This window comes from Peribacillus aracenensis (genome assembly GCF_025175645.1).
Lineage (GTDB): Bacteria > Bacillota > Bacilli > Bacillales > DSM-1321 > Peribacillus > Peribacillus aracenensis.
Map to the genome: position 1 here is coordinate 1 of NZ_JANZMJ010000035.1, position 57671 is coordinate 57671.

Below are 57671 nucleotides of genomic sequence, written 5' to 3' on the forward strand. Positions count from 1 at the left end.
ACACCCGTTCCCATTCCGAACACGGCAGTTAAGCTCTTCAGCGCCGATGGTAGTTGGGGGTTTCCCCCTGTGAGAGTAGGACGCCGCCAAGCCATTTAAAAGATCAGCCATCCGGCTGGTCTTTTTTTGTATAGATATACTTTCAGCTATCAGGGAGAAGTGAGGTGGCTTAACATCTAGTCCGACCTGTAGAGTAATCTAGAGGGCCTGAAACGAGATATGGTTAACCCGCAGACCATTAATTTCGACCTATCGTTAACACTTGAATTGAAATAATTCATGAGAGCAAGTTACGAATATGTACCGATCATGGAGCAATGGTTAATTTCATGAATCAGACTATAGTAATTCAGAGGGAGAGAAGGGCAGGATAAATAAAGGGGATGCATAATTTATAAGCGGAGGGCTTTAACGGAAGACAGGGATATCATAATCCGAGGCAATAGTGAATTTCTATTATGATGAAATCGGTTTTATTGAGATGTGTTCTTGTCTTTACTTGTTCCTTTCATTATACTAGGAAGAATTTGTTGTTGATGAAGAACTTACTTAATATTGATAATGATGCAAGTTGATTGCTAAGGAAGAAGACAGACAAAATAGAATTATGGAAGGGGTCGGTATTGTGAGTAAAAAGAGTAAGGAAAGGTTTGAAGTCATCGAGGGCGAGTCGATCGATGCATGTTTAGATCGGATTAAAGCGGCAGGATACTTTCCTGTAAGGCGCACGGAGGAGCCTATCTTTGCCGAAAGAATTGAGAATGGCAAAGTCCAATATGTGCCAGTTGATCGGAAAATTGTATTCGAAGCAAAATTAATTGAGTAAAACACGAACGTTTAATTAATATGATGTGAAAATATTCGATTTTAACTTGACATTAAAATGACCGGAAGGTAATATGAAGTTACATTAATACATCTCATATAATCATGGGGATATGGCCCAAAAGTTTCTACCTGATGACCGTAAATCATCGGACTATGAGAAAAGCATCTGACTATTTCGGAAACTAGCCAAGTCTTTTTGCACTTTTTCAAAAAGGCTTTCTTTTCCGGGCAGGTTGCTTTCTCGATGAGGAAGCAACCTGTCCGGTTTTTTATTTACATGTTATAGATAATGATAAGCGTCCGTCTACATACTCGGGACGCCATAATATGAGTGTTGGAGGGAAAGATGATATGAAACCGCAAGTTGGGGTTATTATGGGAAGTGTCTCGGATTGGGAAACGATGAAATACGCTTGTGAATCATTGGAACAGCTTGAGATTCCCTATGAAAAAAGAGTCGTTTCCGCCCACCGGACGCCGGATTTACTATTTGAATATGCAGAGAGTGCAAAAGAGAGAGATATTAAAGTGATTATTGCCGGAGCAGGCGGGGCTGCACATCTTCCAGGTATGACCGCCGCTAAAACGATTGTCCCTGTGATAGGCGTTCCAATACAGTCAAAGGCATTAAATGGGATGGATTCGTTATTATCGATTGTTCAAATGCCTGGTGGCGTACCGGTTGCAACGGTCGCGATCGGAAAAGCGGGCGCAGTCAATGCCGGTTTGTTTGCGGCTCAAATATTAGCAGCTTTTGATTCTGACATTGCTGATAGGTTAGAGGCTTTACGAAACGAAACCAGAGAAAAGGTGTTACAGAGCAGTGAACAACTTAAATAATACAGTCATTTTACCGGGACAGACCATAGGAATAATCGGCGGTGGGCAATTGGGCAGGATGATGGCCTTATCGGCTAAGGCATCGGGCTTTAAAATTGCGGTCCTTGAGCCCACTGCAGAAGGTCCATGTGCTCAAGTGGCGGATATAGAAATCACTGGTGCTTATGATGATATCGAAGCATTGAAAAGATTAGCTGAGGTCAGTGATGTCATAACTTACGAGTTTGAAAATATCAGTTCAGCAGCCTTGGATTGGTTAAAGCAACATGCATATCTTCCACAGGGCTCAGAATTATTAAAGCTGACACAGGATAGATTGACGGAAAAAAAAGCCATATCTGATGCAGGTGCTTCCGTTGCTCCGTATCAGGAAATACAGGATATTTCAGAAATTTACCTTCATATAGAGAAAATAGGGTACCCTAGTGTGTTAAAAACGACGCGGGGCGGTTATGATGGAAAAGGGCAGTTGGTCATTAAGGAAGAAGCCGATATCAAAAAGGCTGAATCCCTGCTCAAAACAGGTAAATGTGTGCTGGAAGCCTGGATTCCTTTCGTAAAAGAAATCTCCATTATCGTGACGCGCAAGGCAAATGGCGGGGTAAGTCATTTTCCGATTGCGGAAAACGTTCATATTGAAAACATTCTTCATAAAAGTATTGTTCCCGCCCGTATTAGTCAACAAGCTGAACGGAAAGCTATTAATGAAGCTTTGCAGCTTGCAGAGAAACTTGATTTGGTGGGGACATTGGCAGTAGAGATGTTTTTAACCGCTCAGGATGAGATCATCATTAATGAATTAGCGCCAAGACCTCATAACTCAGGCCATTATACAATGGAAGCATGTGAGACTTCACAGTTCGAACAGCACATTAGGGCTGTCTGCAATTGGCCGCTCGGAAATACGGCGTTATTGAAGCCTGTGGTAATGATAAACATCCTTGGTGAGCATATCGGGCCCTTAATGGATGAAATTCCGACGCTTTCAGATTGGAAGGTCCACCTATACGGTAAGAAAGAAGCCAAGCTTAAGCGGAAAATGGGTCATGTGAATATTTTACGTCCAACGATCGAGGAAGCTCTTTTAGAAAGTGATCGAAGCAAAATATGGAATCAACAGGTTGAAACGGAGGAAGTAAAATGATTGAACGTTATACCCGCCCAGAGATGGGAAACATTTGGACAGAAAAGAACCGCTTTAATGCGTGGTTGGAAGTTGAAATCTTAGCTTGTGAAGCATGGTCTGAGCTAGGTGTCATTCCAAAAGAAGATGTGAAGCTTCTTCGTGAAAAGGCCACATTCGATGTGGACCGTATCAATGAAATCGAAAAAGATACACGCCATGATGTTGTTGCTTTTACACGTGCGGTTTCTGAAACGTTGGGTGAAGAACGGAAATGGGTCCATTACGGACTGACTTCCACTGATGTGGTGGATACAGCTCTTTCATATGTGATTAAGCAAGCGAATGAGATCCTTGCCAAGGATTTAAATAACTTCGTGGAGATCCTGAAAAATAAAGCGAAAGAACATAAATACACGGTACAAATGGGACGTACACATGGTGTTCATGCTGAGCCGACCACTTTTGGGTTGAAACTGGCTCTTTGGTATCAAGAAATGAAACGCAATGTCGAACGTTTTGAAGAAGCAAGAAAGAACATAGAAGTTGGGAAAATCTCTGGAGCTGTCGGAACTTACGCAAACATCGACCCGTTCGTTGAAAAATTTGTTTGTGAAAAGCTTGGTCTTGAAGCAGCGCCAATTTCAACACAAACATTGCAGCGCGATCGCCACGCACATTATATGAGCACATTGGCTTTAATAGCGACATCAATTGAAAAGTTCGCAGTGGAAATTCGCGGCCTGCAAAAAAGTGAAACACGCGAAGTGGAAGAATTCTTTGCAAAAGGACAAAAAGGTTCTTCGGCAATGCCTCATAAACGGAATCCAATCGGTTCTGAAAATATGACGGGCATGGCTCGTGTAATCCGCGGTTACATGATGACAGCATATGAGAATGTGCCATTATGGCATGAACGTGACATTTCACATTCTTCTGCTGAGCGCATCATCTTGCCGGATGCAACGATCGCATTAAACTACATGCTGAACCGATTCAGCAACATTGTGAAGAACTTGACCGTATATCCAGAAAATATGAAACGCAATATGGACCGTACGCTTGGATTGATTTTCTCACAACGTGTACTGCTTTCCCTTATCGATAAAGGACTTGTCCGCGAAGAAGCCTATGATACGGTTCAGCCGAAAGCGATGGAGGCATGGGAGCTTCAAGTTCCATTCCGAAGCCTGATCGAAAAGGATGATAAAATCACAAGCTTGCTTACGAAAGAAGAACTTGATGATTGTTTCGATCCTACACATCACCTGAAAAATGTTGATGTAATCTTTGATCGTTTAGGTTTATAAAAAGTGAAGGCGGCAAACATGGCACCTCTAAACGGTGATATGTTTGCCAAGCCTGAACAATGGCAGGAAAATTCATAATATTCACAATGTGGGGGGTCTGGACAGATGGAAAAACGAGAGTTGTTGTATGAAGGAAAAGCGAAACAGATTTTTGCAACGGACAACAGTGAAATAGTATGGGTGGAATACAAGGATTCGGCAACAGCGTTCAATGGTGAGAAGAAGTCAGAGATTGCCGGAAAAGGTAAGTTGAATAATCAAATTACTAGCTTACTATTTTCAAAGCTTGCCCAAGAAAATATCCCGTCCCATTTTATTGAAATGCTTTCCGACCGGGAGCAGCTAGTAAAGAGGGTATCCATCATTCCGCTTGAAGTCGTTGTCAGAAATACGGCTGCCGGCAGTTTTTCTAAAAGGACTGGCATTGAAGAAGGCCAGCCGCTAAAGAAAACGCTGATTGAGTTTTACTATAAAGACGATGAACTCGGCGATCCTCTGTTAACGGAAGACCATATTGAAGAATTGGAACTTGCAAGCAAGGAAGATGTAGCGATTTTAAAAGAGAAAGCACAAGAAATCAGTATTGTCTTAACTTCCTTCTTTAAAGAGTTGGACATTAAATTGATTGATTTTAAATTAGAGTTCGGTAAAACCCCGAATGGAGACATTTTGCTGGCAGACGAAATTTCACCTGATACTTGCCGATTATGGGATATTAACACGAACGAAAAGTTAGACAAAGATGTATTCCGCCGTGATTTAGGAAGTTTAACAGATGCTTACGAAAAAATACTAGCAAAGTTGGAGGGCACTCAACATGTATAAGGTTAAGGTATATATCACACTACGCGAAAGTGTACTAGATCCACAGGGAGCAGCAGTGCAACAATCACTTCATAGTTTAACGTATAACGAAGTTAGCGATGTTCGTGTGGGGAAATACATTGAACTTACAATTAAAGATACGGATCGTGATTTAGATCAACTTGTGAAGGAAATGTGTGAAAAACTATTGGCCAATACGGTAATTGAAGCTTACCGTTATGATGTTGAGGAGGTTATCACCCAATGAAATTTGCTGTCATAGTTTTCCCTGGTTCCAATTGTGATGTCGATATGTACCATGCGATAAAGGATGCACTGGGGGAAGAAGTGGAGTATGTTTGGCACTCTACAGACAATCTAGATCAGTATGATGGGATTCTCCTTCCAGGAGGTTTCTCTTATGGAGACTATTTACGCTCTGGAGCAATTGCACGATTTTCGAATGTAATGGCCGAAGTCGTAAAAGCGGCACAAGCAGGAAAGCCTGTCTTGGGTGTCTGCAATGGTTTTCAGATTTTACTTGAAGCAGGACTTTTACCTGGAGCGATGCGCCGTAATGAAGGCTTGAAATTCATTTGCCGCAATGTAGGACTGAAGGTTGAAAATAATCAATCAATGTTCACGACAGGATATGAATTAAATGAAACGATTACGATCCCGGTTGCCCATGGTGAAGGGAATTATTACTGCGATAATGAGACATTGGCTGAATTAAAACGAAATAACCGCATCCTGTTCACGTATGATGGTGAAAATCCAAACGGAAGCTTGGAACAGATAGCGGGAATTACAAATGAACAAGGAAATGTCCTCGGAATGATGCCTCATCCCGAACGTGCTGTTGATTCGCTGCTTGGCAGTAAAGACGGCTTAAAGATTTTTCAATCCATCGTGAAAAACTGGAGGGAATCACATGTTATTACAGCTTGAACCAAGTCCGGAAAAAATTAAATCGGATCGTTTGTACGCAACTATGGGACTATCCGATGATGAATTTGCAATGGTGGAGAAAATCTTAGGCAGACTGCCGAATTATACGGAAACTGGATTGTTTTCGGTAATGTGGTCAGAGCATTGTTCCTACAAAAATTCAAAACCCATCTTAAGGAAGTTCCCGATTACAGGGGAGAAAGTGCTGCAAGGTCCTGGTGAAGGAGCAGGTATCGTTGATATCGGTGACGATCAGGCTGTCGTTTTTAAAATTGAAAGTCATAACCACCCTTCGGCAATAGAACCTTATCAAGGTGCTGCTACTGGTGTCGGCGGAATTATCCGTGATGTCTTCTCCATGGGTGCCCGTCCAATTGCGATGCTGAACTCGCTTCGCTTTGGTGAGTTAGATAATGATCGCGTGAAATATTTATTTAAAGAAGTGGTTGCCGGGATTGCAGGATACGGGAATTGTATCGGAATTCCAACTGTCGGAGGAGAAATTCAATTTGATCCATCGTATGAAGGGAATCCTCTAGTCAATGCCATGTGTGTAGGTTTGATCGATCATAAGGACATTAAAAAGGGCCAAGCGCATGGAGTGGGCAACACAGTGATGTATGTGGGTGCCAAAACTGGACGTGATGGAATCCATGGAGCAACATTTGCATCTGAAGAGCTTTCAGAGTCTTCAGAAGAAAAACGGCCTGCCGTACAAGTAGGCGATCCATTCATGGAGAAACTGCTTTTGGAGGCATGCCTTGAATTGATTCAAAATGATGCCCTTGTCGGTATTCAGGATATGGGAGCAGCGGGTCTTACAAGCTCATCTGCCGAGATGGCGAGTAAAGCTGGATCAGGAATAAAAATGAATCTTGATTTGGTACCGCAGCGTGAAACGGGAATGACAGCATATGAAATGATGCTTTCTGAATCACAAGAGCGGATGCTGATCGTTGTAACTAAAGGACGCGAACAGGAAATAGTTGACTTGTTTACAAAGTATGACCTAGAAGCGGTTGCTGTTGGAGAAGTAACGGATGACAAAAATCTAACACTTTCCCATCAAGGTGAAATCGTTGCGGAGGTTCCGGTTGATGCATTGGCTGAAGAAGCTCCAATCTATCACAAGCCATCTGCAGAACCGCAATATTTCCGTGACTTCCAAAGCATGAAGGCTGAAGTTCCAGCAATTGGAGATTACAAAGAAACATTGGTTTCACTATTGAAGCAACCGACAATTTCGAGTAAGGAATGGGTCTACGACCAATATGATTACATGGTCCGCACGAATACAGTCGTCTCACCTGGATCGGATGCGGCCGTAGTACGTGTACGGGGCACGAATAAGGCCCTTGCCATGACGACGGATTGCAACTCCCGCTTTATTTATTTAGATCCTGAAACAGGTGGCAAAATCGCAGTGGCTGAAGCTGCCCGTAACATCATTTGCTCGGGTGCAGAGCCTTTGGCGATTACAGATTGCTTGAATTTTGGGAATCCAGAAAAACCTGAGATATTTTGGCAATTGGAAAAAGCGGCAGACGGTATGAGTGAAGCTTGCAGAAGCTTAAGTACTCCTGTAATTGGCGGAAATGTCTCCCTTTACAATGAAACGAATGGTGAAGCGATTTATCCGACACCTGTAGTTGGGATGGTTGGTCTTGTCAGTGACCTTCAGCACATCACTACACAAACATTTAAAAATGAATCCGATTTGATTTATGTGGTCGGCGAAGCGAAGGTTGAATTTGGAGGCAGTGAATTACAGAAAATGCTTGAGGGTAAAATCTTTGGGCGCGCTCCAGAACTTGATTTGGCCATTGAACAAAAACGTCAGCAGCAAATTCTAACTGCAATCAAAAAAGGACTTGTTGCATCAGCCCATGACCTTTCGGAAGGCGGTTTGGCAGTGGCTTTAGCTGAATCTTTATTCGGGGCTAGCAAACTTGGGGCAAAAGTGAATATATCCGGCGAACCGGTATCCGAATTATTCAGTGAAACGCAATCACGATTCTTACTGTCCATCAAGCCTGAAAACCAAGCGGCATTTGAAGCACTTGTTGAAGATGCGATATGCATAGGTTCAGTAACGGCTGATAATAAATTAGTCGTGGAGACAAACAGTGATAGCAAAGTATTGGAAGCGGACGTTGAAGATTTACAAACAGCTTGGAAGGGAGCCATACCATGCTTGCTGAAATAAGAAGCCTAAACGAAGAGTGTGGTGTTGTAGGAGTCTGGGGACATCCCGATGCTGCACAGCTTGCTTACTACGGTTTGCATAGCTTGCAACATCGTGGTCAAGAGGGAGCAGGCATCGTCGTGACGGATGGTGAGCAGATGTCCATCTCTAAGGGCGAAGGACTTGTCACAGAGATATTCACTGCTGAAAAAATGCAGGCACTTTCCGGTACAGGAAAAGCGGCAATCGGCCATGTCCGTTATACTACGGCAGGCGGCGGCGGGTATCAAAATGTTCAGCCTTTCCTGTTCAATTCGCATACAGGAGGGCTGGCACTTGCCCATAATGGGAATATCGTCAATGCCCATCAGTTAAAAGCACAGCTTGAAGGACAGGGAAGCATTTTTCAAACGACATCCGATACGGAAGTTCTGGCACATCTGATTAAACGCTCCGGCTACTCGGATGTAAGAGATTCCGTGAAGAACAGCTTAAGCATGCTGAAAGGGGCCTATGCCTTTGTCATCATGACGGAAAACCAAATGATCATGGCAAGAGATCCGCATGGCTTCCGTCCACTTTCCTTGGGGAAAATAGGCGATGCATATTTCGCTGCATCAGAAACATGTGCACTCGATATTGTAGGTGCAGAATTCATCCGCGATATTGAGCCGGGTGAACTTGTTGTCATTAATGATGAGGGAATCACATCCGAGTACTTTTCGCTTTCCAGTCAACAGGCAATGTGTACGATGGAGTACGTGTATTTTTCCCGTCCGGATAGCAATATTGATGGGATCAATGTCCATACGGCACGAAAAAACCTTGGCAAGCAAATGGCACTGGAAACCAAAATTGAAGCAGATGTAGTTACAGGTGTACCTGATTCCAGCATTTCGGCAGCGATTGGCTATGCTGAAGCTGCAGGCATTCCCTATGAAATGGGTTTAATAAAAAATCGGTATGTTGGACGGACGTTCATTCAGCCATCACAAAGTCTGCGTGAACAAGGCGTGAAGATGAAACTTTCACCTGTAAGAGGGGTAGTGGAAGGCAAGCGGGTCATAATGGTTGATGATTCAATCGTCCGTGGGACAACGAGCAGAAGGATTGTCCGCATGTTAAAAGATGCCGGGGCGAAAGAAGTGCATGTAGTAATCAGCTCACCACCGATCAAGAATCCATGTTTTTATGGCATAGACACGTCTAAAAAGGAAGAACTGATTGCGAGCTCTAAATCGGTGGAGGAAATAAGGGAAATCATTGGTGCCGATTCCTTAACTTTTTTAAGTGTCGAAGGTATGGTCGAAGCAATTGGAAGACCGTTTCCTGGAGAAACGCGCGGTTCATGCCTAGCTTGTTTCACCGGAAATTATCCGACTGAAATTTTTGAATACGAACGAGAAAAAACAAAATGTTAATCAAGTCGGCAATGATGATTGATTTTCGGAGGAGGATTTCAAATGGCTAATGCATATAAACAGGCTGGTGTGGATATTGAGGCTGGTTATGAAGCGGTAAATCGAATGAAAAAACATGTAAAGCGCACATTTCGTCCAGAAGTAATGAATGGTCTGGGCGGTTTCGGCGGCATGTTTGATTTATCTTCCTTGAACCTTAAAGAACCTGTGCTCATTTCAGGTACGGATGGAGTGGGTACAAAACTTTTGTTGGCGTTCATGATGGATAAACACGATACAATTGGAGTGGATTGTGTAGCTATGTGCGTCAATGATGTTGTCGTACAAGGTGCTGCACCTTTATACTTTTTAGATTATATTGCCTGCGGTAAAGCAGATCCCGAACGAATTGAAATGATCGTCAAAGGAATTGCAGATGGCTGTGAGCAGGCGGGCTGTGCTTTAATCGGCGGAGAAACGGCTGAAATGCCTGGCATGTACGAGACGGAAGAATACGATGTTGCAGGTTTTACTGTTGGTGCCGTTGAAAAATCACGTCTAATTACTGGTGAAGCAATCTCGGCGGGTGACGTCGTTATTGGACTCGCTTCAAGCGGCATCCACAGTAATGGATATTCCCTTGTTCGTAAAATCCTTCTTGAAGACTCAGGTATGGGGCTTCATGACTTCGTACCGGAACTGGATTGCAAGTTGGGAGAGGAATTATTAAAACCGACAAAGATCTATGTGAAGTCCGTTTTATCGACGTTGGAAAAATTTGAGGTCAATGGTCTTGCCCATATCACTGGTGGTGGATTCATCGAGAATATTCCGCGTATTCTTCCTGAAGGATGCGGTGTTGAAATCGAGCTCGGAAGCTGGGAAATTCCAACTATATTCTCATTCCTTGAAGAAAAAGGGAACCTTGTAAAAGAGGAAATGTTCAATATCTTCAATATGGGAATCGGTATGACGGCCGTCGTGAAAAAAGAAGTGGCATCCGATGTGCTAGCCCACCTACGTTCTTGCGGTGAAGAAGCCTCGGTTATTGGAACGGTAGTGGATGGAAATGGAGTGTCGTTCAAATAATGAAACGCCTTGCTGTCTTTGCATCAGGTAACGGTAGTAATTTTCAATCAATTGCTGAAGCAATAAAAAGTGGAAAGTTAGAGGCGGAAATCTGTCTTGTCGTTTGCGATCGTGAAGACGCATATGTGCTTGAGAGAGCTATGCTTGAGAATATTGATTCTTTCTCCTTTTCAGCGAAGAATTACTCGAATAAGATTGAGTATGAATCGGAAATCCTCGAAAGGCTTCGCCAGTATGAGATAGAATTCATCATTCTGGCTGGTTATATGCGTTTGATCGGTCCGACTTTATTACAAAAGTATTCACAGAGGATTGTGAACATCCACCCTTCACTTCTGCCTAGTTTTCCAGGCAAGGACGCAATTGGCCAGGCTTTTGATGCCGGAGTGAAGGAAACGGGGGTGACGGTTCATTATGTCGATGATGGAATGGACACAGGACCGGTCATTGCCCAAAAGGCAGTGCCAATTCTTGAGGGGGATACGAAAGATATCCTTCAAAAAAGGATTCAAGAAATGGAGCATGACTTGTATCCGTCAGTTTTGCGGGAGCTATGCCACAAGAAACTTACTTAATGGAGGGACCAACATAACATGAAGAAACGTGCATTAATTAGTGTATCGGATAAAACAGGTATCGTAGAATTTGCTCAAGGTTTAATTGAAGCAGGTTTTGAAGTCATTTCTACAGGCGGTACCAAAAAAACGCTGCAGGATAATGGTATTGAGGTAATTGGAATCAGTGACGTCACCGGTTTCCCGGAAATATTGGATGGACGTGTTAAAACACTTCACCCGAATGTCCATGGAGCAGTGTTGGCAAAACATGATGACAAAAATCACGCAGCACAGCTTGCAGAGCATAATATTGAACCCATTCAACTTGTCTGTGTGAACCTATATCCATTCCAAGCGACGATTTCCAAACCGGAAGTCACTGTGGAAGATGCTATTGAAAACATCGATATCGGTGGACCGACAATGCTTCGTTCTTCTGCTAAAAACCACGAATATGTGACTGTTATCGTTGATTCCGATGATTATCCTAACGTATTGGCCGAGCTGAAACAAAATGGCGGAGTATCGAAAACCACGAATCGCCGCCTGGCTGCAAAAGTTTTCCGCCATACAGCAGCATATGATGCCGTTATTTCAGAGTATATGACAGAGCTTGCCGATGAAGAAAATCCTGAATCATTGACTGTTACCTTTGAATTGAAACAGTCGCTTCGTTATGGGGAAAATCCACATCAAAAAGCCTCATTCTATAAAAAACCGCTTGGTTCCGTTTTCTCAATTGCAGAAGCGAATCAACTACATGGAAAAGAACTTTCATACAACAACATTAATGATGCTGATGCAGCACTTCAAATCGTTAAAGAATTCAATGAGCCGGCTGCAGTTGCAGTCAAACATATGAATCCTTGCGGTGTCGGTGTCGGTGCGACCATTTTGGAAGCATTTGAAAAAGCTTATGAGGCAGATGCCACTTCCATTTTCGGTGGGATCATCGCATTGAACCGTGAAGTTGACAAGGCGACTGCTGAAAAACTTCATGAAATTTTCCTTGAAATCATCATTGCCCCTGGGTTTACACAAGAGGCAGTGGAAGTATTGACAAGCAAGAAAAACCTTCGTTTATTAACGATCGATTTCGATGCGGTTAAAAAGCCTGAGCGTAAATTGACATCCATTGAAGGCGGATTACTTATTCAAGATCGGGATGCACATAGTTTAAAGGATGCAGAGATAAAAGTGGCAACGAAACGTGAGCCTACTCCTGAAGAGTGGAAAGCCATGGAACTTGGCTGGAAAATCGTGAAACATGTCAAGTCGAATGCAATAGTGGTTTGTAACGATCAAATGACATTAGGTGTTGGTGCAGGTCAAATGAACCGTGTGGGAGCTGCAAAAATTGCCCTTGAACAAGCTGGGGAAAGAGCGACAGGAAGTGCATTGGCATCAGATGCTTTCTTCCCAATGGATGATACTGTAGAAGCGGCAGCGAAAGCGGGCGTCACGGCAATCATTCAGCCTGGTGGATCTGTTAAAGATGAGGATTCAATCAAGAAAGCTGATGAATATGGGATTACGATGGTGTTTACAGGAATTCGTCACTTTAAACATTAATCAAAAATGAGGTGCGATAATGAATGTACTAGTAATTGGCCGGGGCGGCAGGGAGCATGCCATAGCCCGCAAACTATTTGAAAGTAAACGGGTTGGGACAGTTTTTGCAGCACCGGGAAATCCAGGGATGACTGATGTAGCGACTCTTGTGCCGATTGATGAAAACAATCACGGGGGTTTGGTTGCCTTTGCCAAGCAGAATGCAGTTTCATTAACCGTGATCGGGCCCGAAACCCCATTGTTGAATGGACTTGCCGATGATTTTACGGAGGCAGGATTACAGGTATTTGGCCCTAATGGCCGTGCTGCAGTCATCGAGGGAAGTAAATCCTTTGCTAAAGATTTAATGAAGAACTACAGCATTCCGACAGCAGAATATGAAACATTTTCCGATTACGATTCAGCAAAGGCATATATCGAAAAAGTGGGTGCCCCCATCGTCATAAAAGCGGACGGGTTGGCTGCAGGAAAAGGTGTCGTAGTTGCCATGACGATGGAAGAGGCGTTAGACGCCATCCATGATATGCTAGTCGGAGCAAAGTTCGGGGAAGCATCTGCTAAAGTCGTTATTGAAGAATTCCTTGATGGCGAGGAATTTTCATTGATGGCATTCGTTAATGGGGAAAAAGTGTATCCGATGGTCATTGCTCAAGATCATAAGCGGGTTTTTGATGGTGATCAGGGTCCGAACACAGGTGGAATGGGTGCATATTCACCAGTGCCGCAAATTTCCGATGAAATGATTCAGACCGCAGTCGAAACAATTCTTAAGCCCACGGTAAATGCGATGATTTCGGAGAATCGGAGTTTTACAGGTATATTATATGCCGGGTTGATTGCTACCGATAAAGGCACGAAAGTCATTGAGTTCAATGCCCGTTTTGGCGATCCGGAAACGCAAGTTGTTTTACCGCGCCTAAAAACAGATTTCGTAGATGCGCTTGAAGCTGTTCTTTCTGGAGAGGATTTAGAACTTGAGTGGCATGAAGAAGCTGTTCTTGGGGTGGTCGTCGCAGCTGATGGATATCCAGGGGAATATAAAAAGGGTTCTATTATTAATGGCTTGGAAAAGATTGATCAGAATGCCCATGTTTATCATGCTGGAACGGCCCTCGATAGTGAGGGGAATTGCATCACGAATGGCGGACGTGTACTTCTGGTTGCTGCAAAAGGGAAAGATTTGGCCTCTGCCCAGGCTGAAGTATATAAAGAGTTAGAACATATTGAGAAAGATGGTTTATTCTGGCGAATGGATATTGGCTACCGTGCAATAAAATACAATTTTTCATCATAATATAAAGAAGCTGACTCTAAGCGGAGTCAGCTTCTTCTTTAATAGTGATCAGATTGATTAGATTCATGTCCCTGTTTTGGTTCATTTGTCGTTAAGTTTTGTCTGTTTTCCATCGCATCGACGACAGGGCAATAGCGGAGTATGCCTTCGCCTATTTTCATGGCAGAAAGCATGACCACGAATATATAAGATTGGTTTTTCCATGGTTTTTTTACCATTTTAGCCATAGCCCATGTTAGCAATGTAAAACCACAGGTAATTCGCATTAACGCATTTATTATACTGATATTTTGTTTAAACTTCACTTTAAGTCCATCCCTTCACAAAAATTTAACAATAATCTGGTTAACATTACTGTTCTAATGAGGCAAGTATGTTACTATGAAATAAAATTGGATTGAAAATGGTTTTTTTCATACATCTTTTTCTATAAAATTATGGGGGAATGTTTATGCTTGAACAGCGCTATAGATGGAAAAATAAACATCTAAGAGAACATATAGATGTGCTGGATGGCAATAGGGCACCACACATTCTGCTTAAAAATACGACTTATTTAAATCAGGCTTTACGAAAATGGGTAAAAGCGAATATATGGATATATGATGACCGCATCGTATATGTTGGCGATAAGCTTCCTGATAATATAGACCGCTGTGAAACGGTAGACTGTACAAACCAGTACCTAGTCCCGGGTTATATTGAGCCACATTCACACCCTTCTCAATTATATAATCCCCTTTCTTTTTCACGTTATGCATCTCATTTCGGCACAACGACATTAATCAATGATAACTTGCCGTTTTTATTGCAGTTGGATAAAAAGAAAGCGTTTTCTCTTTTGAAAGAATTACGTAACATTCCTGTAACAATGTATTGGTGGAGCCGTTTTGACGGACAAACGGAATTGATCGATGAAGACATGGTCTTTTCCCATGGGGCCGTTAAATCATGGCTGGAGCATGATGCCGTATTACAGGGCGGGGAACTGACTGGATGGCCGAAGCTTCTCGATGGGGATGACATGATGTTGCACTGGATTCAGGAAGCCAAGCGAATGAGGAAGAAAATAGAAGGACACTTTCCAGGTGCTTCAGAGAAGACTTTAGCAAAAATGACCTTGTTCGGCGCCGATTGTGATCATGAGGCAATGACAGGTGATGAAGTCATGTCGCGCTTGCTGCAAGGCTATTATGTATCGTTAAGACATTCTTCGATCCGGCCGGATTTACCGAAGATGATACAGGAAATACATGAGCTGGGCATCGATCAATATGACAAATTCTTTTATACGACAGATGGATCGCCGCCATCCTTTTATGAAGATGGTTTCATAGACTGCTTGATCAAAATAGCAATAGAAAATGGCGTTCCTGTCATCGATGCATACAATATGGCAACAATCAACATCGCACGATATTATAACATTGAATACCTTCATGGCAATATTGCCACAGGAAGGGTAGCGAATATCAACTTCCTGACCGATGTAAAGGAACCCGCACCAGTTTCGGTAATGGCAAAAGGGAAATGGGTTAAAAGGGATGGTGAGATCATTCGGGATGAACAGGAAATCCAATGGAGTGATTTCGATTTTAAACCACTTGATCTTGATTGGGATCTTAGTTTAAAGGAAGATTTTGAATTTTCCATGCCGTTTGGGATTGAATTGGTCAATAATGTAATTACGAAACCGTACTCCCTTGCCAATGATGTTGGGTATGAAGAACTGAACTTTGAGGATGATGAATGCTTTTTCATGCTTATCGATCGGGAAGGGAAATGGCGCATCAATACGATATTAAAAGGGTTTGCAGACAAATTGTGTGGCTTTGCTGGCTCTTATACAAATACAGGTGATATCATACTAATCGGTAAAAGGAAAAAGGATATGCATTTGGCATTTAACCGGCTGAAGGAAATCGGAGGTGGAATCATTTTAACGGAACAAGGCAAGGTGATCCATGAACTTCCTCTGAAATTAAAGGGAGTCATGTCCACCAAGGAGGTTCCTGAACTGATAGATGAAGAAAATGAATTGAAGCATTTGCTGCGGGAGAGAGGTTATCGCTTCGCCGATCCTGTGTACACCCTTTCATTCTTTTCGACAACCCATCTGCCATATATAAGGCTAACCCAGCGAGGCGTATATGATGTAATGAATAAAACTATACTCTTTCCCACTATAATGCGTTAAAATATAAGAGAAGAAATGGCTAATAAATCAGAGGAGTGGAAAGATGAATTTTAAGAGAGTTCTTTTCATGGTTATTGCTATTTTACTGCTGGCAGGCTGTTCTACGAAAGAAGATCCTGCATCGGATGACAGTAAGCCGAAAGACCAAGCTGTCATCAAAAATACAGATGTGAAAAATGAACCTTCCAATGAGTTTCCACTTACAGGTATAGCCACCGATACAGGCAGTGATCGAAGGGCTGCAGCAGTGATGATTAATAATCATCCGGAAGCACGCCCACAATCGGGCCTCTCAGAAGCCGATATGGTCTACGAAATGCTTGCAGAAGGTGACATAACCAGATTTTTAGCTATCTTCCAAAGTGAAATGCCAAGCCAAATCGGTCCGATTCGTAGTGCAAGGGACTATTATATCGAATTGGCTAAAGGCCTTGATTGCATCTATGTCTGTCATGGGAATAGCCCCGAGGCAAAAACCATGCTGGACAAAGGGTATATTGATAACTTGAACGGATTATATTATGATGGTACTTTGTTTCAACGTTCGGCAGATAGAAAAGCACCGCATAATTCCTACATCACCTTTGAGGATATCCAAAAAGGTGCGAAGGAAAAGGGATATGAGTTGAATGGTGCACCGGAGCCTTATGCCTTCCTTACAAAGGAAGAGGCGGCTGGCCTTCAAGGGGAACCGGCATTGAAAACCGAGGTTTCCTACGGATCAGACGAGTATGATGTTCAGTATGAATACGAAGCCACGGAAGAGAAATATAAACGTTATTCGAATGGAGAGCAAACAGTCGAACATAAATCGAGTAAACCTATTTTACTGGATAATATATTGATCATTGAGGCTGCTCATCAAGTGATCGACGATAAAGGGCGTCGTAAAATCGACTTGAAAAGTGGCGGAAAAGGTTATTTACTTCAAAAAGGAAAAGCGAATGAAGTAGAATGGGTTAATAAGGATGGTCGGATTATACCAGTGAAAAACGATAAAGAGGTAGGGTTGATTCCAGGGAAAACTTGGGTCAATATTATTCCGGATGAACCTGGTTTAGTAGGAGACGTCTCATTTTGATACCCATGAAATTGAGGGGGAGTAACATGCAAATTGATAAGTTGAGAGGAAAAGAAACGGATCAGCTGTTTAAGTCGATCCTTTCCTTGCGTGATTTGGACGAATGCTATCGATTTTTTGATGATTTATGCACAGTTAATGAAATTTCATCACTGGCACAACGTCTTGAAGTAGCCCGCATGCTTGAAGAAGGGAAAACCTATCATAAAATCGAAACGGAAACGGGTGCAAGCACGGCTACGATTTCCAGGGTCAAACGCTGCTTGAATTACGGAAATGACGCTTATTCCATGGCTCTTAACCGTATTAAGGATAACGTCGAGGAAACAACTGAATCTTAATTCTTTCGATTATAATAAAAAGCCGGGAAATTCATTTCCCGGCTTTTTACTTTGAGTCCAGCACTTTCTTTGCCGGCTGTCTTTCAGCCGTATCCATGTTATATTGGATTTTAGATTCAGAGGTTCCATTTGGTAATAACATTTTATCGATACTTCTCTTTTTTAATGAAAAATCTTAATGCTATAATGGTGTAATGGGAAGTGTGAATGGAGGATTATAATGTACGATTTTCGCGAGTGGAAACATGTTTTCAAACTCGATCCAAATAAAGAAATAAGTGATGAAGCCCTTGAAAAAGTTTGTGAATCCGGTACCGATGCAATAATGGTCGGGGGAACGGATGGAATCACGCTTGAGAATGTGCTTCATTTAATGGCACGTGTGAGACGATATACCGTCCCATGTGTGATGGAAATTTCTTCTGTTGAAACGGTGACGCCAGGTTTTGATTTATATTTCATTCCGAGTGTCCTGAATAGTACCAACCCGGATTGGATGATGAAACTGCATCAGCAAGCAGTCAAGGAATACGGATACCTTTTGAATTGGGATGAAATTTTCGTTGAAGGGTACTGTATCCTGAATCCTGAGTGCAAGGCGGCCCAATTGACGAAAGCCAATACCGATTTGGATATGGATGATGTGGGTGCATACGCGATGATGGCGGAAAAAATGTTCAACCTGCCGATTTTTTATTTGGAATACAGCGGTGACTACGGCGATGTCCAGATGGTGGAAGCGGCCAAAGAGAGTTTGGAGGATACCGTACTATTCTATGGCGGCGGTATAAAATCGGTTGAACAAGCCAAAGAGATGTCTAAGGTTGCGGATGTCATCGTTGTCGGCAATGTGATTTATGAAGATTTGAAAGTGGCACTTGCAACAGTTTCGGCAGTTAAATGAAAACATGTAATAAATATAGTATACTAAAACAGAAACGAATGTTCGTATAGGCGGTGTGATAATGCAATATTTAGCGGAAAAATTACTAATAGGTTTGAATGAACAGCAACAAAAAGCAGTGAAATCAACTGATGGCCCACTTTTAATCATGGCTGGGGCAGGAAGTGGAAAGACGCGTGTGCTGACTCACCGAATAGCTTACTTGATGGTCGAGAAGGAAATAGCGCCTTGGAACATCCTTGCAATCACGTTCACCAACAAGGCGGCACGTGAGATGAAGGAGAGGATCCGTGCCATACTTGGCGGTGCATCCGAAGATATCTGGATTTCGACTTTCCACTCGATGTGTGTCCGAATTTTACGAAGAGATATTGACCGTATCGGATTTAATAGGAACTTCTCGATATTGGATACGACGGATCAGCAATCGGTCATAAAACAAATCATGAAAGATCGTAATATGGATACAAAGAAATATGATTACCGTGCCATTTTGGGCAGCATCAGTTCAGCGAAAAATGAATTGGTCGGGCCGGAAGAGTACCTGAAGACGGCGTCTGATTACTTCACTAAAGTAACTGCCGATGTATATACGGAATATCAAAAACGGCTGCGTAAAAATTCAGCGCTCGATTTCGATGATTTGATCATGATGACGATTCAATTGTTCCAGCTCGTACCTGAGGTGCTTGAATATTATCAGCGTAAATTTCAATACATTCATGTTGATGAGTACCAAGATACGAACAGGGCTCAATACATGCTTGTTAAACTATTGGCTTCTCGCTTCCGTAATCTCTGTGTTGTCGGGGATTCCGATCAATCGATCTATCGTTGGCGCGGTGCGGATATTGCGAATATCCTTTCATTTGAAAAAGATTACCCGAATGCCAACATGATTTTCCTTGAACAGAATTACCGCTCGACGAAAAAGATTCTTGAAGCGGCGAATAAGGTCATCGATAACAATCAAAACCGGAAGCCGAAAAATCTTTGGACCGAGAATGCTGATGGCAATAAGATATTCTATTACCGTGCGGACAATGAACAAGGGGAAGCGCAATTTGTAGCCGGTAAGATAAATGAGTTAGTGCAGGCCGGCAGCAGGAAATATTCAGATATAGCAATACTTTACAGGACAAATGCACAATCACGTGTCATGGAGGAAGTTCTGCTTAAATCCAATATAAATTATGCAATAGTCGGGGGCACCAAGTTCTATGACCGTAAAGAGATTAAGGATTTACTTGCCTATCTTCGCCTTATTGCGAATCCTGATGATGACATCAGTCTCCGCCGTGTAATCAATGTACCAAAACGCGGAATTGGTGCAACTTCAATGGACAAAGTGGCAGATTATGCAGATCAATATGATGTTTCCATCTATAAAGCACTCGAATCCGTTGAAATGGCAGGGATAAGCGGGAAGGCTACCAAAGCGGCAAGGGAATTCCATACGCTGATCACTAACTATACAAATCAGCAGGAATATTTATCCGTGACGGAACTTGTGGAGGAAGTCATTAAGAAAACCGGTTACCGTGAGATGCTGCAGGCAGAAAAAACGATTGAATCACAAAGCCGGCTTGAAAATATAGATGAGTTTTTATCTGTTACGAAAGCATTCGAAGATAACAGCGAGGACAAATCATTGGTGGGCTTTTTGACTGACCTGGCGTTGGTTGCCGACATAGACCAACTTGATGAGAATTCCGAAGAAGCTACAAATACGGTAACGTTGATGACACTGCATTCAGCGAAGGGACTTGAATATCCGGTGGTCTTTCTATTGGGCCTTGAAGAAGGGGTTTTCCCTCACAGCCGCTCGCTTATGGATGAAGAGGAGATGGAAGAAGAACGCCGTCTGGCTTATGTGGGAATTACCAGGGCTGAAAATGAGCTATTCATAAGCAATGCCCAAATGCGGACCTTGTATGGACGGACGAGCATGAATCCTGTTTCACGTTTCATTAATGAAATACCAGAGGAACTACTTGAAGATTTAAAACCGAAACCGGCTCCTAGAGCAAGGCAAACACCTTTCAGTTCTTCAAGAACCGGATCTCCTTCAACAGCTTCAACAAGAAAAGTGCCTGCCTTTGGAAGAGCTGTTTCTGCACCATCCGCAACGGGCGGTGAAGAAATCGGCTGGGCTGTCGGCGACCGTGCCTCCCATAAAAAATGGGGTATAGGAACCGTGGTGAGCGTAAAAGGGGAAGGCGAGAGCAAGGAACTGGATATTGCCTTCCCAAGTCCAATTGGCATCAAACGCCTATTGGCGAAATTTGCACCAGTTGAAAAAGCATAAGCTATTAATATGCTTCTACTGGTAAAGAATAGGGATATCTGACTTTAGACACCGCTCTTCTAAAAGAAGTGCGGTGGAGTCTTCTTTAGAAAGGATTGAACGTATGGACTTACAAGCTGCAGAGAAGAAAGTTCTAGAACTGCAAACGTTATTGAACCAATACAGCTATGAATATTATGTAATGGACCAGCCATCAGTACCTGATGCTGAATATGATCGGCTACTCCGTGAACTTATTGAGTATGAGGAGAAATTTCCGGAACTGCAAACGGCGGACTCACCGACACAACGGGTCGGTGGCGCCATTTTGGATATGTTTGAAAAAGTAGAGCATACCACACCGATGCTTAGTTTAGGCAATGCCTTCAATGAAAGTGACTTACGGGATTTTGACAGAAAGGTCAGACAATCCGTAGGTGACGATTTTTCCTATGTATGTGAATTGAAAATTGATGGACTTGCCGTCACTCTTCAATATGAGAATGGGTTTTTCGTAAGAGGGGCAACTCGTGGAGATGGAACGATCGGTGAAGATATTACCGCTAATTTGAAAACGATCAAGTCGATTCCATTGAAGTTGCGGGAGCCGGTTGCCATAGAAGTGCGCGGTGAGGCCTTCATGCCAAAAAAATCATTCGAATCATTGAACAAGGCCAAAGAAGAACGCGGTGAGGAACCATTTGCAAACCCACGAAATGCGGCTGCCGGCTCGTTAAGGCAGCTTGACCCAAAACTCGCTGCAAAACGGAACTTGGATATTTTCCTTTATGCGATTGCCAATTTTGGGGAAACAGGGGTCCGTTCCCACAGTGAGGGTCTGGATTTATTGGATCGCCTCGGGTTTAAGACGAATCGGGAAAGAAAAACATGCTCCAATATAGAGGAAGTAATAGCTTATATAGTAGAATGGACGGAGCAACGTCCAAACTTAGCCTATGATATTGATGGAATTGTCGTTAAGGTGGATTCCCTTGAACAGCAGGATGAATTAGGTTTTACTGCAAAAAGTCCGCGATGGGCCATTGCTTATAAATTCCCAGCTGAAGAAGTCATTACAACCCTAAGGGATATCGAGCTGAATGTGGGCCGTACGGGTGTATTGACTCCGACCGCAGTTTTGGATCCCGTTCGGGTAGCAGGTACGACTGTGCAGCGAGCTTCACTTCATAACGAAGACTTAATCCGTGAAAAGGACATCAGAATCGGAGATCAAGTGGTCGTGAAAAAAGCGGGTGATATCATCCCAGAGGTGGTCAATGTACTGGTAGAGCGCCGTACAGGGGAAGAAGTCGAGTTTAAGATGCCGGCTGAGTGTCCGGAATGCAGCAGTGAACTTGTCCGGCTGGAGGGAGAGGTTGCTTTACGCTGCATTAACCCGAAGTGTCCTGCACAAATAAGGGAAGGCTTGATTCACTTTGTTTCCCGTACAGCAATGAATATAGACAGTCTTGGTGAAAAAGTGATTAGTTTGTTGTTTAAAGAACAACTCATACAAGATGTGGCTGATATTTATAAGCTTACATACAATCAACTGATTGCTTTGGAAAGGATGGGGGATAAATCCGTCAATAAACTTCTTCAAGCAATCGAAGCTTCGAAAACCAATTCGTTGGAAAAACTGCTATTCGGGCTGGGCATTCGCCATGTTGGTTCAAAAGCGGCCAAGACACTGGCACGGGAGTTCGGGACGATGGAAGCCTTAAGCAAGGCGAGCCGTGAAGACCTAACGTCCATTAATGAAATTGGTGATAAGATGGCCGATTCCATCGTAGCCTATTTTGAATTGGAAGAAGTCCATGCGTTACTCAATGAATTGGAGGCAGCCGGTGTGAACCTTACGTTTAAAGGGCCAAGAGCTGTTGCCATTGAAGAAATCGATTCCGTTTTTGCCGGTAAAACAGTCGTTTTAACCGGTAAATTGCATCAGTTAACACGTAACGAAGCAAAAGAGAAATTAGAGGCGCTAGGAGCTAACGTTGCTGGAAGTGTCAGCAAGAAAACCGATTTGGTAATAGCTGGCGAAGATGCCGGTTCCAAACTGGAAAAAGCGGAAAGCCTAGGCGTCATGGTATGGGATGAAGAGAGACTGATTGAGGAACTAAATAAATAAGAGGTGTAGCTATGAGGAAACACTCTATTTTGGGGATGATTCTTATACTGCTTCTTGCTGGATGTGCGCCTAGTTTTGAGGATAAGCAAGAGGTAGTTCAAGACTCCAAAGACAAAAAAGAAACGGCAATTATTCCGAAGTATAAAATTTCGGAAGAATACTATCAAACAATCCTACCGTTTGAACCATCAAAAGCACGTGGTTTGGTCGTATCCAATCTAAATACCCGATATGACATTGAAGAATTCGAAAATGGATTGATGCGGTTGGCCCAAACCCAATTCGACCCGGAAGATTACCTATTTCAAGAGGGGCAAATGCTGGATAGTTCCACGATATCTTCTTGGTTGAACAGAAAATATACCGATAGTCAGTTGAAAGAAAAAAAGATGAAGGCCTCAGAGAACCTTGGCTTGAATCCGGTTGATCCAGGTAAAGGAGACATTGATAAGCGGAATGAAGAAAATCCAATTTATCTTGCTCATATTTTAGAACATAATTACTTGGTCAAAACAAAGGATAATTCAGTGAGCCTAGGCGGGGTTGTAATAGGTCTTGCGTTGAATTCAGTGCATTACTATCAAAAAGAGGCATTCGGTGCCACCTATGAAAATAAAATCGATAGTAAAAAGCTAAAGCAAGAAGGGGAGAAAATTGCTGCAGAAGTATTAAAAAGGCTGCGTAAAATGGACAAGCTGAAAAATGTTCCGATTACGATTGCCCTATTCGAGCAAAATGAAAAATCCTCAGTAGTCCCTGGGAATTTCATTTCCTATACAAATATCGATAAAAACTCTGACAATATTGGAAAATGGACGAACTTGAATGAAGAGTATTTCCTATTTCCTTCTGCTAGTGCTGAAAAAAAATACCGCGATGACGTCAATACTTTCACGAACTTTAAAGAAGATGTCGAAGAATACTTCCCTAACTTTAATGGAGTCATCGGCAGGGCGTTCTATATGGATGATCAATTGCAAAGTCTGAACATCGATATCCCGATTCAATTTTATGGGAACTCGGAAGCGATCGGCTTTACCCAATATGTTGCGGGGCTTGTAATGGAACGTTTCCCGAACTACATTGCCGTACAGGTATCCATTACCTCTGTAAATGGACCTGAAGCGCTCATAGTCCGTGAAGCAAATCAAGACGAACCAACCGTGCATATATACGAATGAAAAAAGATGAAGCTTAACGGCTTCATCTTTTTTGTGAATAAAATTTGTAGCTTTTTTATGCGAATTTGAAAATATCCTTTAACCTGGAACAAAAATATATAATAGGAAGTAAACCCTTCCATCTTAGGGAGCAAATGCATGATAAAGGGAACATTTGTCGAATTTCACAAGCCTTATTGTCATTTCCCCGGAAATTCCGGCAACTTTCCCATATTTCCCGGAAAATATCTCTTTTTCCTTATGAAATAATTGATTTTCGACATTGTATCTCTTGTTGCTTTACTGTGCAATAGTTTGATATGATTTAAACGATGATTATATGGAGAAAAGCGACGAAATTCAGTCGATTTGGATATTTTTTCGGAGGTGAAGAGAATGTCACGTATTTCTATGGAACAAGTTAAACACGTTGCCCATTTGGCTCGTTTGGCCATTACGGAAGAAGAAGCACAACAGTTTCAGCATCAGCTTGACCAAATGATTTCATTCGCGGAGCAGTTGAATGAGCTTGATACGGATCAAGTAAACCCGACTTCTCACGTTTTGGATATGAAGAATGTTATGCGCGAAGATGTCGCAAAACCAGGATTGCCAGTAGAAGAAGTAGTTAAAAATGCACCGGATAGCAAAGAAGGATATATCCGTGTACCATCTATAATTGAATAAGGAGGGACAATGATGTCGTTGTTCGAACAAAAGGTTTCTGAGCTTCATGAACGCTTACATAAGAAAGAGATAAGTGTCACTGATCTTGTTAACGAATCGTATAAGCGGATCGGACAGGTAGAGGACAAGGTGAAGGCATTTTTGACACTTGATGAAGAAAATGCCCGCAGTCAAGCAAAACGATTGGATGATCAATTGGTAAAAGGCGAGAACGAAGGCGCTTTATTTGGTATGCCAATCGGAGTGAAGGATAATATTGTCACTAAAAATTTGCGTACGACTTGTGCGAGCAAAATTTTGGAGAACTTTGATCCAATCTATGATGCAACCGTTGTCCAAAAACTGCAAAAAGCAGAAACGGTTACGATCGGAAAATTGAATATGGATGAGTTTGCGATGGGTTCATCTAATGAGAACTCCGCATTTCAAGCAACACGCAACCCATGGAACACGGAATATGTGCCAGGAGGTTCTTCGGGTGGATCAGCTGCATCTGTCGCTTCCGGTGAAGTCCTATTCTCTTTAGGTTCCGATACGGGTGGTTCAATCCGCCAACCAGCTGCATATTGTGGAGTTGTCGGCTTAAAACCTACATATGGACGGGTTTCCCGCTTCGGACTTGTAGCTTTTGCATCCTCATTGGACCAAATTGGGCCGGTCACAAGAACGGTTGAAGATAACGCTTATTTGCTTGAAGCGATTTCAGGTGTAGATCCAATGGATTCGACCTCTGCAAATGTTGACGTGCCGAGTTTTGTGAATTCATTAACAGGCGATGTTAGAGGATTGAAAATAGCCGTGCCTAAAGAATATCTTGGTGAAGGCGTTGGCGAAGAGGCACGTAATTCCGTACTTGAAGCGTTAAAAGTATTAGAGGGGCTTGGAGCTGAGTGGGAAGAGGTATCCTTGCCGCATTCCAAATATGCCTTAGCTGCCTATTATCTACTTTCTTCATCTGAAGCTTCGGCTAACCTTTCACGTTTTGACGGAGTGCGTTACGGGCATCGTACAGATAATGCAGAAACTCTTATAGAAATGTATAAGCAAACCCGTGCAGAAGGATTCGGTGACGAAGTGAAACGCCGTATCATGCTTGGAACATTCTCCTTAAGTTCCGGTTATTATGATGCTTATTATAAAAAGGCTCAAAAAGTGCGTACGTTAATCAAAAAAGACTTTGAAGATGTTTTTGAAAAATACGATGTCATCGTTGGGCCGACTACACCTACGCCTGCATTTAAAATTGGTGAGAAAGTCGACGATCCATTAACGATGTATGCCAATGATATCTTGACGATTCCAGTCAACCTTGCTGGTGTACCGGGTATATCCGTGCCATGTGGATTCGCAGCGAATGGGCTTCCGCTTGGACTGCAAATGATTGGAAAGCATTTTGATGAAAGTACGATTTACCGCGCGGCTCACGCATTTGAGCAAGCAACAGATTTTCATAAACAATTTCCTAAGCTGTAAGGGGTGAAAAAAATGGACTTTGAAACGGTGATTGGTCTAGAAGTACACGTAGAATTAAAAACGGATTCTAAAATTTTCTCGGCGAGCCCAAACCATTTTGGTGCCGCTCCAAATAGTAACACGACTGTAATCGACCTAGGTTACCCAGGTGTATTGCCTGTCGTCAATAAAAAGGCTGTTGATTTTGCAATGAAGGCTGCAATTGCCCTGAATTGCGAAGTGGCGGAAATTACGAAATTTGACCGGAAAAACTATTTTTACCCGGACAATCCTAAAGCATACCAAATTTCACAGTTCGATCAGCCGATCGGTGAGCATGGTTGGATTGAGATCGAAGTGGGCGGCAAGAAAAAGAAAATTGGCATTACCCGCATTCATATGGAAGAGGATGCTGGAAAGCTGACACATAAAGGGAACTATTCACTTTGTGATTATAACCGCCAAGGTACGCCACTTGTTGAAATCGTATCTGAACCGGATATCACTTCCCCGGAAGAGGCTTATGCTTATCTGGAAAAGTTGAAATCGATCATTCAATACACCGGCGTTTCCGATTGTAAAATGGAAGAAGGCTCACTTCGCTGTGATGCAAACATTTCCTTGAAACCTGTCGGGCAAAAGGAATTCGGTACGAAAACCGAATTGAAAAACTTGAACTCATTCAACTTCGTTCGCAAAGGATTGGAGCATGAGGAAATCCGACAAGCGGAAATCTTGAATGAAGGCGGCATAATCGAACAGGAAACTCGCCGGTTCGACGAAGCTACAGGCAGAACGGTATTAATGCGAATTAAGGAAGGCTCCGATGATTACCGTTACTTCCCGGAACCGGACTTATTGACAATCCATATCGATGAAGAATGGAAAGCACGTATCGCTGCCGAGATCCCGGAACTTCCGGATGCCCGGAAAAAACGTTATGTCGAAGAGTTCGGCTTACCGGAATATGATGCAGCCGTTTTAACGGTAACGAAAGAAAGTGCCGATTTCTTTGAAGCGACAGTCGCTTCAGGCGCGGATGCGAAACTAGCATCTAACTGGATCATGGGTGAGGTTTCCGCTTTCTTGAATGCAGAAGGTAAAGAGCTGCATGATGTCAAATTGACTGCTGAATCGTTGGCTGGAATGATCAAGCTGATTGAAGATGGCACGATTTCTTCTAAAATCGCTAAAAAAGTTTTCAAAGAATTGATTGAAAACGGCGGAGATGCTGAAACGATCGTCAAGGAGAAGGGACTAGTCCAAATTTCCGATGAAGGCGCATTGCGTACAGCCGTTGAAGAAGCATTGAATAATAACCCGCAATCTATTGAAGACTTTAAGGCCGGTAAACAAAAAGCAATCGGCTTCCTAGTCGGGCAAATCATGAAAGCGACAAAAGGACAAGCCAATCCACAGCTTGTTAATAAAATTTTGGTGGAAGAAATCAATAAACGTTAATTATGACCGTATCACTTTTAAAGTGGTACGGTTTTCTCTTGGTTAAGAAAAGGGTTCACTGTGAAAGGCATAAAAAAATTTTTGATTTTTTTTTGAGTTATCTGTAGGGTGACTCCTTTTTGTGTCGTCTATTACATGAATGTTTAACAGGAAAGGAGGAAGAGAAGTGACGGATGAGTTAGTTGAGAAGGTTAGGGCTGGGAATGAGCATGCATTCCGAATGTTGATCGAAACTTATAAACAGACGGTTTATAGAACTGTCTATTCAGTCTTGCGGAATCAAAAAGATGCAGAAGATGTTACTCAGGAAGTCTTTATCAAAATCTACACTTCTCTTCCTCAATATAAGAACCAAGGTTTCAAAACTTGGATTACCCGAATTGCGGTCAATCATGCAATCGATCTAAAAAGAAAGAGGGAACGCCAAAAGGAAGAATTGCAGGACGAACATTCATCGGAAGCAAATTTAGGCTTAACTGATGATGTCGAGGCAGTATTTTTTCGGAATGAAAGGCGAAAGCAAGTTTTACGGAAGCTGAATGACCTTCCAGAGGGATATCGGGATGTTGTATATGGCTATTACATAAAGGAAAAGACATTCAAGCAAATTGCAGAGGAACAGCAGATTCAAGTGAAATCTGTGGAGGTAAAGCTATATCGGGCAAGAAATTGGATGAGAAAACATTGGAAAGAGGAGGATTTTTCATGAATCATGTTCCTGAAGCAGAATGGGTTGCATATTTGGCAGATAAAATACCAGAGGCTCTAAAAATTGAATATGAAAATCATCTATACTCCTGTGACAAGTGTTTGTCCGCCTATATGGAAGCGATGGAAATAGAAGAAATCAGTCAGGGCATTGAAGGATTTGATATTGATATTGCAGGTCCTGTCATGGACTCGATTAGCCGATTGAAAGTTGGTTCTGTTGAAGGGGAAAAGCAACACCGAAAAGAGAAATCACTTCGGACGATAACAAGACATTACCTGATTGCTGCCGGGTTTACGATCTTATTGATGGCAGGCGGAGTATTTCAATCATTGACAGAATACATGGATTCTGTGGAATCAAGCAGTGAAAAGGAAACGCAGTCCTTAACCGATGGACTTATTGATAAAACATTTAATTGGATGGAAACTATCGAAAAGAAAAATAAGGAGGGGTTTAGAAATGAATAAAAGTCCGGTTTTAGCTTTTTTATTATCTTTTCTGCCAGGTTTCGGACATTTTTACCTAGGAAAGAAATATAAAGGGTTATTTTATTTTCTTGCCACGGCTGGATTGGGGCTTGGTGGTCTTCTTCTTTCGTTGATCAGTCATTCGGATGCGTTTCTGGCTTTTTCCATTATTGGAATGGTGTTTTATTTCATCAGTATATTTGATCTGGTGGTCACCTCACTGAGGAATCCTAAAAGTGAAGAGGATGTAGGGGGAATGGCAGGTCAGCCGGAAACGGAAAGATTTTATGTAATCATCCTATCATTCGTTCCTGGGTTAGGGCATTTTCAGCTGGGCCTCATGAATCGTGGGCTTATTTTTCTCATAGGCTTTTTAGGCCTTGGCATCATGGTGATATTCATCAGTGTGATGACACAAATGGAAGGTCTGTTAATTTTCATGGCACTATTGCCTGTTATCTGGATTTACAGCTTTTTTGATTCTGTTCAACAGCTGAATAAAAAGCAAAGGGGCGAGGAGCTTATCGATCGGACCGTTTTGGAAGATTTCGAGGAGAGGCGGGAATCCGGGAAGAAGAGTAAATCGGTCGCGACTTTATTCGCTATTTTCCCTGGTGCAGGTCACTTATATTTGGGGCTGCAAAAACGTGGGATACAATTGATGGCCGGCTTTTTATTCGCCATTTATATACTGGATTTACTCCGGTTAGGCTTCTTCTTTTTCCTTATTCCGATTATCTGGTTTTATAGTTTTTTTGATGGATTACAAAAAGCCTCAAAAATGGAAGAGGGTCCAGTAGAAGATACACCCATCATTTCTGGAATGGTCAATCATCAAAAATGGGTAGGATTGGGGTTGGTGGGACTTGGAATTTACTTCTTGGCCAGTAATATTATTGTCCCGGCCATTGCTCCTCATTTAGATGAATGGATTGGAAGCAACTTGGAATACTGGTTTAGAGATTATTTTCAAAAAGGTCTTGTATGTATCCTTCTTATAGGCGGGGGAATCAAATTGCTGTCGGGAAGTAAAAAAGGGAGAGCCAAGGAGGAGACAAAATGAGAACATGGAGAGTCGGAACGATTTCAATGGGGATCTCCCTGGTTGGTTTGGGTTTGGTTTTACTGGTTTCTCAAATTGCGGATATGAATTTGACGACGATTCTGCTATCATGGTGGCCGTTGCTGTTCATTATCTTGGGTGGAGAGATTCTACTTTATATTTATTTTTCGAGAAAAGAAAGTTCTTTTGTAAAGTATGATATTCTTAGCATTCTTTTCGTGGGATTGCTTGGAACGACGGGAATAGTTTTAATTCTGCTAACATCAAGCGGATTGATGGATCAAGTCAGGGCTGCCGTGAATAGTGAAGAGAAAACGGTCAATTTGCCTGGTTTCAATCAAAACGCAGGGAAAGGCATACAGAGAGTTGTCCTGGACTCTGGTACATACCCATTGACTATTGAAAGTGGTAATGACGGAAAAGTTTCCGTTTTTGGAACATATGGTGAGCGGGTAATGAAAGATGCTGATACGTTGTTGAAGAAGTCGGAAGATTATTTACTCGTTGAGAGAAGTGGTGATACGCTTTATATTAGCTTCAAGGATTTGCCGATTCAAAATGGACTTTTGGACAGTGGTGCAAAGAATCTTAAGGCAACTCTTATAATCCCTGCTGAGTTGGCAGTGGAGATAGACGGACAAAGTACCGATCTTGTCTTGAAGCCTAGAAAACTCTTGAATGACTGGAGTGTGAAGGATAGCGGAAATCTAAGTGTATTCCTTCAGGATAATAGTGATATCAAGATAGATGCTAGAGGGGTCGAGGAACTTGAAGGTCCAAAGAATGGCTGGAAGATGACTGAAGTGAAAGAAACAAGTGAAGAAGGCATTGTAAAAAAGAATGGGATACTCAATATGGGTAAAGGGAAACATACTTTAACGGTTACCGATACATTTAACGTGAATGTTCAATATCCATGAAATCATTTACTAGAATAAAATTGTAAAAAGCATTATAATTTCCCTGATACGATTTCTAGTAAAATGCAAAAGATATGGACCGAAATACGGTCCTCTTTTTTCGAATATTGCTTTTCATGTAACGAAGGATTAAGATGTAAATTATGGAATCAATATGTATAAGGATGATGGGAAATGAAAAGAGCAAGGTTGATTTACAACCCGACTTCGGGCCGGGAAGCCATTAAGAGGAGCCTGCCAGGTGTGCTAGCAAAACTTGAAGAAGCTGGTTATGAAGCTTCTGCACATGCGACGACCGGCGCTGGGGATGCGACGAAAGCGGCTAAGATAGCGATTGAACGCGGCTATGATATAGTTATTGCAGCAGGGGGCGACGGTACGATTTATGAGGTTGTTAATGGACTGGCCACTGCAGAGAAACGTCCGAAACTAGGAATCATTCCGACGGGAACGACTAATGATTTCGCGCGGGCGCTGCATTTACCGAAGACGATCGAAGGGGCGGCGGAAATTATTGCCAGTGGGCATACGATGCCAGTCGATATTGGAAAAATGAATGATAGGTATTTCATCAATATTGCTGGCGGAGGCAGATTGACCGAATTGACCTACGACGTGCCGATCAAGCTGAAAACCATGCTTGGTCAGCTAGCGTACTATATTAAAGGAATTGAAATGCTTCCTTCAATTAAGCCGACGGAAGTTTCTATTGAATATGATGGAAAGATTTTTGAAGGAGAGATCATGCTTTTCTTGGTGGCTAACACAAATTCGGTCGGCGGCTTCGAGAAACTGGCTCCTGACGCCTCTTTGAATGATGGGATGTTCACGTTGCTTATTTTGAAAAAGGCAAACCTCGCTGATATTGTCCGTGTCGCGACTTTGGCAATGCGCGGTGAGCATATCCATGATAAGAATGTCATTTATGAAAAAGCCAACCGAATTAAAGTACATGCCAAAAAGGATATGATGCTTAATTTGGATGGGGAATTTGGCGGGATGGCCCCAGCTGAATTCGTAAATCAGTACCGCCATTTTGATGTATTCATCCCGCAAGGAATATTGCCGGATGATCCGGCAAATAAATAGAGTGAAAGGGCCACTGAATCTGGTGGCCTTTTCAGTTTAATAAAGCAAGGAGAATCGCAAACATGTATATCAGGAAAGCGACACCGGAAGATGCGGACAAGGCAGCCGTATTGACCCGGTTAGCGATTAAGGAAATTGCAGAGGTTTTGACAGGCGAAACGGAAGAAGAAAGAATACTTTCCGTTCTTGCCGATTTGTTCAGGAAAAGTGGGAATCGGATCAGTTATGAAAATACGCTTGTCAGTGAACATGATGGACAAGTATCAGGATTGATCATTGCTTACCATGGCAAGGATGCCGAAAGCTTGGATGAACCGATAGTGAGACAATTAAGGATGAAAATGAAAGACCCTAGCGTTACGCTCGATAAGGAAGCGGAAATGAGGGACTTTTATTTGGATACTGTGTCCGTTGACCCGAATTTTCAAGGAAAAGGAATTGGTAGTGCGCTGATTCAATATGTAGAGGGATACGCTAAACAGAAGGGATATCCAAGAATTTCTTTAGTCGTTGAAAATGAAAATGAAGCGGCGAATCGTCTCTATAGCAGATTAGGATATAGGGAAATGAAGACCATTTCTATTAGCGGCCATGAATTTCGCTATATGGTGAAGAAAATAGAAGAACCCCCTGTTTAACAGGGGGTCCTTTTTAGTCATTTGAAATCTGGCACTGAATGCGATTACATTTGTTGCCCGTTCATGGCTGCCCAATCAGAGTAAACTCCGGTGCCATTACAGCCGGGACAGTCGTGTATATCGGAAAAATGATATTCCGTAGGTACGAAGGAGCTGTATCCACGTCCGTAACAATCCGGACAGAGGCCTTTTTCCTCCATACTTGCTCGGTGTTTTTCTAGCCTTGTAGCATTCCAGGCTGATATAGAGTTAAATAAACCCATTTCCTCACCTCATCTGTTTTTCCTTATTTTTCATTTTTAAATGAACTTTTATTCATGGAACTATGAAAAATCCGTAATTCCTTCCACTATATTTTTATGAAAACCAGGGCGAATTGGTGAGTGGTTTTGTGGCAAGGCCTCAATTGTGGTAAAATACAGGCTAGCATAAAAAAGAAAAGAGAAGATGATATGAAAAAAACAGCACCGGTTGCTAAAAATGATATTATAGAGGTTTTATTTGAAGATTTAACACATGAAGGAGCTGGCGTCGCTAAAGTCGATGGCTACCCGATCTTTGTTCAGAGCGCCCTTCCAGGTGAAAAAGCAAAAATTAAAGTGATGAAGGCCAATAAAGGTTATGGCTTCGGACGCTTGATGGAGATTATCGAAAACAGTCCTTACCGGGTTGAGGTCACGACTGAAGATTACCATAAATACGGTGGTTGTCAGCTGCAGCATATGAGCTATGAAGGACAGTTGAAATTCAAGGAAAGGCAAGTGCGTGAAGTGATGACACGCATCGGGAAACTTGAGGATGTGAAGGTTCACCCGATCATCGGGATGGAGAACCCGACCCATTATCGTAATAAGGCGCAAGTGCCTGTTGGTGAAAAGGATGGCGAGCTAATAGCAGGGTTCTTCAAACCGCGGACACATGAAATTGTTGAAACGAAAGAAAGCATTATCCAAAATGAAATGATCAATGAAGCCGTTCAAGTTGTTAAAGAGATTTTCAGTAAACTTGGTATCCCTGCTTACAATGAAGAGGCACATAAAGGTGTATTACGGCACATCATGGCCCGTTATGGCAAGCAAACAGGTGAATTAATGATCGTTCTCGTTACAAGAACGAAAAGTATTCCTTTCATCGAAACAATCGTGAAGGAAATCGTTGAACGTCTTCCTCAAGTGAAATCCATCGTTCAAAACGTGAATTCCAAGAAAACGAATGTGATTTTAGGCGATAAAATGACTGTACTATGGGGCGACGAAGTGATCCATGATATGATCGGTGATGTGAAATTTGCGATATCAGCAAAATCATTCTACCAAATCAATCCGGACCAAACGAAAGTCCTTTATGATAAAGCTCTTGACTATGCAGGGCTGACTGGTGAAGAAACGGTGATTGATGCCTATTGCGGCATTGGAACCATCTCTTTATTTTTAGCTAAAAAAGCGAAAAAAGTAATCGGTGTCGAAGTGGTCGAAGAAGCGATAGAAGACGCACGCCGCAACGCTGAATTGAATGATATCTCAAATGCAGAATTCATGGTTGGCGATGCAGGTAACGTTATTGCTGAATGGTATCAAAAGGGCAACACTGCAGATGTCATCGTTGTGGATCCTCCTCGCAAAGGCTGTGAAGAGTCCTTACTGAATACGATCATCGAGATGAAGCCAAATAAAGTCGTATACGTATCATGCAACCCAGGCACTCTGGCGCGTGATCTTCATATTTTGGAAGAGGGCGGATATAAAGCAGTTGATATCCAGCCTGTCGATATGTTCCCAATGACGACGCATGTTGAAAATGTAGTGTTATTAGAATTGAAGTGATGGAATGGGGCCCGGTCTAAATGACCGGGCCCTACAGTTTTATTGGCTTGTACAATTTGAACGTTGATTTCCGCTCAAGAAACTCGCTTTCCGCGGGCAATCAGGGAGCCTCCTGGGGTCTCTCCACTCGCGTTTTCTAAGCAGGAGTCTCTCATACCTGCAAAAATCCACTTTGTTTTAACATTTATAGATAGAAACCATACCCTGAGAAGTTGAAGGTGTTGCTTTGGGGCAGATGGTCCGGGAACATCATGTTATAAAGAGATGTGTTCCGAACCCCTCCGGACCCTTTTTCGATTGAAGTGAAAGGAGGGGGATTTTTTTTTTTGAATGGATATTCTTGACGCTCTGACTTGGACATATAGTAAGGATATATAAATGTAGGCAGGTGATTTTATTAATTTTCAAAAAGCGTTTGCTGTAATTGTTGGTAGCTTTTTGGTAGGCATCGGAATCAATGGCTTTTTAGTTCCGCACCATTTAATAGATGGCGGCGTTGTCGGGATTGCACTCATCCTTCATTATTTTTTTGGGTTTAAAACAGGGCTATCCATGTTGATCCTCAGTATTCCCATATTTTTATATGCCTGGTCCTATGAACGGTCTTTTTTCTATAGCAGTGTTCACGGATTGCTTCTGACATCCCTTTTTATGGATTGGCTTAATCCATTGAAAAAAGTCTTTTCCATGTCGATACTAACAAGTTCTTTGATTGGCGGTGCCATCATAGGGATGGGGATAGGTCTCATGCTTCGATATGAGACAAGCAGCGGGGGAACGGATATGTTAGCCAAAATCATTTCTAGATCTACCTCTATAGACATTGCCTTGGCCATTATCCTCATAGATACGTTAATCATTTCCGCTGCCGCCTTCACCTTAGGTATAGAAATTTTCCTTTTTTCATGTGTGACGATCTTCACCATTGGGCTGATCACTTCTCTTATGAAAGTGAGGAAATCAATACGTTAATCAGTTTCTTAAGATATGGGCTACGTCATTTATTGCCTTTTGCAGTTTTTCGCTATTTTTGTTATACATCTCTTTAGCTTCGTTTGATTCAGTTCCAAGGGCAAATAATTCTAAGTCTGCTTGGCATTTTTTCATGGTTGCGAGCATTAAAGGTTTTTCTTGAGGAGATGGCACTTTAATTTTATCATCAAAAAGGTCCACGAATAATTCTCCATTAGAGTTTGCTTGTCCAAGAAAGACATTCTCGATGGTTACGCCTTGCTTATCCAATTCGGTATTCAGCCAATTTCGGTTTAGGCCAATCGTGGAAAGTGGTTCATCAAGGATTTCTCCATCCATAATGACAGTCTGATTCTCCTTGACTGCAGCAACTGTCATTTTTAAATCTTTTGCTGTTAGAGGTTGGTCTTCTTTCTTTAACAGTACGGAAAAATCACCGTTAGCCTCTAATAAGGCAAACTCGACTGTTGATATATCAAAGACATCCTTACTTCGGAGTAACCACAATAATTCATCGGTTGTATACTTTTCCTTTTTTAAATTGGCCTCCATGACTTTTCCATCTTTAATAAAAATTGTTGCTTTCCCTTCGACTAAATCACGAACAATTTTGCTTTTCATGGAAAGTAATCCTGCAATGAAAGGAGCAAATGCAAAAACGAGAATGGAAAGTACACCATGAACAATATTTCCTTCAACCTTTGTGGCTAACTCTGCGCCAACATTCCCGATGGTTATGCCAGTGACGTATTCAAAAAAGGAAAGCTGAGATATTTGTTTTTTGCCTAACCATTTTGTGATTAAAAAAAGAACAATTAAGAAAAATACTGACCGTAAAACGATTTCTAACCATTCAGGCATTACTTAGCACCCCCTGCAATTCCTAGGTATTTAAAACCCTTTATATTGTGGTTCTTCCCGTTCTAACTCACCCACTCGTTTTTGTACATCCTTCATTATTTCATTCACCACCAGCATCGTTTCATGCAAGGTGCGTTTAGATTCATCATCTTGAGTCCGGAGTGCTAAGCTGGATAAGCCTGCCTCAACTCCTTTTAGGCTAGAGACACATTGTTTTACATCAGAAGCTATCGTCATAGAGCATCCTCCTTATCCTTTAGGTCTAAAAATAATGGCGCCTATCATACCAAAAATGATGGCAGCTGATACCCCGGCACTAGTTACTTCGAACATGCCAGAAACGACACCGATCAAGCCATGTTTTTCAGCTTCGGCTAACGCTCCGTGTACAAGGGAATTTCCAAAACTGGTAATGGGCACTGTCGCTCCTGCACCCGCAAAATCGATGAAAGGTTCATATAATCCAAAACCATCCAAAATTGCTCCCGTAACAACGAAAGTACATAAAGTATGGGCAGGCGTGAGTTTAAATACATCAAACATTATCTGTCCAATTACACAAATAGAGCCCCCGACGACAAAAGCCCAAAAGTAAATCATAATCGTGGTTCACCGCCATATTCAATTGATACGGCATGGGCAATGCATGGAATCGTCTCATTTTGTTGAAAGGAAAGGGGAGATAACAAGGCACCGGTAGCCACGACGAGCATTCGTTTTATTTCACCCTTTTTCATGCGATTTAATAAATGACCATAAACAACGGTCGCGGAACATCCAGGTCCGCTTGCCCCAGATAGGACCGGTTGATCATCCTTGTAAATCATTAAACCGCAATCTTTATATTGCTCTTTCTTAATGGGAGTCCCATGTTTTTTAAATATTTCCAATGAAACTTCATGACCAATCTTTCCCAAATCTCCGGTTACTATTAAGTCATAATAGGAGGGGTCGATGTTTCGTTCTCTTAAATGGGTCTCAATTGTATCGACAGCTGCTGGGGCCATAGCTCCTCCCATATTAAAAGGATCGGTCAATCCCATGTCAATTATCCTGCCGATTGTGGCTGAAGTGACTCTTGGGCCATCCCCGGCACTGCTTAATAATGCGACGCCTGCCCCCGTAACGGTCCATTGGGCTGTTGGAGGTTTTTGCCCACCGTATTCAGTTGGGTAGCGAAATTGCTTTTCAACTGCGGCGTTATGACTTGATGCTCCTGTCAATAAGTAATCTGCCCCTTTGGTGTTGACAAGGTATGCTCCGATAGCCAGTCCTTCCATCGAGGTTGAGCAAGCTCCAAATAAGCCGAGATAAGGTGTTCCCAATGTTCGACAGGCAAAACTCGTAGGGGTTATTTGATTGATAAGGTCGCCTCCAAGGAAAAATTGGATTTGTTCCTTCTGAAGACCCGCCTTTTCTATTGCTTTTGTACTCGCTTCTTCTATGAGGATTTTGTGAGCCTTTTCATAGGAATCTTGATTTAGCCATAAATCGGAATGAAGTAGATCGAAATCATCAGCAAGCAAACCGTTTGCTTCAAATGGGCCACCAACGGTTCCGGTGGAGATGATGACAGGCTTTTGATCAAACACCCATGTGCGATGCCCCGTAAGCATTATAAACCACCCCATTGTATGAGTATTGTTTTTATCATTGCTACGATAAAAGCGGAAAATACACCGAATAAGATAACGGATCCAGCCAATTTGAACATATTGCCGCCCACTCCTAACACGAAACCTTCCGTACGGTGTTCAATTGCCGCCGATATAATGGCATTCCCGAATCCCGTAAGCGGCACAGCAGAACCAGCACCGCTAAATTGGGCGATTCTGTCATACACCCCAAAGCCGGTGAGAAGCATGGCGATGAAAATTAATGTGCCTGCAGTTGGGTTTCCAGCTGTCTGGTCCGTGAAGTCAAAGTAATGGATATAAAAGTTCGAAATGACCTGTCCGATCAGGCAAATTATACCGCCGGTCATAAATGCTTTTACGCAATTCAGCAGTATTGGCCTTTTGGTTTCCAGTTGGTGTTGAAGTTGCTGATATTCCTGTTGGACAGGAGTCAGTTTTTTCTTTTTATTATTTGACATTTTCGTATCACTTCTTTCATTTGTTACGTTTTTTCATTCAATAAGGATTTGATCCTTTTGAAATCCCTATTTAAGGAGTCCAGCTTAGTATGGTCTTTCTCAAGTTTCTGCTCCAGGTGCTCGAGTTCTATAAACAACTTTTGATCTGTTGAGACCAGGATTTTATAATCAGGAAACATGTCTTCCAGTTCTGTTTGCGATTTCTTTTTAATCTTTTTTAAGCGTAGGCGATCGAAGTTTTCCACTTTAATGGCAACTAGGAGTTCCTTATTGGAATTCACGGCTTTTGCATCCGCGACTTCGTCCTGATTCACTAGCTTATCTTTAGCTTGATTGGCAACCGTTTGGTCAATTGGATTGCTAGTATGTACTTTGGATATATTCAAGCCCCGGTCCTTATTAATATCTGTTTGACTGGAATTTGCCGAACATCCTGTCATAAGCAAAACGATTAATATGAAAGCAGTGAAGCGGTTTAGCATGTATGGCAAGGGATCGTCTCCTTATAGATGGATTAAAGATAAAAAAAGGTTGGTTGCCTCAACCAACCTTTTTTTATGATTTCTTATTGCTTATATTGTGGTTCTTCTTGCTCAATCTGATCAATACGAGGTGAAACACTGTCAACAATCGATTGTGTTTGTTGAGCAGCTTGTTGGTAAAGTTGTTTTGCTTGCTCGTTGTCTGTTGAAAGGGCAAAGGTTTCGAAGCTTGCTTGAGCACTTTTTAGTCCAGCTAAAGTCGTCTTAACATCACTAATTACTGTCATGGTGTTACCTCCTTGTTTTTTAACTGCCCTATTAGATTAAGGAAAAAATGATTTAATATACCTTCCAAATTTCTCTAGGTAATTTAATATCCTCTTTCCATTAATCAAACTTTCGATTAATGGAAAGGGCCTTATTGGAAGAAGGGTTCGTTCGTACGAAGAGAAATGTGAACATTCTCATGAAGGTTTTCGATGATATTACAATCGGAACGCTTTGTTATTTCGTCGTTGACTTTGGATTAATGTAAGGAACGGATTAAATTTCGGGCGTATCTTATTTTTGTTGTAATGATGATGGCACTCATCTATCCGATTGCCGGCCACTGGGGATAGGGTGGCGGCTGATTAAGCGAGATGGACATGCAGGAGACTTCGCAGTTCGGCGGCCATTCATGCACTAAGGGTTTAGTGGTCCTTTAAAATTAATCAATCGTTTGATTAAATTCATTTATTGGAATTACTGATTACCGAGTCCTTCCGATAAAAGTTAGAATAAGCAGGGCCCATAATGAGCGCCTGCTTTTTGTATTAAAAGCCATCCTCTGTTGCGTTGAATGGAATGTTTAAGTTTCTTTCAACGGCACGAAGTCTTTGGTTTAGTCGGTTTAGCCTATTCGTATGGCGTTGATCATTTCGACTTATCCTGGTTACTTCCTGGATAACACGGCCCACTTCTCGATTCATCCGTGTGATTTCTTGGTTTTGCCTAGTGAGTTCCCTCGTTTGCCGCTCATTTTGCCGCTCAAGTTCCCTGACTCTTCTTTCAAGTTGTTGAGGTTCCCTTTCAACATCGAACTGTTCGGGCACTTGGCTATATGAATTATCTTGAACCTGCTGAAGGTTCCAATCTTGCTGTGGCATGTAATCAAATCGTTCAGGCTGTTGGAAATATGGGTTATAATTAGGCTCAAAGTACTGGTGATTTCCATTTTGTTGTGGAAAAGTGTAAAATCCGTATGAATTCATCGTCAACTCTCCTTTTTAAAATTCAGGATGGATACTTTATAACTTATGTAAGTTCCGATGAGGTGACTAGGCGTTAGCCCATACTGGGGAAAAGAGTTAATTTACAGAAAAAATTTCAATAAATTTGCAGAAACCATCCGGTTCCTATATCGTTTAGGATAGGGGAAATTCTTTTAATCCTTCTTGAAACCAATCCATGGGATAATCCGTATATAATAGAAAAGAGTGTAAGTCAGGAGTGTAATGATTATGAATCGATTTCTTGCTGATTTTGTTCCGATATTGATTGCATTTCCAATGGTTTTGCCGATTTGGATGATTAGCTATTTTGCATTGAATCAACCGTTTGCCTTATCCGTTGTCATTTCTTTAGCAGGAGGGGCGCTTGCATACTGGCTAAGTTCCGTATATTTTTCATCAAGATTCCTCAAAAAACATGAATTGACGAGAAAAGAATATCAATATATTAAGAAAAATTTATTTGAAGCAAAATCGAAGATATGGCGGGTTCAAAAAGCATTAATCTCGGTCAGGCATATCTCTTCTTTTAAACAGAGGAAGGATATGATTAAAATGATCAGAAAAATATATAGTCTGACAAAGAAAGAACCGAAGCGATTTTACCAGGCGGAACAGTTTTATTACTCGCATCTGGATTCCGCCATGGAGCTTGCGGAGAAATATGTTTTTTTAGCACAGCAGCCAAAAAAGAATAGGGAACTCGAACTTTCCTTAACAGAGACTCGCAAAACTTTAAAGGAACTCACTAATACGATAGAAAAGGATTTATATAAAGTGATTGCCGATGATATCGATCACCTTAACTTCGAATTGGATGTTGCTAAGCAATCCATTGAAACTAGAAAAGAGTCACAAGTAATTGATGAAAGCAGGAGGTTAAAATGAATAACAATGATCCAAACCTGTTGAATAAAACGAATAATGCCAGTTTGATCGATGATCTTTTAGCCAATCCATTTGATGGGGTGCAGGAGCTGGAGAAAGTATCTTCCCAGGAAGCGAAACCGGTTAAACTGATTGATGTCATTCCTGAAGAGAACAGGGCAAAGGCATATCAGCTTGCCGAACAAATCGACCCAACGAATCATCAGGCGATGATATCCTACGGTACACCCGCCCAATCAAAGCTTCTGACCTTTTCTAATTCCATGCTTGAGCATGTTCAGAAAAAAGATGTGGGTGAAGTGGGCAACATTATCAGTGATTTAATGAAAAAGTTAAACGAGCTGAGCCCGGATGAGCTAAAACCGGATAAGCCCTCTTTCTTTGCGCGTATGTTCGGGAAGCTCTCGGGATCTGTACAGGAAGTGCTATCCAAATATCAAAAAACTGGTGCCCAAATTGATCGTATCAGTGTGAAACTCGAGCGGAGCAAGAATATCCTGCTATCGGATATCGTAATCCTTGAAAAGCTATATGAAACGAATAAGGATTATTTCCAGGCATTGAATGTCTATATTGCAGCCGGGGAAATTAAACTCGAAGAAATCCATGGGAAAACGATTCCGGAGTTAAGGAAGTCCGCTGAATCGAGCAATGATCAAATGAAGTTCCAGGAAGTCAATGATATGCTGCAATTTGCTGAACGGTTGGATAAAAGGCTTCATGATTTGAAATTGAGTCGCGAAATTACGATTCAAAGCGCACCGCAAATCAGGCTGATCCAAAACACGAATCAGGCGCTGGTCGAGAAAATACAATCTTCGATCATGACAGCCATCCCCCTTTGGAAAAATCAGGTTGCGATTGCATTGACCTTAATCAGGCAAAGGCATGCAGTAGAAGCACAAAAGCAGGTTTCCAAAACTACAAATGACTTGTTATTGAAGAACTCTGAGATGCTGAAAACGAATACCATTGAAACGGCAAAAGAAAATGAGCGCGGACTTGTCGATATCGAAACATTAAAGAATACCCAAGCTAACTTGATTTCCACGCTTGAGGAAACCATGCGGATTCAAGAAGAAGGAAGGCATAAACGCCGACAAGCCGAACGGGAATTGGCTTCAATGGAAAATGAACTGAAACAGAAACTATTGGAAATAAAGGGATAAGGGGAGATAACATGGAAACCATCGAGGCTATAAAAACGAGAAGAAGCATTGGAATCGTCAAGCAAGATCCGGTACCTAAGGAAATGATCGAGCAAATCATTGAAGCTGGAACGTATGCCCCTAATCACCATCGAACGGAGCCTTGGCGCTTTTTTGTAATGACAGGAGAAGGAAGAAATAAACTTGGAGAGGTATTCGAAGAAATCACAAGAATTGAAAATGCTGACGATACCCCTGAAAGTTTAATCAGCAAGCTGGAAAGGCAAAAAAAGAATCCATTAAGGGCTCCAGTCATTATCGCAGTGGGCATAGAGCCTAGTGATAAGAATAATGTCCTCGTGGCAGAAGAATATGCAGCAGTGAACAGTGCCATTCAGAACATGCTTCTTGCTGCACATTCCCTAGGTCTGGGAGCGGTATGGAGAACGGGAAAAATAACTTATCATGAAAAGGTCCGTGAATTTTTCAATTTATCCTCAAAAGGCGAAGTATTGGCTTTCATATATTTGGGTTATCCTGATATGGAGCCGAAACCTGCCAAAAAAACACCGTTTGATGAATTGACCACATGGATCGGATGAAGGGTTGAGGGGAAGCTGCATCAGTGTATACACACTGATGCAGCTTTTTTTTTGCCTTCAATAAGGATTCCTTAAATCTGATTTTGATGAAAGGGATTTGGATTCGACAGGCTTCGTTTCAAGTGACGATTGGTGAATTAGGTTGTACAATACAGAGGAAGAATAAATTTTGATGAATTAGGATGTGTCTATAGATGAGAACGATTGATCCATTTGAGATACTTGATGGAAAAGCGATAAAATATTTGGATGTTTTTGGCGTGGAGGATGGAATTGCTTTAAAGAGTAAGTACGAAGATAAAACGTATTGGATATATGATTATTATTGTATGCACCAGACTTGTGATTGCCAGGAAGTATATCTTGAATTCGTTGAGGAGCTTAAAGGAAATAAACAGGCAGGACAGCATTTTGGAGTGAGGGTTTCTTTCGGGGATAATCAATTTGTCCTTGAGGATTATAATATTTCCAAGCAAAAGGCGATGGATATTGCGGAAGATACGTTAAAATACAGTAAAGATGTTATGGAGTTATTTAAACAGCGGTATCAGCAAATGAAGGAAAAAGGCACGCAAATCATCATGGAAAGTGCAAAGGCAGCTAAAATGCCGCATGTTCATACAGAGCCGGTCATTGGCAGAAACGAACCATGCCCATGCGGAAGCGGGAAAAAATTCAAAAAATGCTGCGGCGCAGCTTAACATCTCATGGAAGCTGACTCGAATTGGGGTCGCTTCTTTTTTATTTTGGAAAGAATTGAGTAATGAATAAAAAAAATATGGCGTTTTACGAACGTTTGTTCTATAATAAGAGTACCAGATAATAACACAAAAAGAAATAAAAAGTAGTTATTTAGACGGAATTTTCCGAAAACTTCTTTTTTATTTTCATAAATCTGGTATATATAAGAGAGAAGAGTTTTTTGATCTCATCTCTTTCAACGGTAGACGGCAACCAGACGGGATGAATATCCCCACACTGATGGCAGTTTAACTTATTGAACGAAGGAAGGGGTAATCAAATGACAAGAGAAAAAAGATTAATACCTTACAAAGTTCTTGAAGTAATGGAAACGGTGAAAGAGAAGATTCCTGAGGGTATCGAGCTTGTGAAGGCCCCGGCAATTTGGGAGAAAAGCAATTATGGTGAGGGCGTGATAGTTGCCGTCATCGATACAGGCATTGACAAGGGACATCCAGACCTCAAGGAAAGAATCATTGGTGGGAAGGATTTTACCAATACCGGGGATTATCAAGATGATAATGGACATGGGACACATGTTAGCGGTACGATTGTGGCTGCCGTCAATAATGCTGGTGTAGTGGGAATGGCCCCGAAAGCGAGCATATTAGCGTTAAAGGCCTTAAATGGTCAAGGGCAAGGTGATATAGCTTGGATTAATGGAGCTCTAGAGTATGCAATCAATTGGCGGGGACCTAATGAAGAAAAGGTTTCGGTCATTTCACTTTCACTTGGCGGTCCTCCGGATGAGGCTGAACACAAACTCATTCAAAAAGCCCTTAAGAATGATATCCTAGTTGTTTGCGCAGCTGGAAATAGTGGTGATGGGCGTCATGAAACGGATGAATTGGATTATCCAGGAGCATATCCCGAGGTAGTGGAAGTCGGAGCTGTGGATTTAAGCAGAAATTTAGCGGATTTTTCGAATACAAATGATGAAATTGACTTGGTGGCGCCAGGTGTCGATATTCTTTCTACGTATCCAGGAAATAAATTTGCCCGGTTGAGCGGAACGTCAATGGCTACGCCTCATGTAAGCGGTGCAGCAGCCCTCTTGAAAGTGATTGCTGAAAAGGAATTTGACCGCAATTTAACTGAAGCGGAATTATATGCACAGCTGGTGAAAAGTACGGAAGATCTGGGAATCAACAAAAAAGCACAGGGAAATGGATTGCTTAACCTAACGATAGCGGACCAAAGAGCTGAAAAATCGATTAAGATTACCATAGAATCAGAAAACCTTAAGTTACCGAGTAAATCGGTGGTCATGGAATATTAGAAGGGAAAAAAGGTGCCTCAAGAATTCTTGGGGCACCTTCCATAATGATTATTTTTTAGTTTTCCTTAGAGCTGCAAAAAGTGCTACAATCGACAGGATTAGTGAAATGACAGCCAGAGTGATGAACAGCGTTTGATTGCCATCACCTTCTGTTGTTGCCGAATCCTTTGAATTGTCAGTTGCCGTGGAATCATTATTAGTTCCAGCCTCATCTTTGTGACCATGGTCCGCTGGTTCTGCATCAGCCTTGGGCGCAACCGTAATCTCCGTTACAGAATGCGGTAGGTCTGAGCCTTCATCACCGCTCCATTCAACAATTTCACCATCTTCGTAATATTGAAATGCATCCCAGGCAACTTTCGTTTCTTCTTTTGGATTTTGTGCTACGAAAGAGAATTGCTGGAATTGTCCAGCAGCTATTCCTTCATCAGTTGCTGTCCAAGTTACCGATTTTACATGCCCATCTTTGTCACCTTCTGTTGATACTTTCCACCCCGGTACAGGCTGATAGCTTTCAAAAGTAACCCCTTCAGGTACTTTTAAAGTCACCTTTGTAGTGGCAGTTTCTTTCTCTACTGGTACTTTGAGTGTATAAGTTTCCCACGCCTCAGGTGCAGATGAACTAGGCTTGACTGTAACGTGAGCATATGCTGAACCGGAAAAAATGAATAATGCAGCAAATGTGAAAATAAGTAGTTTTGAAATGTTTTTCATTAATATTAACCTCCTGTTATGAATTCCCTATGAAAATTATAAAATCAGCATCAATTGAATCCAGGCTTTCAGTTAATCCGTGAACATGGATATTCCACTTTCCTGGCATGGTTAATAAAGACTTTGATGTAAATGTACCTGTGTTTTTCTCCTTCATTTGCAGTTTTATTTCACCGCGTGGCGTATCTAATGGCTGCATAGTGATTGTAAGCTGCTCTATTTTAGCAATGGGCTTGCCTTCTTTGAATAGGTTTACTTGAATCACGTTATCCCCGACTTCATTGGGAGTCACCATTAATGTAACCTCATTATTTTCTTCAGTCCGTAACGTCTTTTCAATGGGCCCGGGAGAAGACATGGCAGTTTGGACATTTGTCAGTAGAGCTGCAATGAGAAGTATGACGATTCCTAAACCAAACTCCATTCCTACACTATAACCAAGTTTTCTCGTTTGCTTTTTCCCTCTGAGAAAATGGAAGCCTCCTAAAACGATCATGACTAACATGAGAATGATTTTCGCCAGTAACAATTGTCCATATGTTGTGTAGAACAATGAATGGATAGTCGGAACATGCTGTAAACTGCTATATATCCCGCTAACAATCAGTATGATTACAAACAGAAATGCCCATCTGGAAAACCTTTGAATGATTGACCAGTAAAATGTTTTCTTATCTTCTTGGACTGCCTGCCGATCAGCAAGCCCAGGTAAAATCACCAATATGGCCATAAGGCCGCCAAGCCATAAAGCCATGGACAACAGATGAAGGAAATCCATCAAAACGGCCAGAACCTGATTAGGAACAGCAGCTGTATGTCCAGTTAAAGCCTTACAAATCATCAAGCTGGCCATTATGATGAAAGAAAAGAAAGGCAATGATTTATTCAGGGAGTTCTCGAGCATGAAATAAATCACTAAAAATAGAAGAAGCAATATTAGAACTTCAATGATCCAGACCGCTCCAAAGTTTGTAGCATTCAATACTTCTTTTATATAAGTCAATTTAAATGCATCCGTCCAACCTACGCCAGCGTCAATCGTAACTTTTAAAGGCAGATTTAAGAAGATGGAAAAGGCTAAACCTGCATATGAAAGCCAAAGGTATAGACGTGTTCTTCTGCTTGCTTCAAAAAGTCGAGGATCCTTCATTAACGATAATCTGAAAAAAAGGATTCCAGTAAGTGCAGCGAAGCATATGTATTGAAGACTTTGAAGGATAACATTGATGGAATTCGGAAAACTTGCATTCACTTCGGGATTTTCTTGGTCTGAAAGGCCCGCTGAATCTCCGAATTGAAAGGGAATTGTTCCTTCAATGGGATGTCCATCACTTGAAACCACTCTCCATTTAATGTAATAAATCCCTTCGTCGATAGTGCCCTTCCACTTAGCTTCCAGTATTTTTTCACTTTGTTCCGAGATTTTACTGTCATGAATTTGAACTTTGTCCCCGCCTTGGCTGAATACCTCAAGCGAATGGAAAGATGGTTGAATATTCTCACTGAATTGAATGCTGATCTTTTCAGGAAGGGTATCCATTGCTTCATTCGGGCTAGGATTAGAGCTTATTACCGTAGCATGACCAAAAGCCATTGCCGGGTATAAAAGCAAACTGAATAGGCTGACTACCAGCCATAAATATTTTTTCATCTTGGTGTGCCATCATCCTTTCATCAGATCATGTAAGCTCATTATAAAAGGAAAATGTGAAAAAACAGTGAAAATAAATTAGTTATCTAAAGGCAGTTTGAAAGGTTTGCTAGAAAAGTGATAACAATAAGTTTAGATTTGCCTTCCTATCTCCATTATTGCCATAAATATTGGTTTGGAATTCCTTTTTGCAAAACATTAATAGGCATCCTGTTGGTATAAACTCCATTAAGAAATAATTAAGGTTCCTTTGATAACCTGAACCTATCATGTTTGCAGGAATTATAGGAGGGATAGGCTTTGCTAAAGAAGGGATTAAAAGAAAAAAGTGTGAAGGGGATCTTGGTTGGTTCCCTTGTGGGGATGGGCACATCCGCTTATATACCCGTGGCAGGGGCTGCGGAAGACACTTCCGTCATTCAAAAAGAGGAACAAATGGTAAATAGTCTTTCAAAGCTGGAAATAGAGGGTATAGCACTGGATCAAAAATTTTCTGAAGATGTACACGAGTATAGTTCGGCAGTGGGGAATGATGTGGAAAGGATCAACTTACTTGCAGCAAGCCCTAACGAGAATGCAGCCATATACGTGAATGGTGTCAAAATGAAAGAGGGGAAGGTGAAGGACTTACAGCTTCAAACTGGCATGAATACGTTTGAAATCACTGTCAGCGATGGGCAAAATGAAACGGTTGCCTATACGCTCAAGGTCGAAAGACTTGAAAGTGATGATAACCTTTTAACATCAATTCGATTATCAGAAGGCTTAATAACATTCGATTCTAAAGTGACAGCTTATAACGCTTCTGTCGAAAATGAAGTCCAGTCCATTGCGGTAACTCCGATATTGAGTGACAGTACCGCAATTGTAAAGGTGAATGGAAAGGATGCAACCAATGCAGGTGTAAAGGTTACCCTTCCAATCGGTAAGACAAAGGTGAAGATTATCGTTACGGCAGAAAATGGAGATGAAAAAACCTATACGCTTACGATTACACGGGCGGCAGCCAAGGAAAAAGAAGAATCGAAAACTGCACCTAAAGCGGGTGAAGTTCAACAGGAGCCCTCAACAGGAACGGGTAAAACTCAACCATCCTCCGATAAGGGAAATAAATCATCTTTAACATCAACGGAATCCACCAATAATCTAAAACCAAGCAGTGGTGTCAGCCAAGCACAGCAACTTGAAAGCATTTCAACAGAAAAAGCGAAAACGGATTCTAGAGAGAAGGGAACGTCAGCAGATCCCTTAGGTGATGAGGGCAATAATGCACCAGTGTTAAACAATTTGACTGTATCATCAGGAGTATGGAACAAAGCTTTTGAATCTAATGAGCATACCTATCATATCGAGGTCGATCATGATATTTCTTCAGTCGAAATGAATGCAACGGCAAATGCCAGCGGAGCAACGATTGAATATGATGGTGAGAGCAGTAAAAAAGTGAAGATCAAGGATAAAGCGAAAACGGCCATTTCCGTTACCGTTTCAAAGGATGGGGAGCGCCGTACTTACGTCCTTGTTTTCGAAAAGGATATGGATGTGGAGATGGATGAGGAAGAAACCGTGGATGATGTCATAACAAAAGAGGTGGGCGTTGAGGCAGCGCAGATGAGTACAGCCGGCAAGTCGGAGGGAGATACATACAATAATACTGGAGGCCAAATTGATCGCAAACAACCTGTTGGGACCGGGTCATTCTTTGGGAATATAAAGGATTTCTTCACCTCCTTGATTAAATAGGGATGGGTCTGAATCCTGCAAAAAAAGGACAAGGTTTAGGCTTGTCCTTGGATTTATACTTTTATGGGCAAAATGATTTGGACCTCGGTTCCATGGTTTAGTTCGCTGTTAAAGTGGACCTTTCCCCGATGCGCCTCAATGATTCGGCAACTGACTGTCAGTCCTAATCCGGTTCCTTTTTCTTTAGAAGAATAGAAAGGTTCGCCAAGATGCTTTATCCGTTTTTTTTCAATTCCGCTTCCATTATCTTTGATGGTAATGGAAAGGTTATTGTCGATGCGTTCAAAATCAATCCAAATGTGATCGGCGGATGCCTCCATTGAATTCTTGAGCATGTTTATGAATACTTGTTTTAATTGGTTTCCCTCACATAATAGAAGCGGTATTTCGTTTTTAACAGATATTGATATTTGGGTGGGGTACGAGTCCGCCTCTGGTTTCAACAAGGTTTTGACATCATTCATCAGGTCGATGATTTGATGTTTGCTGAATGGAAGTTCCTGTGGTTTTGCCAGAACGAGTAACTCGCTTACAATAAGATTGATCCGGTCCAATTCACTTAACATGATCGTGTAGTATTGTTCATAGGGATGGTCGCTCTTTTTAAGCAGCTGGACGAAACCTTTTAAAGAAGTCAGCGGGTTTCGTACCTCGTGGGCCACACTTGCGGCAAGTTCGCCGACTATCGATAATTTTTCAGTTCTTCTTAATCGTGCTTCGGTTTCCCGAATTTGAGTGACTTCTTTAGCATAAGTAATGATTCCTACTAAATCCTCTCCAACCATCATCGGGACAAACGAACAAGAAAGTAAGATGGACTTTCCGTACTTCGTCAGGAATTCTATATCTTTCCCTTTTTTTATCCCCTTTTGGTTTTCCAGGACATATTGGCAAGATGTACGGATCAATTCCGCGTCTTCTGCTGAGAAGTTCAAATTAATGAATGAGGCTCCATGTATTTCTTCCTGTTGAAAGCCTGTTACAGTTTCAAACCTTGGATTAACGGTCGTGATCATTCCGTTTAAATCAAGCATCAGCATTGGATAAGGGTTGTGTTCAAACAATGATTTATAGCGTTGTTCACTATCGAATAATTGATTCTCCGCGACTACTCTTTCAGAAATATCCCTGCCAATGACGACTAAGCCTTTTCGTGAACCATCCTCATTGAACAGAGGAACCTTGATCGTATCAAAGGTCTTGTGATTGCCATCGGGAAGAGGGACGATTTCCTCACACCTTGTGATTTCCCCTTTTACCCAAGTTTCTTCATCGGATACTTCACAGTAGATCAACGACTCTTTATAAAATTCTGAGTATTCCGCGAGCTCGCTGTCTCTTTTTCCCTTATAGTCTACATGCTCCAATTGAAATAATTGCAGGCCGAAGGTATTGGATTCAAGCCAACGGCCATCACCATCCTTGAAGTTAACGAAATCCACCATTGAATTGATGAGTGTCCGCCGACGTTGCTCAGCTTCTTTTAATTGCTTGAATTCTTCCCTTTTAGCTAAATAAAGATATAAAACCAAGCCTATTGATAAAAGGAAAACAAATCCTTCCGCTCTTTGAAGTTGAATGAAGACCTCTTTGTTTTGGATATTTGTAGTTAAAAAATAGTCGAACACGACTAGTGTAAGAATCCCGGATAGGATATATATTGCTAAGATGGAGCGTTTGGACATGGAGATTCTCCCTGATTTTAAGACATTTCTAAGGTAAAATTACATACACATTTTAACAAACTATCGGAAAAAAATATATGCAGATTCCTAAATAAAAAAACAGGATCAAAGTGGTCACCTGTTTTTTCTGAAAAAGGTTTGTTTCCTTTTCTTTTTTGCACGCTTATAGATAATGAAAAATAGTAAGAGGACGAGTGCGAGTGCTGCTAGCGTATATTGGTTCATTTCAACAGATAACAGTCCATATGGAATGAGCGAAAGGAAGAAAAAGTAAATAAGGTTACCAAGTGCCGTCGCTAATAAAAAATCCTTGAAAGTGACGGTGCTGACACCAGCTACCAAGTTAATTAAGCTTGTTGGGATCAGAGGGAAAATCCTGCCTGTAAAAACGTACATGAAGCCATGCTCTACAACAGTTTCTTGCCATTTTTCGCTAATTTTCTTTATGAGAAGTTCCTGAAACCAGTTTCTTGCTGCATAAAAAATGAAACCTGAGGCAACAACGCTTGTAAACCAACTCCATAGATATCCATATATGAATCCGAATATCGTGACATTGATGGTCAGGAGCAAAATTAAGGGGATGATTGTAAAAGAATTTTGTACAAACATCAATACGAATGTCACAATAAATGTAAGCAAAAGGTTTTCCTTCAAAATGCCAATAACAGAATCCAGATCACTTTTCCAAACCAAAGTGAATAACTCTGCATTATAGAAAATAAATATTGCGATTACCAATAGACCGATTATGGTCAGGATTTTTTTCAAAGGGCCACCACCATTCTTACTAGTAGTTTATCATTTTCGAGTTCATTGGTGAAAAAAAGAGCTGCCGCATCATTGCAGACAGCTCTTTTCCATTATAGTGGGTTTCAGACACGAAGATTCCATTAAAGCCACTTTTCAAACTGAATTCTTTTGTTCATTCCATAAATGATTGGCGCTCCAATCAAGAGGACAACGAATTCACCGACAGCCGTGGTCATCCAGCTTAACCAGAATGGGAAGCCCAGGGCAAGATTCAGCTCAATTGCAATTAAAAACATTGTGAACGTGAAAAAGATAATCGTTGCGATCATCCGTCCTTTAATGCCTTTTATGAACCGAGAAACAAAAATGACAAGCAACAAGGCGAGCAGAGATTGCCCCACCCCGAAAATCAAGTCATATGGCACCATCGGGGAAAAGAGCAGATTCGATATGAAGACTCCGCCGACGATACCGTAGATATACTTTTTATTGAATACAATCAGATGATTCAATATTTCCGGTACACGAAATTGGAACATCTGAAATGATATTGGTTGGAATACCAATGAGACCGCCACATACAAGGCAGCCAATAACCCGCTTATTACGAGTGTACGAACATTCATTTTACTCTCTCCCTAGTTTTTTATCGTGGGATGGTTACGAACCACGTTTAGGCGTTTGCCCGATGTTTAATAGTATCCCATGTAAGCTTGTTTCGTCAATTTGTAAAGAATGGTTTTAATTTATAAGTTTTCAAGCAGGGGAAGTAGCTCAATTGGATTTTGATTTATTGCAATGATGGATGATATTATTTCAATATGTACTTCAAAGGAGTGAATATAGGATGTCAATCGAGAGTGTCAAAAGCCATTTTAAACAATGGGATCGGGAAGGCGATGTAATGGAGTTCGAAACATCAAGTGCTACGGTGATTGAAGCAGCGGAAACCATCGGTGTTATCCCAGCGCGGATTGCTAAGACTCTTTCCTTTAAGGGAGAAGGTGAAAAAGCCATTTTGGTTGTTGCCGCAGGGGACGCGAAAGTGGATAATAAGAAATTTCGTCAGACGTTCGGTTTCAAAGCACGTATGCTTTCACCTGAAGAAGTGCTTGCACAGACCGGCCATGCCATCGGAGGGGTTTGCCCGTTTGGTTTGGCAAATGATCTAGCTGTTTTTCTTGATGTATCGATGAAACGCTTTGATACATTGTTCCCGGCATGCGGCAGTGCGAACTCTGCCATAGAACTTAAACTCGCTGAGTTGTTTGAATATTCAGGTGCTAAGGATTGGGTGGATGTATGCAAAGGTTGGGAAGAGAAGGAAAATGAGGAAACGACGGTAGGCAATGCAGTTAATGGCCTTTGATGGTTTCATAAAATCCACATGAATGGTATTGAGTCCACTACGGTGGACTTTATTTTAGTGGCGGCGGCATACATTTTCTATGATTTAAGCGGAAAATCGGGCGGAAAGTGTTCCTGAGTGGAGGTTGAAAGATGTTAAATGAAAGCAAAAGAAAAGGCAATAACTGCTATTTTAGTCTTAAAACTCTTTATGAAGAGAATATAACGGTTAAGAGCATTGCCCAGGAGCTTGAGTTTTGCCATAAAAACGATCTGGCAGTGGATATCCAGAAAGCATTGGAAAAAAAGAACTTTGATATATTGGCAGTGCAAGATCAGGGGGAAATCATCGGGTATATCGAAAGGGAAGAACTCGGTGATGGAAGCATTTCTGAATATTTGAGAAACTTTTCACCAAGGGAAATGGTTTCGGATTCAACCCCTTTGATCCAGCTTCTCCAGATTTTCAAGAATAAAACAAGGGTGTTCGTATTAGAGAATAATTCGATTAAAAAGTTGATTACCCATGCCGACCTTCAAAAGCCTCCGATCAGGATGCTGATATTCGGATACATTACTTTATTGGAAATGAGGATGAGCGATATCATCCAGGATAGATTCGGCGATGGCAGCTGGTATCCAATGATCAGCGAAGACCGTTTTGAAAAGGCAACCGAATTATATAGAAGGAGAATCGATAAAAACGAGGATATCAATATAATCGAGTGCCTGCAAATCAGTGATAAATTCGATATCATACATAAAGATAAAGATTTGAGGCGCTTCTTCCAAATCCCTTCGAAAAGTAAAGGGAAGAAGGATGCAAATGCCATCCGGAAATTACGGGATAAGATTTCCCATGCTAATGAATTGGGTCTGGACATGTCATGGATGGAAATCATCGAGGTTGTCGAGTCCTGTGGCCGACTGCTCGAAATCTCTGAATCCTATCAGTATGAAAAATAAGGATCCAGCTAATCATGCGGGTTCTTTTTTAGCGCATCCAAATAGAAAAAACTGCCCATATCGGGCAGTCTCCCCCTTAAAACTCCGGCAGTTGATCCAGATTATTTTCTTTTATCCCATCGGGCTCACTCCGCAATATGTCACGTCCATATTTATGAAAGACGTCAACATTGGCCAGGTTGCCTGCTTTGGCTTCCGAAAGGGCTGTGGGGTAGTCGAGTTCGCGGCCGGAGTTCGTCTTGATGGCGATTATATTGTCCTCTTCATTTTTCCTTACAGCGATGATTTCTTCTTTTCCTGCTGAATCAGCTTGGTTTGCTTGCGGTGTTCCCTGCTGTTTATATGATTCATAGGCTTTTTCAAATTGGTCCATGTTTTAGACACCTCCTATTTATAGGGTGAGCCATTTTTTCTGCAATATACAAACCGGATTTCGTCCAACTTGAGCCGTTAATTCGTCCAAATGGGCCGATTTTTCGGCACTTTATTAAAGTGAATGCTGTCTTTTTGCTTTTTTGCAGTGGCATGGCACTTGCATCTTGTGTAAGTAGCAGGTGTAAGTAGTAGCAAGAAATAATATCCACTGGATTAAGGGAGGAAAATGAATCATGAATGTAAAACAAGGGGCAAGCACTGTAAATGAAAAACAAAAGGTCAAGACAATGAAAGCGGCGGTCGTCAATGAATTTAACCAAAAACTTGAGATTAAAGAAGTTCCCATCCCCGAGTTGGAATATGGTGAGATATTAGTGAAAATTAAAGCCTGTGGCGTATGTCATACCGATTTGCATGCGGTACATGGTGATTGGCCGGTAAAACCCAAGCTTCCGCTTATCCCCGGACATGAGGGTGTGGGCATTATAGAAAAGGTGGCAGAAGGCGTAACTTCCTTGAAAGTAGGTGACCGTGTTGGGATCCCATGGCTTTATTCGGCCTGTGGCGATTGTGAATATTGCCTGACCGGAAGGGAAACGCTTTGCTTGGATCAATTGAATGCAGGCTATTCCGTGGACGGAGGATATGCGGAATATTGTAAAGCACCCGCCAAATATGTGGTGAAGGTTCCAGAAGGGCTTGACTTTGCGGAGATTTCACCAATTTTCTGTGCAGGTGTAACGACTTATAAAGCGCTAAAGGTGTCAGAAGCAAAACCAGGCGATTGGGTAGCGGTTTATGGAATTGGCGGATTGGGACATGTTGCCCTGCAATATGCAAAAGCGATGGGCTTTAATGTAATTGCTGTCGATATTCAAGATGATAAGCTGGATCTGGCAACTGAACTTGGGGCGGATTATACGGTTAATGGGCTTAAGACCGATCCTGTTCAGGCTATAAAGGATAAAGTTGGCGGTGTGCAGGCATCCATTTCTGTAGCGGTTACGAAAAAAGCTTTCCAACAGGCTTACAGTTCAGTCAAGAGGGGCGGGACACTTGTCGTAGTAGGATTGCCGAATGATGAACTCCCAATCCCGATTTTTGATACAGTGCTAAATGGGGTAACTGTAAAAGGGTCAATCGTCGGCACGAGAAAAGATTTACAGGAAGCCGTTCAATTTGCGGCTGAGGGTAAAGTCAGAACGAATATAGAGACGAGGAAACTTGATGAAATAAATGATGTGTTTTCAATGATGGAAAAGGGGGAAATCAACGGACGCATCGTATTGACGCTAGAATAGGAACAGAGGAGGATGTCCTGGAACGGGGCATCCTCCTTTTTATTATGTCTGGTTCTTCTCATTTAATATATAACGTAATTTCCGTATGGATATCTGCAAGCGTTTGGCTGCCTCATTCCGGTTGCCGTAAGTTTTTTGCAGTGCCTGCATGACGAGCTCCTTTCCAATTGTGGATTGAAGCTGTTTGATTTCCGTAAGTATTTCTTCAAGCATCAGTTCATCCTTTTCTTTAAAGTCGGCCACTAGCCTTTTTCGCCATTCTTCAAGAAGGTTTTCAGTTGACTGAGTCCCATTAGTGGACACGTTTTTGTCAGGCGTGATCTGGCTGTTAGTGAGAGAGATATCATTTGCGGATATTACCGACTTATGGTCTGCAAGAGTTAATGTGCGCATGACCACATTAGATAGTTCGCGTATGTTGCCTGGCCAGTTGTATTGCTGTAATTTTTCAATGGCTTCATTGGAAAAAGAGATATCTCCATGACCATTCCTCTCAATCAAGTGACGGACAAGCAAGGGAATATCCTCTTTTCGATTCCTTAAAGGCGGGATATCGAGAGTCACGACGTTCAGCCGGTAAAATAGGTCTTCCCGGAATTTATTTTTGTCCACTGCCTGCTGTAGGTTTTCATTGGAGGCTGCCACTAACCGGGCGTTCGTCCGTAATGTCCCGCTGCTGCCAACCCGCATGAATTCCCTCGTTTCCAAAACTCGAAGCAATTTGACCTGGATGGCGGGACTCGCATCCGCAATTTCATCAAGAAAAAGCGTCCCGTTCCCGGCAATTTCGAAAAAACCCTTTCGCAGCTGGGTCGCTCCGGTGAAAGCGCCCTTTTCATGACCAAATAATTCGCTCTCAAGCAGGGATTCAGAGATCGCTCCACAATTGATGCCGATAAAAGGTTCATGGTTTCGGGGGCTGGCAATGTGAATGAAGCGTGAAAGCACTTCTTTACCGCTTCCGGTTTCTCCTTCGATCAATACATTGACGGATTTTTGGGCGACCTTGAAAGACGTTTCAATCAAATTCTTCATTAAAGGACTTTCGCCGACAATGAGTCCTGAATCCTCGGCCAGTTTATGGATGAAATGCTGATTCAAATCTTCATTTTCATTTAAAAGGTTGTCAATCTGCCTTTCCAGTACTTCAATATCCACAAAGGGTTTTTCCATATAATCACTCGCGCCAAGTTTCATTGCATCAACAGCGGTCTTGACGGTGCTGTATCCGGTCATGATCAGTACCTTGCAACGCGGCTGTATCTGTTTTAAATGCTGCAGGAGGGAAAGTCCATCACAATCCGGAAGTTTCAGGTCTATCATTGCGACATCAAAACGCTGCTGATTCCAATCCATTTCATGAAAATCCTTCCCACTATTCACAACTTGTACGAGATAACCTTTCATCGTAAAAAGGCGGGAAAGAAAAGTCCCAACCTCTTTCTCATCGTCTACCACAAGTAAATGAACCACATTATCATCCCCTTTCCTCTTCTGCTTGTAAGGGAAGCCTCAGGAAAAAAGTGCTTCCTTGTCCTGGTGTGCTCAAAACGTCGATATTCCCACCATGTTCTTTGGCGATGCCAAGGCTTACAGACAGCCCCAAACCGGTACCTTTTTCACGGTCTTTAGTCGTATGGAAGGGATGGAATATGAAGGGCAGGCGTTCTTTTTCAATCCCGGTTCCGTTATCAGTCACACGAACCACCATGAACTTGTTATCTGTATAGGTAGTGATCGCAATCGATTTTTCCGTTTGGGCGGACTCATCCAATGCGTCCTTGGCATTCAATAGCAAGTTGATGATGATCTGTTCTATCTGCGGCTGGCTGCCCTTTATGTAAGGAAGGTCTTCCTGAAGGGTAAGATGGAGGGATATCTGCTTCTTCCCAAGTTGGAACTTCAAAAGGTTCAAAACCTGGTTAATGGCTTCGTTAATAGAGTAATAGTGGAATCTATACTCATCTTGCCTTGAAAAGGTAAGCAGGCTTTTCACTATTTGCCTGCATCGATCTCCGCAAACCTTAATATCGTTTAACAGCATATGATCCAGATTATCCTGTGGGGTTTTACGTAATAAAATTTGCGAGTTACCAAGAATGGCCGTTAATGGGCTATTCAATTCATGGGCAATCCCAGCTGCCATTTCTCCGATCGCCCCAAGTTTACCGGCGTGTAATAGCTGGACTTCCATCTGTCTTCTTTCGGTGACATTTTTATAATAAGCAATGACCCCATATACTTGATGTTCCTTATTCTGAATCGGGTAGGCATGCATTTCCAGGATGGTATCATGCTGAAGGAGAATTTCCTGAAACCCTGGCTTATTACATGAAAAGGTATCTTGAATCAGATTTTGGGATTTATCAATTAAAGGAATCTGGTCGGAAAAGTCCCTGGCTGAATCATTGGATTGATAGACCGCTCCTTT

General features: G+C 41.9%; 59 protein-coding genes, 1 rRNA gene and 2 riboswitches (1 of these 62 running past the window's edge). Of the genes, 42 read left to right on the top strand and 18 right to left on the bottom strand.

Annotated elements, in window-relative coordinates; genetic code table 11:
- The 14 genes from rrf to purD form a co-directional block, all read left to right on the top strand.
- Positions 1-92 (top strand): 5S ribosomal RNA (gene rrf, locus N0M92_RS24190); the annotation flags it as partial.
- A gap of 533 nt (positions 93-625) precedes the next feature.
- Entirely contained in the window at positions 626-826 is a 201-nt protein-coding gene (locus N0M92_RS24195; RefSeq protein ID WP_260288214.1) for an NETI motif-containing protein, read from the top strand.
- Between the two features lie 74 nt (positions 827-900).
- A riboswitch (purine riboswitch) is annotated at positions 901-1002 on the top strand.
- A 177-nt stretch (positions 1003-1179) separates the two neighbouring features.
- Positions 1180-1668, top strand: a complete 489-nt coding sequence (gene purE / locus N0M92_RS24200; RefSeq protein ID WP_098370632.1) for a 5-(carboxyamino)imidazole ribonucleotide mutase — start codon at positions 1180-1182, stop codon at positions 1666-1668.
- Positions 1652-2812, top strand: coding sequence for a 5-(carboxyamino)imidazole ribonucleotide synthase (gene purK / locus N0M92_RS24205; protein WP_260288215.1), 1161 nt, complete (start codon positions 1652-1654; stop codon positions 2810-2812). Before purE ends, purK begins: the two co-directional genes overlap by 17 nt.
- Positions 2809-4101, top strand: coding sequence for an adenylosuccinate lyase (gene purB / locus N0M92_RS24210; RefSeq protein WP_076372692.1), 1293 nt, complete (start codon positions 2809-2811; stop codon positions 4099-4101). Before purK ends, purB begins: the two co-directional genes overlap by 4 nt.
- Positions 4102-4206: 105 nt before the next feature.
- Positions 4207-4926 (top strand): phosphoribosylaminoimidazolesuccinocarboxamide synthase, encoded by a 720-nt coding sequence (purC, locus tag N0M92_RS24215; protein ID WP_098370357.1) that lies wholly within the window; start codon positions 4207-4209, stop codon positions 4924-4926.
- Entirely contained in the window at positions 4919-5173 is a 255-nt protein-coding gene (gene purS, locus N0M92_RS24220; protein ID WP_034306118.1) for a phosphoribosylformylglycinamidine synthase subunit PurS, read from the top strand. The genes purC and purS overlap by 8 nt, the downstream gene beginning before the upstream one ends.
- Complete coding sequence (purQ, locus tag N0M92_RS24225; protein WP_034306116.1) at positions 5170-5856, top strand: phosphoribosylformylglycinamidine synthase subunit PurQ; 687 nt, start codon at positions 5170-5172, stop codon at positions 5854-5856. The genes purS and purQ overlap by 4 nt, the downstream gene beginning before the upstream one ends.
- Positions 5840-8062: a phosphoribosylformylglycinamidine synthase subunit PurL gene (purL, locus tag N0M92_RS24230; RefSeq protein ID WP_260288216.1), complete on the top strand. Its 2223-nt coding sequence runs from the start codon at positions 5840-5842 to the stop codon at positions 8060-8062. Before purQ ends, purL begins: the two co-directional genes overlap by 17 nt.
- Positions 8047-9462, top strand: a complete 1416-nt coding sequence (gene purF / locus N0M92_RS24235; RefSeq protein WP_192207627.1) for an amidophosphoribosyltransferase — start codon at positions 8047-8049, stop codon at positions 9460-9462. Before purL ends, purF begins: the two co-directional genes overlap by 16 nt.
- Before the next feature lie 42 nt (positions 9463-9504).
- Complete coding sequence (purM, locus tag N0M92_RS24240; RefSeq protein ID WP_098370360.1) at positions 9505-10530, top strand: phosphoribosylformylglycinamidine cyclo-ligase; 1026 nt, start codon at positions 9505-9507, stop codon at positions 10528-10530.
- Positions 10530-11105: a phosphoribosylglycinamide formyltransferase gene (gene purN, locus N0M92_RS24245; RefSeq protein WP_260288217.1), complete on the top strand. Its 576-nt coding sequence runs from the start codon at positions 10530-10532 to the stop codon at positions 11103-11105. Before purM ends, purN begins: the two co-directional genes overlap by 1 nt.
- An 18-nt stretch (positions 11106-11123) precedes the next feature.
- Positions 11124-12659, top strand: coding sequence for a bifunctional phosphoribosylaminoimidazolecarboxamide formyltransferase/IMP cyclohydrolase (gene purH, locus N0M92_RS24250; RefSeq protein WP_260288218.1), 1536 nt, complete (start codon positions 11124-11126; stop codon positions 12657-12659).
- Between the two features lie 19 nt (positions 12660-12678).
- Entirely contained in the window at positions 12679-13953 is a 1275-nt protein-coding gene (gene purD / locus N0M92_RS24255) for a phosphoribosylamine--glycine ligase (RefSeq protein ID WP_260288219.1), read from the top strand.
- Between the two features lie 38 nt (positions 13954-13991).
- On the opposite strand, the gene N0M92_RS24260 is transcribed toward purD, so the two are convergent.
- Positions 13992-14258 (bottom strand): YgaP-like transmembrane domain, encoded by a 267-nt coding sequence (locus tag N0M92_RS24260; protein WP_260288220.1) that lies wholly within the window; start codon positions 14256-14258, stop codon positions 13992-13994.
- A 146-nt stretch (positions 14259-14404) separates the two neighbouring features.
- On the opposite strand from N0M92_RS24260, the gene N0M92_RS24265 reads away from it, so the two are divergent.
- The 16 genes from N0M92_RS24265 to N0M92_RS24340 all read left to right on the top strand — a co-directional run bounded on the left by N0M92_RS24265 (position 14405) and on the right by N0M92_RS24340 (position 32543).
- Positions 14405-16150 carry an adenine deaminase C-terminal domain-containing protein gene (locus N0M92_RS24265; RefSeq protein ID WP_260288221.1) on the top strand — a complete coding sequence of 582 codons (1746 nt, stop codon included), beginning with the start codon at positions 14405-14407 and terminating at the stop codon, positions 16148-16150.
- 43 nt (positions 16151-16193) lie between these two features.
- The gene (locus N0M92_RS24270) at positions 16194-17231 is read left to right on the top strand and encodes a DUF3048 domain-containing protein (RefSeq protein WP_260288223.1); all 1038 of its coding nucleotides are present in this window, start codon (positions 16194-16196) and stop codon (positions 17229-17231) included.
- Positions 17232-17257: 26 nt separating this feature from the next.
- A complete protein-coding gene (locus tag N0M92_RS24275; protein WP_034306094.1) occupies positions 17258-17572 on the top strand; it encodes a YerC/YecD family TrpR-related protein in 315 nt (104 codons plus the stop codon).
- Between the two features lie 220 nt (positions 17573-17792).
- On the top strand, positions 17793-18476 hold the full coding sequence (locus tag N0M92_RS24280) for a heptaprenylglyceryl phosphate synthase (protein WP_260288224.1): 684 nt from the start codon (positions 17793-17795) through the stop codon (positions 18474-18476).
- Between the two features lie 61 nt (positions 18477-18537).
- Positions 18538-20784, top strand: a complete 2247-nt coding sequence (gene pcrA, locus N0M92_RS24285) for a DNA helicase PcrA (protein ID WP_260288225.1) — start codon at positions 18538-18540, stop codon at positions 20782-20784.
- 103 nt (positions 20785-20887) lie between these two features.
- Positions 20888-22894 carry an NAD-dependent DNA ligase LigA gene (gene ligA / locus N0M92_RS24290; protein WP_260288227.1) on the top strand — a complete coding sequence of 669 codons (2007 nt, stop codon included), beginning with the start codon at positions 20888-20890 and terminating at the stop codon, positions 22892-22894.
- Between the two features lie 11 nt (positions 22895-22905).
- Positions 22906-24075, top strand: a complete 1170-nt coding sequence (locus tag N0M92_RS24295; protein WP_260288228.1) for a CamS family sex pheromone protein — start codon at positions 22906-22908, stop codon at positions 24073-24075.
- 375 nt (positions 24076-24450) lie between these two features.
- Positions 24451-24741: an Asp-tRNA(Asn)/Glu-tRNA(Gln) amidotransferase subunit GatC gene (gatC, locus tag N0M92_RS24300; protein ID WP_076372748.1), complete on the top strand. Its 291-nt coding sequence runs from the start codon at positions 24451-24453 to the stop codon at positions 24739-24741.
- 12 nt (positions 24742-24753) lie between these two features.
- Positions 24754-26214, top strand: coding sequence for an Asp-tRNA(Asn)/Glu-tRNA(Gln) amidotransferase subunit GatA (gatA, locus tag N0M92_RS24305; RefSeq protein ID WP_230301323.1), 1461 nt, complete (start codon positions 24754-24756; stop codon positions 26212-26214).
- A 12-nt stretch (positions 26215-26226) separates the two neighbouring features.
- Positions 26227-27654 (top strand): Asp-tRNA(Asn)/Glu-tRNA(Gln) amidotransferase subunit GatB, encoded by a 1428-nt coding sequence (gatB, locus tag N0M92_RS24310; protein WP_076372752.1) that lies wholly within the window; start codon positions 26227-26229, stop codon positions 27652-27654.
- A 166-nt stretch (positions 27655-27820) separates the two neighbouring features.
- Entirely contained in the window at positions 27821-28363 is a 543-nt protein-coding gene (locus N0M92_RS24315) for an RNA polymerase sigma factor (protein ID WP_260288229.1), read from the top strand.
- Positions 28360-28833 (top strand): hypothetical protein, encoded by a 474-nt coding sequence (locus tag N0M92_RS24320; RefSeq protein WP_260288230.1) that lies wholly within the window; start codon positions 28360-28362, stop codon positions 28831-28833. Before N0M92_RS24315 ends, N0M92_RS24320 begins: the two co-directional genes overlap by 4 nt.
- Positions 28826-29896, top strand: coding sequence for a hypothetical protein (locus N0M92_RS24325; RefSeq protein ID WP_260288231.1), 1071 nt, complete (start codon positions 28826-28828; stop codon positions 29894-29896). Before N0M92_RS24320 ends, N0M92_RS24325 begins: the two co-directional genes overlap by 8 nt.
- On the top strand, positions 29893-30816 hold the full coding sequence (locus N0M92_RS24330) for a hypothetical protein (RefSeq protein ID WP_260288232.1): 924 nt from the start codon (positions 29893-29895) through the stop codon (positions 30814-30816). The genes N0M92_RS24325 and N0M92_RS24330 overlap by 4 nt, the downstream gene beginning before the upstream one ends.
- Before the next feature lie 174 nt (positions 30817-30990).
- On the top strand, positions 30991-31905 hold the full coding sequence (locus tag N0M92_RS24335; protein WP_260288233.1) for a diacylglycerol kinase: 915 nt from the start codon (positions 30991-30993) through the stop codon (positions 31903-31905).
- 62 nt (positions 31906-31967) lie between these two features.
- Positions 31968-32543 carry a GNAT family N-acetyltransferase gene (locus tag N0M92_RS24340; RefSeq protein ID WP_260288235.1) on the top strand — a complete coding sequence of 192 codons (576 nt, stop codon included), beginning with the start codon at positions 31968-31970 and terminating at the stop codon, positions 32541-32543.
- A 44-nt stretch (positions 32544-32587) separates the two neighbouring features.
- On the opposite strand, the gene N0M92_RS24345 is transcribed toward N0M92_RS24340, so the two are convergent.
- Positions 32588-32806 (bottom strand): hypothetical protein, encoded by a 219-nt coding sequence (locus N0M92_RS24345; RefSeq protein ID WP_076372766.1) that lies wholly within the window; start codon positions 32804-32806, stop codon positions 32588-32590.
- A gap of 189 nt (positions 32807-32995) precedes the next feature.
- Here N0M92_RS24345 and rlmD point away from each other — a divergent pair, with 189 nt between their 5' ends.
- Positions 32996-34366, top strand: coding sequence for a 23S rRNA (uracil(1939)-C(5))-methyltransferase RlmD (gene rlmD, locus N0M92_RS24350; RefSeq protein ID WP_260288236.1), 1371 nt, complete (start codon positions 32996-32998; stop codon positions 34364-34366).
- A 423-nt stretch (positions 34367-34789) separates the two neighbouring features.
- Positions 34790-35338: a YitT family protein gene (locus N0M92_RS24355; RefSeq protein ID WP_311202597.1), complete on the top strand. Its 549-nt coding sequence runs from the start codon at positions 34790-34792 to the stop codon at positions 35336-35338.
- Here the strand turns inward: N0M92_RS24355 and N0M92_RS24360 are convergent, their stop codons facing one another.
- The 7 genes from N0M92_RS24360 to N0M92_RS24390 form a co-directional block, all read right to left on the bottom strand.
- The gene (locus N0M92_RS24360) at positions 35339-36199 is read right to left on the bottom strand and encodes a DUF421 domain-containing protein (protein ID WP_260288237.1); all 861 of its coding nucleotides are present in this window, start codon (positions 36197-36199) and stop codon (positions 35339-35341) included.
- A 30-nt stretch (positions 36200-36229) separates the two neighbouring features.
- Positions 36230-36436 (bottom strand): DUF1657 domain-containing protein, encoded by a 207-nt coding sequence (locus N0M92_RS24365; protein WP_260288238.1) that lies wholly within the window; start codon positions 36434-36436, stop codon positions 36230-36232.
- Between the two features lie 12 nt (positions 36437-36448).
- Positions 36449-36799 (bottom strand): stage V sporulation protein AE, encoded by a 351-nt coding sequence (gene spoVAE / locus N0M92_RS24370; protein WP_260288239.1) that lies wholly within the window; start codon positions 36797-36799, stop codon positions 36449-36451.
- A complete protein-coding gene (spoVAD, locus tag N0M92_RS24375) occupies positions 36796-37815 on the bottom strand; it encodes a stage V sporulation protein AD (RefSeq protein ID WP_260288240.1) in 1020 nt (339 codons plus the stop codon). Before spoVAD ends, spoVAE begins: the two co-directional genes overlap by 4 nt.
- On the bottom strand, positions 37815-38294 hold the full coding sequence (spoVAC, locus tag N0M92_RS24380) for a stage V sporulation protein AC (protein WP_260288241.1): 480 nt from the start codon (positions 38292-38294) through the stop codon (positions 37815-37817). Before spoVAC ends, spoVAD begins: the two co-directional genes overlap by 1 nt.
- Positions 38295-38317: 23 nt before the next feature.
- On the bottom strand, positions 38318-38776 hold the full coding sequence (locus N0M92_RS24385) for a YhcN/YlaJ family sporulation lipoprotein (RefSeq protein ID WP_260288264.1): 459 nt from the start codon (positions 38774-38776) through the stop codon (positions 38318-38320).
- 83 nt (positions 38777-38859) lie between these two features.
- Positions 38860-39063, bottom strand: a complete 204-nt coding sequence (locus N0M92_RS24390; RefSeq protein WP_053344237.1) for a DUF1657 domain-containing protein — start codon at positions 39061-39063, stop codon at positions 38860-38862.
- Between the two features lie 276 nt (positions 39064-39339).
- Here N0M92_RS24390 and N0M92_RS29360 point away from each other — a divergent pair, with 276 nt between their 5' ends.
- Positions 39340-39396: a hypothetical protein gene (locus N0M92_RS29360; RefSeq protein WP_311202598.1), complete on the top strand. Its 57-nt coding sequence runs from the start codon at positions 39340-39342 to the stop codon at positions 39394-39396.
- 195 nt (positions 39397-39591) lie between these two features.
- Here N0M92_RS29360 and N0M92_RS24395 read toward each other — a convergent pair whose 3' ends face one another.
- On the bottom strand, positions 39592-40029 hold the full coding sequence (locus N0M92_RS24395; protein ID WP_260288242.1) for a hypothetical protein: 438 nt from the start codon (positions 40027-40029) through the stop codon (positions 39592-39594).
- A gap of 249 nt (positions 40030-40278) precedes the next feature.
- On the opposite strand from N0M92_RS24395, the gene N0M92_RS24400 reads away from it, so the two are divergent.
- From N0M92_RS24400 to N0M92_RS24420, 5 genes are all read left to right on the top strand, one after another.
- Positions 40279-40935: a 5-bromo-4-chloroindolyl phosphate hydrolysis family protein gene (locus N0M92_RS24400; protein ID WP_260288243.1), complete on the top strand. Its 657-nt coding sequence runs from the start codon at positions 40279-40281 to the stop codon at positions 40933-40935.
- On the top strand, positions 40932-42104 hold the full coding sequence (locus tag N0M92_RS24405) for a toxic anion resistance protein (RefSeq protein ID WP_260288244.1): 1173 nt from the start codon (positions 40932-40934) through the stop codon (positions 42102-42104). Before N0M92_RS24400 ends, N0M92_RS24405 begins: the two co-directional genes overlap by 4 nt.
- Positions 42105-42115: 11 nt before the next feature.
- Positions 42116-42685, top strand: coding sequence for a nitroreductase family protein (locus N0M92_RS24410; RefSeq protein ID WP_192207656.1), 570 nt, complete (start codon positions 42116-42118; stop codon positions 42683-42685).
- A gap of 194 nt (positions 42686-42879) precedes the next feature.
- Complete coding sequence (locus N0M92_RS24415; RefSeq protein ID WP_260288245.1) at positions 42880-43386, top strand: SEC-C metal-binding domain-containing protein; 507 nt, start codon at positions 42880-42882, stop codon at positions 43384-43386.
- Positions 43387-43706: 320 nt separating this feature from the next.
- Positions 43707-44705: a S8 family peptidase gene (locus N0M92_RS24420; protein WP_260288246.1), complete on the top strand. Its 999-nt coding sequence runs from the start codon at positions 43707-43709 to the stop codon at positions 44703-44705.
- A 48-nt stretch (positions 44706-44753) separates the two neighbouring features.
- Here the strand turns inward: N0M92_RS24420 and N0M92_RS24425 are convergent, their stop codons facing one another.
- On the bottom strand, positions 44754-45419 hold the full coding sequence (locus N0M92_RS24425) for a YcnI family copper-binding membrane protein (RefSeq protein ID WP_260288248.1): 666 nt from the start codon (positions 45417-45419) through the stop codon (positions 44754-44756).
- A gap of 16 nt (positions 45420-45435) precedes the next feature.
- Complete coding sequence (locus N0M92_RS24430; protein WP_260288249.1) at positions 45436-47070, bottom strand: copper resistance CopC/CopD family protein; 1635 nt, start codon at positions 47068-47070, stop codon at positions 45436-45438.
- Between the two features lie 300 nt (positions 47071-47370).
- Here N0M92_RS24430 and N0M92_RS24435 point away from each other — a divergent pair, with 300 nt between their 5' ends.
- Complete coding sequence (locus N0M92_RS24435; RefSeq protein ID WP_260288250.1) at positions 47371-48813, top strand: cadherin-like beta sandwich domain-containing protein; 1443 nt, start codon at positions 47371-47373, stop codon at positions 48811-48813.
- A gap of 53 nt (positions 48814-48866) precedes the next feature.
- On the opposite strand, the gene N0M92_RS24440 is transcribed toward N0M92_RS24435, so the two are convergent.
- The 3 genes from N0M92_RS24440 to N0M92_RS24450 all read right to left on the bottom strand — a co-directional run bounded on the left by N0M92_RS24440 (position 48867) and on the right by N0M92_RS24450 (position 51877).
- On the bottom strand, positions 48867-50498 hold the full coding sequence (locus N0M92_RS24440; protein ID WP_260288251.1) for a PAS domain-containing sensor histidine kinase: 1632 nt from the start codon (positions 50496-50498) through the stop codon (positions 48867-48869).
- Positions 50499-50612: 114 nt separating this feature from the next.
- Positions 50613-51269: a TVP38/TMEM64 family protein gene (locus N0M92_RS24445; RefSeq protein WP_260288253.1), complete on the bottom strand. Its 657-nt coding sequence runs from the start codon at positions 51267-51269 to the stop codon at positions 50613-50615.
- A gap of 122 nt (positions 51270-51391) precedes the next feature.
- Entirely contained in the window at positions 51392-51877 is a 486-nt protein-coding gene (locus N0M92_RS24450; RefSeq protein ID WP_076372803.1) for a QueT transporter family protein, read from the bottom strand.
- Between the two features lie 6 nt (positions 51878-51883).
- A riboswitch (PreQ1 riboswitch) is annotated at positions 51884-51928 on the bottom strand.
- Positions 51929-52098: 170 nt separating this feature from the next.
- On the opposite strand from N0M92_RS24450, the gene N0M92_RS24455 reads away from it, so the two are divergent.
- Together N0M92_RS24455 and N0M92_RS24460 are read left to right on the top strand one after the other, a co-directional pair.
- A complete protein-coding gene (locus N0M92_RS24455; protein ID WP_260288255.1) occupies positions 52099-52620 on the top strand; it encodes a YbaK/EbsC family protein in 522 nt (173 codons plus the stop codon).
- Between the two features lie 131 nt (positions 52621-52751).
- A complete protein-coding gene (locus N0M92_RS24460) occupies positions 52752-53564 on the top strand; it encodes a hypothetical protein (RefSeq protein WP_260288257.1) in 813 nt (270 codons plus the stop codon).
- A 76-nt stretch (positions 53565-53640) separates the two neighbouring features.
- On the opposite strand, the gene N0M92_RS24465 is transcribed toward N0M92_RS24460, so the two are convergent.
- Complete coding sequence (locus N0M92_RS24465) at positions 53641-53937, bottom strand: DUF3892 domain-containing protein (RefSeq protein ID WP_076372809.1); 297 nt, start codon at positions 53935-53937, stop codon at positions 53641-53643.
- A gap of 289 nt (positions 53938-54226) precedes the next feature.
- Here N0M92_RS24465 and adhP point away from each other — a divergent pair, with 289 nt between their 5' ends.
- Positions 54227-55240, top strand: coding sequence for an alcohol dehydrogenase AdhP (adhP, locus tag N0M92_RS24470; RefSeq protein WP_260288265.1), 1014 nt, complete (start codon positions 54227-54229; stop codon positions 55238-55240).
- 42 nt (positions 55241-55282) lie between these two features.
- Here adhP and N0M92_RS24475 read toward each other — a convergent pair whose 3' ends face one another.
- Positions 55283-56713 (bottom strand): sigma-54-dependent transcriptional regulator, encoded by a 1431-nt coding sequence (locus tag N0M92_RS24475; protein ID WP_260288258.1) that lies wholly within the window; start codon positions 56711-56713, stop codon positions 55283-55285.
- 4 nt (positions 56714-56717) lie between these two features.
- Positions 56718-57671, bottom strand: the 3' portion of a protein-coding gene (locus tag N0M92_RS24480) for a GAF domain-containing sensor histidine kinase (RefSeq protein ID WP_260288259.1). Its footprint extends 663 nt past the window's final position; 954 of the gene's 1617 nt are visible here — the last part of the coding sequence; its start codon lies off the right edge, out of view; it ends in the stop codon at positions 56718-56720.

Excerpts from the sequence above, each read along its gene's own strand:
- purE (WP_098370632.1), top strand. The coding sequence starts at position 1,180 with ATGAAACCGCAAGTTGGGGTTATTATGGGAAGTGTCTCGGATTGGGAA.
- purB (WP_076372692.1), top strand. The coding sequence starts at position 2,809 with ATGATTGAACGTTATACCCGCCCAGAGATGGGAAACATTTGGACAGAA.
- purC (WP_098370357.1), top strand. The coding sequence starts at position 4,207 with ATGGAAAAACGAGAGTTGTTGTATGAAGGAAAAGCGAAACAGATTTTT.
- purS (WP_034306118.1), top strand. The coding sequence starts at position 4,919 with ATGTATAAGGTTAAGGTATATATCACACTACGCGAAAGTGTACTAGAT.
- purQ (WP_034306116.1), top strand. The coding sequence starts at position 5,170 with ATGAAATTTGCTGTCATAGTTTTCCCTGGTTCCAATTGTGATGTCGAT.
- purL (WP_260288216.1), top strand. The coding sequence starts at position 5,840 with ATGTTATTACAGCTTGAACCAAGTCCGGAAAAAATTAAATCGGATCGT.
- purF (WP_192207627.1), top strand. The coding sequence starts at position 8,047 with ATGCTTGCTGAAATAAGAAGCCTAAACGAAGAGTGTGGTGTTGTAGGA.
- purM (WP_098370360.1), top strand. The coding sequence starts at position 9,505 with ATGGCTAATGCATATAAACAGGCTGGTGTGGATATTGAGGCTGGTTAT.
- purN (WP_260288217.1), top strand. The coding sequence starts at position 10,530 with ATGAAACGCCTTGCTGTCTTTGCATCAGGTAACGGTAGTAATTTTCAA.
- purH (WP_260288218.1), top strand. The coding sequence starts at position 11,124 with ATGAAGAAACGTGCATTAATTAGTGTATCGGATAAAACAGGTATCGTA.
- purD (WP_260288219.1), top strand. The coding sequence starts at position 12,679 with ATGAATGTACTAGTAATTGGCCGGGGCGGCAGGGAGCATGCCATAGCC.
- N0M92_RS24265 (WP_260288221.1), top strand. The coding sequence starts at position 14,405 with ATGCTTGAACAGCGCTATAGATGGAAAAATAAACATCTAAGAGAACAT.
- N0M92_RS24270 (WP_260288223.1), top strand. The coding sequence starts at position 16,194 with ATGAATTTTAAGAGAGTTCTTTTCATGGTTATTGCTATTTTACTGCTG.
- N0M92_RS24275 (WP_034306094.1), top strand. The coding sequence starts at position 17,258 with ATGCAAATTGATAAGTTGAGAGGAAAAGAAACGGATCAGCTGTTTAAG.
- N0M92_RS24280 (WP_260288224.1), top strand. The coding sequence starts at position 17,793 with ATGTACGATTTTCGCGAGTGGAAACATGTTTTCAAACTCGATCCAAAT.
- pcrA (WP_260288225.1), top strand. The coding sequence starts at position 18,538 with ATGCAATATTTAGCGGAAAAATTACTAATAGGTTTGAATGAACAGCAA.
- ligA (WP_260288227.1), top strand. The coding sequence starts at position 20,888 with ATGGACTTACAAGCTGCAGAGAAGAAAGTTCTAGAACTGCAAACGTTA.
- N0M92_RS24295 (WP_260288228.1), top strand. The coding sequence starts at position 22,906 with ATGAGGAAACACTCTATTTTGGGGATGATTCTTATACTGCTTCTTGCT.
- gatC (WP_076372748.1), top strand. The coding sequence starts at position 24,451 with ATGTCACGTATTTCTATGGAACAAGTTAAACACGTTGCCCATTTGGCT.
- gatA (WP_230301323.1), top strand. The coding sequence starts at position 24,754 with ATGTCGTTGTTCGAACAAAAGGTTTCTGAGCTTCATGAACGCTTACAT.
- gatB (WP_076372752.1), top strand. The coding sequence starts at position 26,227 with ATGGACTTTGAAACGGTGATTGGTCTAGAAGTACACGTAGAATTAAAA.
- N0M92_RS24320 (WP_260288230.1), top strand. The coding sequence starts at position 28,360 with ATGAATCATGTTCCTGAAGCAGAATGGGTTGCATATTTGGCAGATAAA.
- N0M92_RS24325 (WP_260288231.1), top strand. The coding sequence starts at position 28,826 with ATGAATAAAAGTCCGGTTTTAGCTTTTTTATTATCTTTTCTGCCAGGT.
- N0M92_RS24330 (WP_260288232.1), top strand. The coding sequence starts at position 29,893 with ATGAGAACATGGAGAGTCGGAACGATTTCAATGGGGATCTCCCTGGTT.
- N0M92_RS24335 (WP_260288233.1), top strand. The coding sequence starts at position 30,991 with ATGAAAAGAGCAAGGTTGATTTACAACCCGACTTCGGGCCGGGAAGCC.
- N0M92_RS24340 (WP_260288235.1), top strand. The coding sequence starts at position 31,968 with ATGTATATCAGGAAAGCGACACCGGAAGATGCGGACAAGGCAGCCGTA.
- N0M92_RS24345 (WP_076372766.1), bottom strand. The coding sequence starts at position 32,806 with ATGGGTTTATTTAACTCTATATCAGCCTGGAATGCTACAAGGCTAGAA.
- rlmD (WP_260288236.1), top strand. The coding sequence starts at position 32,996 with ATGAAAAAAACAGCACCGGTTGCTAAAAATGATATTATAGAGGTTTTA.
- N0M92_RS24360 (WP_260288237.1), bottom strand. The coding sequence starts at position 36,199 with ATGCCTGAATGGTTAGAAATCGTTTTACGGTCAGTATTTTTCTTAATT.
- N0M92_RS24365 (WP_260288238.1), bottom strand. The coding sequence starts at position 36,436 with ATGACGATAGCTTCTGATGTAAAACAATGTGTCTCTAGCCTAAAAGGA.
- spoVAE (WP_260288239.1), bottom strand. The coding sequence starts at position 36,799 with ATGATTTACTTTTGGGCTTTTGTCGTCGGGGGCTCTATTTGTGTAATT.
- spoVAD (WP_260288240.1), bottom strand. The coding sequence starts at position 37,815 with ATGCTTACGGGGCATCGCACATGGGTGTTTGATCAAAAGCCTGTCATC.
- spoVAC (WP_260288241.1), bottom strand. The coding sequence starts at position 38,294 with ATGTCAAATAATAAAAAGAAAAAACTGACTCCTGTCCAACAGGAATAT.
- N0M92_RS24385 (WP_260288264.1), bottom strand. The coding sequence starts at position 38,776 with ATGCTAAACCGCTTCACTGCTTTCATATTAATCGTTTTGCTTATGACA.
- N0M92_RS24390 (WP_053344237.1), bottom strand. The coding sequence starts at position 39,063 with ATGACAGTAATTAGTGATGTTAAGACGACTTTAGCTGGACTAAAAAGT.
- N0M92_RS24395 (WP_260288242.1), bottom strand. The coding sequence starts at position 40,029 with ATGAATTCATACGGATTTTACACTTTTCCACAACAAAATGGAAATCAC.
- N0M92_RS24400 (WP_260288243.1), top strand. The coding sequence starts at position 40,279 with ATGAATCGATTTCTTGCTGATTTTGTTCCGATATTGATTGCATTTCCA.
- N0M92_RS24405 (WP_260288244.1), top strand. The coding sequence starts at position 40,932 with ATGAATAACAATGATCCAAACCTGTTGAATAAAACGAATAATGCCAGT.
- N0M92_RS24410 (WP_192207656.1), top strand. The coding sequence starts at position 42,116 with ATGGAAACCATCGAGGCTATAAAAACGAGAAGAAGCATTGGAATCGTC.
- N0M92_RS24415 (WP_260288245.1), top strand. The coding sequence starts at position 42,880 with ATGAGAACGATTGATCCATTTGAGATACTTGATGGAAAAGCGATAAAA.
- N0M92_RS24420 (WP_260288246.1), top strand. The coding sequence starts at position 43,707 with ATGACAAGAGAAAAAAGATTAATACCTTACAAAGTTCTTGAAGTAATG.
- N0M92_RS24425 (WP_260288248.1), bottom strand. The coding sequence starts at position 45,419 with ATGAAAAACATTTCAAAACTACTTATTTTCACATTTGCTGCATTATTC.
- N0M92_RS24430 (WP_260288249.1), bottom strand. The coding sequence starts at position 47,070 with ATGAAAAAATATTTATGGCTGGTAGTCAGCCTATTCAGTTTGCTTTTA.
- N0M92_RS24440 (WP_260288251.1), bottom strand. The coding sequence starts at position 50,498 with ATGTCCAAACGCTCCATCTTAGCAATATATATCCTATCCGGGATTCTT.
- N0M92_RS24450 (WP_076372803.1), bottom strand. The coding sequence starts at position 51,877 with ATGAATGTTCGTACACTCGTAATAAGCGGGTTATTGGCTGCCTTGTAT.
- N0M92_RS24455 (WP_260288255.1), top strand. The coding sequence starts at position 52,099 with ATGTCAATCGAGAGTGTCAAAAGCCATTTTAAACAATGGGATCGGGAA.
- N0M92_RS24460 (WP_260288257.1), top strand. The coding sequence starts at position 52,752 with ATGTTAAATGAAAGCAAAAGAAAAGGCAATAACTGCTATTTTAGTCTT.
- N0M92_RS24465 (WP_076372809.1), bottom strand. The coding sequence starts at position 53,937 with ATGGACCAATTTGAAAAAGCCTATGAATCATATAAACAGCAGGGAACA.
- adhP (WP_260288265.1), top strand. The coding sequence starts at position 54,227 with ATGAAAGCGGCGGTCGTCAATGAATTTAACCAAAAACTTGAGATTAAA.